This is a genomic window from uncultured Croceicoccus sp., assembly GCF_947496385.1.
GTDB lineage: Bacteria > Pseudomonadota > Alphaproteobacteria > Sphingomonadales > Sphingomonadaceae > Croceicoccus.
This window is the reverse complement of sequence record NZ_CANMCP010000014.1, coordinates 1-51,053: the sequence shown is the minus strand read 5'-3', so window position 1 is coordinate 51,053 and position 51,053 is coordinate 1. Positions and strand designations below refer to the sequence as shown.

Here is a 51,053-nt window from a genome sequence, read left to right as displayed (position 1 = left end):
GATCCTCTCCTTTGAGAGCTTTCTCAACCTCGCCGCAGTGCGCCTATGGCTGAAATCTTATGTCAACGCGGCCTAGGGATTCATATGGATCGTCATTTCCGTCTTGCTCAAAACACGGTTGCAGCAGCCCGAGCGCGAATTCGGTAAAAACGTCGTCCAAGTCTTCTTTCGTGTGGACGAGAATAAGATTGAAATGCTTGTTGTCCAAAGCTTCGCGCGCAATGCGGAGGGAAGCCGTCCCGTCATCATCCTTGGCTTTGTCAAGAATATAGTCGAGGATGAGCAAGTCAGTCTGCTGGAGCGTGCCAACCTTCTTCTCATCGGTTTCTTCGCTCGGTGAACGGCCGTCGTGGATGTCTAGCATGTAAGGAGCACCAGGCCCCCGAAATTGCTCGATAACACGCCTAACTCTCGCACGGCTGTGCGATGAGCGGTTCCAGTCTTTGTCGCCATACTGGCGCTTCCGTTCGCTGTCCGAGAGCAAAATTTCGTGCAGCGTTGGATAGTCGTCATCGACGATCAACACCGAGCGGATCGGGCTCAAAAAGGCCTCGGCCACCAAATCCTTATATGTCGCTTCAGCCATCGCCCCCAATATCCTCGGCCATCCGTATATTATTGAATCCCAAATAAAACGTAGCACCCTCTAGAGGCGGCTCATCGTCATCCCCGACATAACGCAACGAATGCCCTCCGGCCGCGAGATTCGACCGGGCGAGATAGAGCCCTACGCCTCGCCCAGACCGCTTCTTCCTAGTAAAGAACAGGTTGAAGATATGCTCGCGGTCTTCTTCCTCAACGCCTGGGCCACTATCGGAAACCAGAAGTTCATCTCCTGCTACGTCGAGCAAAATGCTCCTGGTCGAGCGTGGGGCGGTGCTCACCCAGTAAATCGCGTTGTTCACAAGATTCAGGAACACGGGGAACACTCGGGCGGGCCGTTCATAGAGCTGCACTACCTCAAATGCCGGCGTAGCGCTGAAATCGATTCCAGCCCGCGCTAACGTTGGCGCGAAGAACCGTCGCACGAAGTCCTCGATTTCACGTCCTTCGATCCATCGCTGGACCTTGTCGCCCGACAGTCTAAGAGGAGAAAGAAAGCGGAGCTGGTCGGTGAGCCCTTCAATGCCAAGGCGGATGTCTCGGACGGCTTCCGAGTTGCGTATGCTTTCTGGCAGTGCGGCGATCCCGGACGTTGCCATTTCGTCAAAGTCTGCAAGATCGTGCGCTGCGATTTCTACGTCAATGCCGAGCTGAGCGAGCGCCGTAAGGCGATCGAGCTCGCTCGCTGCTTCGCGAAGCTCCTCCGACTGCGCGCTCGCGAGCGTCTCGAGGTCAATTTCATCCTTCACCGCACCTAGGGCTGAAAGGTAAGTACCAAACAGTCTGCGGTTCTCTACAGTCCAACGATCACGCAGCAGGCGGACGGCTTCCACCGATTTCGCCAAATCGAAATTTCCAGTCTGCAGGTTTGCGGCGATAGCTGCCGTCTCACGTCGGAACTCATCAAGGCGCATCAACGCGAGCTCCCGGACGCCTCCGTATTGCTCGCGCTGCATCGCTTCAATGTCAGACTGGAATGCCTGAACTTGCTTGCGCACGGCGCTGACAGCAGCTTCGGTCTGTCGTTCGAGCACTGCCGCCGGGTCTGCTGCTTCGAATTCTTCGATCCGCTCTCGAAAGACGTTGTCAAATTCAGCAATCGACATGGCAATGGACTTGGCTGACGATCGCGCAGCTTGGTATCGCTTGTTGAGCCGCGCTGTGCCTGAAGGTTGGGGCCGCAACTCGGCTTCGGCCAACCTTTCCCGCCAGTCGGACAGACGCTCGGCCGCCTTTGCAATGTCTGCGTCGTCTTGGATGGCAAGTGTTTCTGAGGCTTGCGCAACCTCTTCCCTAAGTCCGGGGAGTAGTGCCTCAGCGGCGTCCAGCTCGGCTTGGAACAGCTTCCGCTCCCGTTCGCGAAGTTTCTTCGCTTCCTCCTTCGCGCGACCAGCACGATTGCTTTCACGAATTTCTTCGAGGCGCGGCGTCCGGATGTCCGAAGCCGACCCGAAATAGCGCCGCGCGGATTGTTCGAGAATATTCTCTACGACGGCGCGGAAGGTTTTCGCCGCCACGTTGTCGATGAATCCTTCGCGGCCAGCCTTGTCCCGTAGGTTGGGGTTGCTTCTTCGCGTTAGGGCGATGCGACCGAACATCTGCCGATGGTTCCAGAAATACCGTCCCGCGTTCTTGCTGCGCTTGAACTCAATTTCAAAGAAATCATTGTCTTATCTACCATACGGAAGCACTCGAAGTCCGTCGCGATAGATCATCAGACCTGCGTATTCTGATGCCAAGTCTACATAACGATCATGTTCCGAGGAAGAGTGCGTTGAGTTTTTCTTGTCGAATTCCATCGATGCGATGAAGAGTTCGAAGGCTCCGACTTTAGTGTCCGCTCGTTCGGGCATCGCGATGCCCTTGGGCAGCGCAAAATCCACCTTCTCTTCGATCCATGTTCCGAAGGCCTTCACCCGGCCTCGAAAGATGCCGTCTTCTCCGACTACCCCTTCAAGCTGATGCTCCAGCTCTTGGATCTGGGTCCTGTCGATCGCCTTCTCCGCTCCGACGATCGTCTTAGGGCGCCCAGCCACCTCGTTTGCCGAAACAATGTCGGCCCGATACTCGAAGGCGGGACGATCTTTTTCGCTGCCGTAAGGATCTACGAAATTGGAGAGTGTACGCTCAAAACGAGTTCGACTTTCTTCAGCGACTGGATCAGTGTCGCCGCTTTTTGGAAGTGCGCGAAGCGTATCGTCGAGCTCATAAACCAACATCGCTGTTCCAGGCGCCGCCCAGTGCGCAAGATGGCCAGCCTCAAACGGGAGTCGCTTTAGACTCTGCAGGATTCTCTGCGAAGGTGGAAGACCGGTGCGTTCCTCATCCTCGTCGAAACGCCGCCATCGCTCGCGGACCTTTGGCTTACCATTCCGCCAGCCGCGATCATCGTCTATCACGCTCGCGGCGATCGCATCGCAGAACGCCGGGAGTTCATCGAATATCTCGTCCAGCTTGTCGAATTCCCCTGTAGGAACGGTGATATCGGCCAGATTGATATAAGGATTCTCGAACAATCGCCAATCGATAAGCGCTGCCACGAAATTGGCACTTCGATGCTTCGTCACGAGAAGCATGACCGATCCCAGCTTGGCGCTGGACAAGCGTCCGATGCCTTTCTGTCCTTGTCGAGGGCGTATGGGCAGACCATTGCGATCCTGCGGCGGGACCGGCTTTACATCCGAGAGCTTGCTTTCGGTTCCGATGACAAGCCAGCGCTCGAAGAAGTCCTCTGGGCGCATGCCATGCCCATTGTCGGTGAGCGCTGCCAGATTCAAGTATCGAAAGTGGACCGAATTTCTGCTCTGTCGCCCGAAGACCGGGCGCTAAGCGCCCGGTTCCTTCTTCTGGTCGTCCAGCGGCGTTCGCAGGACGATCCGGCCATTGATCGGGACCACTTCGAGCTGAAGGGAAAGCCCCTTGCGGTCGCGGTGGAACCAGGCGGCTCCGATGCGGGTCCAGAAACCCTTGTCGCCTTTGTTGGCGACATGCCAGGCGAGGAAGTCCGGCGGATTGGTCTCCTGTGCGGGTGCGGTATTGCTGCGTGCCATGATGAATTCCTTTCGTGTCTGGCGGCTCGTTGCACCAAGAGGAAGGCCGCACGGCCAAGGTAAGGGGTCATGTCCAACACGGGTGAGCGGAGCGAACCGGCGCGGGCCGGACATTGAAGGCTGACCGCGTGCGGCCAATAAAGGTGCTCAAAACGAAGCCGGCAATGCGAGGCGAATCCTCGCACGTGCTGCACCTCGCGGACCCAGGCCGGCAGTCCGGTCGAATCCGGTTTGCGGTTCAAAAAAGCATCAAGAAATGGATGGGGAGCGCACCGCATTATGCGGCGCGCTTCTCTCGATTCAGTATTCCGATGCCAGCATGATCGTCAGCACCCGCCGGGTAACGGCAGGATTGGCAGGGTCTTCGCTGCCGAATCGCAAGTCGCGGTCGTAGGCATCGATCTTCCAAAACACGGTTTCGGCAGGCCGCGCCGGTCGCGTTGTCGTCCAGCGACCTTCGCTATCCTGATAGATCGCCCCGAAATCGCGCTCGCCGTAGGGATCGTTGTCCGGCGTGAAGGCGTCGAAGGTTTCGACCAGCTCGCGCACCCGCGACTGATCTTCCTCGGACAAGGCCCGGAAGTCCTCGGTTGCTACTGCAACGCAGGCCAAGCCCATCGCCTGCCGTGCCCGGTCATTGAGCCGGGCAATCCGCTCGCTGCGGGAAAGGGTGCCAATGGTCATTGCACCACCCTCCCGCCGCATTCGCAGATGTAAATCAGCTCGGCGAAATCCTCACGCTCGCCCAGTTCCTCCGCCAGACGTTGCACCGTCCCGAACGGCAGACCGTGCTCATTGGCCAGCATCCGCAACCAGTCTTCGCGGCACTCTGCCCCGCAAGCGCGGTAGTTCAAGATCAGATCACCCATTTTCTGCCCTCCTTCGGCTGAAAGCCGCATCCGACACGCGGCTCCGGCCTCGCGCGCCAGCGTACTTGCCGCGAAAACGGCCGCACGCTCGGAGAGCTTTGCAGCGGCCCAGGCGATCGCCTGCCGCGCCAGCAATTCGGGGCTGGCGGTAGTTTCGCTGCTCTTGGTCCGCTCTCTCGCTTCACCGATCAGCTTGTCTTGCGCTGCCTTGTCGAACCCGTTGGCGTCGGCGGTTGCCCGCCATTCGGCGCGCAAGGTGCGATGATCTACATTGGTCTTGGCCTCGCGCGTATCGAGCGCGGCGATCTGCTTTTCAGCAGCGCTCGCCTCCGCACGGCTCGTGCCCCGCTCGGCAAGCCGGGAATCGATGGCTGCGGTACGCTGGCTCAGCGCATCGATGGCCTTCTCAGGAACATCCGCGATCTCGAACAGCGAGTCTTTGCCCACTTCGATCTTGTACCCTAGCGCAGCAACGCCATGCGCCAGTTCCTGCCGGTAGATTGCGCCAATCTCCTTTTGCAGCTGGTAGAAGGCGCGGGGCTCAAGGCTCCGCCAGTTCACATCCTTGTCCTGCGTAGCGTTGATGATCACGCCATGTGTATGCAGCTGCGGATCCTGCGCCCGGCTTGTGGCATGGCGGAAGGTGGCGATAGCGAGATTGCCGGTCGCCTCGCGCCGGAACTCGCCACCCTGCCTGATCCGCGTTGCCGCCATATGCTTTTCGACATGGGCAAGTGCCACTTTCACCGCCGCGCCATGCGCCTTGATCAGCCGCTTGTCTCCGGCAACCTCGGCCATGATCGAGACGGACTTTGGGGCGGACAGGGTGATGTCCCAGCCAGGGCGATGCTCGATCTTGCCATCGCGCGTCGTGCCAAGCTGCTGTCCGGCAATCCGGCCTTCCAGCAACTCGGCAAACTTCTCGCGATCGACTTCGCCAGACAGGCCCAGCTTTTCCGCTGCCTCGCCAAACCACTCGCACGGAGCCGTGCCGCCTTCGGCATAGTAATCGTCAGCTTCATAGTAGCTCGCAGCCTGACCGGCACTCGATAGCGCCGAGACCGAAGCGACCATCAGACCGGTCCCGGTTTCGCGTCAGGCTCGGCACCTTTGGCGATCTCGCTGACCCGGCTCCATAGCGTGCCCGCCGGATCGCCTGGCACGTAGCCGGGCTGACGCGGCTCGCCACGCCGGGTGATGTGATCGGCGGTGAGACCGATACGCGCGACCGGCAGGCCATCGGGAAGTAGCAGATAGCCCTGATGCGGGCATAGCCGTAGCTCGCTTTCAAGCACGGCAGGACGGAATTGCCGCTGGGTCGCGATGGTAGTGCGCGGCACTTCGCTGCCAATCGAGAGCGTATCGGTGGCGACACGCAATTCCACTTCGCATTGGCCGATGGTCTCGCTCGCCCATTTGCGGGTTTCCTGATCGACCGTTTGCAGAAACAGCTTGGTGTTGCAGCAGGCCAGCATGGCCTCGGCGATGTTGGCACCGTAGCGATTGCGCATCTGCCCGAGTGCCTGAAAGGTAAGCACAATTGCTGCGCCAAACTTGCGACCCTCAGGCAGAAGGCGGGCAAGGTTCTCGACGCGGGGCAGGTCGGCGAGCTCGTCGAGCACGAACCAGATGCGGCGATCCGGCGATGGCGACAGACCCAGCACCGCGCTTGCCGCGCATTCGAGCCAGCAGGCCATCAGCGGCTTGGAGGCTTCGAAATAGTCTTCCTTGCGAGGGACAAAGATCCAGGGTTTTGCCCCCTCGCACTCATCCAGCTTCGCGATGAAATCGCGGAAGGCAAAGCGGTCCTCTCCCTCGTCCTCGACCTTCAGGAACTGGATCAGGTTTGCCGCCTTGGCGAGCATGAAGAGTACGCTGCCGGTGGCGCGGTCGGCGTCATTGGCAAAGGTGCGGGCGGATGACGTGTGCCCCAGCCAATCCTTCAATTGCTCCTTGTCCTTGACCTGCAAGGCTTCGAGCAGGGCTTCGAGGCTGCAGTTCTTTTCCGCCCAGAGTGAACGGATCATGTTGGCCACAAGAATGCGGCTCGTCTCCAGCCAGACATCATCATCTTGGCTGCTGGTTTCCGAAACAAGCTGACGCGCAATCCGGTCTGCATCGGCGGGGTGCGATATCTCGTCGAAGGGCGTCCAGAAGGCGCAGCGTGCGTCGAAGGGATTGAGGATGATGTCGCCCCGCGCGGGGTTGTAATAGTGCGCGATGAACTCGCCCGATGTGTCGTAGACCAGCGCCGCTTCCCCGCGCCTTTCGATGCCATCGAGCATTTGGCGCAAGGCAGTGGTCTTGCCGCTGCCGGTAGTGCCGAGAAAGGCGAAGTGGCGGGTCTCGATCCGGCGCGGAACGGGGACCGGGCCGATGCGCAATGCGTCGCTGCCACAGAACAAAGTGGTCTGCGCCGCAACGTCCTCTTCATTCGCAACACGTGTGCCGCCAATGACCCGGTCGGCAAGCGTATCCTTGCCTTGAGCCGACATGGTGCGCTGGAGCACCCAGACCGTGAACAGGCCTATCACAAGGCCGGTGATTGCACCGCCAGCGATCACTTTGACGACCTGCCAGAAGGTATCGGTGAAGAGCGGTTCAGAGGCGAACCAGGCGGCTGAAACGGTCCAGCGCTGGCCTTCCATCGCAATGTTCATCTTGATGTCGCTGCCCCCAAAGGAACCGAGCAGCGTCAGCACGTTGGCCCACGCATACTGCACCGCTGTCGTTATCGCAGGGCCATGCAGCAGGAACTGCGGGGCGATGAATGCTCCGACCCCTGCTGCACCAAGAGTGATCGTGGAAAAGAAGCGGAAACGCTGCTGCCATTGCGCCATACGCACACGCCACAAGGCATGGGCGCGCGTAACAAAGTCGATGTTCGAATTCATGGCTCGATCTCCAGGGCAAGCGAACGCTGGCGCTCGAACGCGGCGCGCGCCTCTGCTGCGATTGTTTCGTCGGATTTCTTCGTTCCCAGCGCCGCATGGCGGGCGTACGCATAGGCCGCACAGGCGGTGAACAGGGTCCGGTCGAGCACCCGTTCGGCTTCTGCCAGGCGCCCCGATATTGTCCCGATCTCGCGCGCCAGTTCGGCAAGATCGGTCTCCTTGTCGGTGCCGTGCAGGACCGAAAGGAAGCCCGCGTCGATCACCTTCAGGAGCATCGCATACTCCGACAATCCACGCCGGTCGGCGATGCCGGAAAGCGACCGAGCTTGCGAAGGATTGAGGCGGATGGTTCGCTTGATGTGGCTCGCCATCACCACCTCCCGCGCGCGCGAAGCGCGCTCCAGAAATGGCAGAATTGCGAGGGTCTGAACGCTTAGTTTCAGGGAGCGCGCTATCCGCGCGCTCCCTGAAACCGCAGAAATCCTCGATGCACACGTGCGTAGGGTGTATATGGAAATTACGGGTCCGATACGCAGTATCGTGGCCCTTCCTCTCTCCAGTCTTTCTCCGGTCAGTTGGCATGGGTGTCTTGCTCCATGCATACCGTTGGAGGCGTCGCGGACAGGATTAGATTGCGGGCGACATAATCGTCGAAATAGCGTTGCGGGATTGGCGCGAAGGCAACTGGCGGTCTGCCATCTCGGGACTCGTGAACCAGCGAAGCAATGCAAGGTCGATCGCTGATCGAACCTCATCTGCGAGCAGGTTGGTCTCTTCTGGCGTGAGATCCAGCCACCCGAATTCGGTACGAAGCTGGCTGCCAAGCGGATACCCTGTTCCGTCCCTGCTCCGGTAGATCGGTCCCTCGACGGTTAGACAACAATCTTGTCCCTCAAACCGCTCGCGGACCGGGCGTTCGTACCAGAGCCAGGGATGCAATGTGTGGCGACGGGCGCGCCCATCGGCATTGTCTTCAATGAGCAATTCGACGAGCTGGGTCGCGCGCTCTTCTTCGTCGCTCGGAAGGCGAGCGATCAGCCAGCCATGCTTCTGCAGGGCGGCGTTGATCAGGGAAAGGATAGACATGTGGGAGATGCTTTCTGCGGGCCATTGCCCGCCTTGGAGGGGTCAATAGCTGCGCAGGGGGAGGGCCTCGATCCACTGCTCGATGTCAGTGGAACGCCAGCGGATACGTCCGCCGCCAATGTCGATGGGAAGAGGAAAGGCACCCCGGCGGATGCGTCGCCAGATCGTTGTCCGGCTGCGAATGCCGGTGAGGCGCATGACCTCCTGGCAGGTGAGTAGTTCGATATTCGACATGACAGATTCCTTTGCTTCAAGGTTCTGTCACCGTTGCCGCACTCCCCTGCGACTGGGTTGGTTCTCAAATTGCCGTCGCGGATCGTGCGATCAGATATTCAACTCAGCGCCACCGTAGGCTTGGGTGACGCGAGCAAGGCTATGCGAATCGCAAGGGTGTAGGAAAGAACAAAAAGAGATCAAACATCGTTGCGCACTGGCTGGTGGACGATGATGGATTGCTATGGACAGTCCGGGACTGAAAGAATTTTTCCAGCCAATGTGCGCGCCGGGGCAATGAAGGTCCAAATTTACGGTTCGGGTGCTGTGGAAGACCGGTTTTCGCGCGAATCGCACATTGAGCCGACATGACAAGCAAACGCGCTTTCGCTTTGCACGTTGATGGGGACATGCAAAGAAAACGCGAAAATCTTTACACGTTGCCCCGGTTCGAGCACATTTATCCCGCGTTTATTGAAAGTTGGAAATTTGTGGGATAAATCGCAGCGATGGCTGTGATCCAACCTTTCTCTTCTGAACAGGAGCGCGCGCTCATCAATATGCGCCAGCGCTATGATGCGTGGATCGAAGCCGAGCGCGAACTCTATTCCATGCCATACGATCTGAGGCGCAAGAAGGTTGGCGAATACGAGTACCTTTACGAGATCTTTGACCGCAGCGGGAACGGTAAAAGTCTCGGTGCCTGGGACGATGAAAAGCAAACCCAGCTGAAGGCATATAAGGCCGAAAAGAGTGCGCTGAAGGAACGCCGTGACGGCGCACGGGATGCCCTTGGCGAGAGCAGTCGGATTGCACGCGCGTTACGCTTGCCGCTCCTCTCGGCAGAAGCGGGTCCTATCCTTCGAGAGGCAGACAGGCGCTCGCTTCTCGGCAGCCATCTGCTTGTGGTCGGGACAAATGCGATGGCCGCCTACGCGCTAGAAGCTGCGGGCACTTTCCGCGACGTGCCGGACGAAACAGAGGACTTCGATCTCGCCTGGACGGCTGACGAACCGGAAGACGGAACGCAGCTTTGGGATATGCTCAAAGCGGTCGATCCGACTTTCACGATCAACACCGAGCGGGAATTCCAGGCACGGAACTCGAAGGCCTACGAAGTAGAGTTGCTGGTCGCACCATCGCGCATCGAAACGCTCGCCGGAAAGGATCGTCCAAGACCCGTTCCGCTTCCCGAACAGGAATGGCTCCTGCCCGGTCGACGGGTAGACCAAGTCGTCCCGTGCCGTGATGGCAGCCCGGCGCGCATCGTCGCACCTGACCCCCGTTGGTTCGCACTCCACAAACTCTGGTTGGGTGCTCAGGCAAAGCGGGACCCGCTCAAACGCCGCAAGGATTCGGTCCAAGGTGCTGCGTTGCTCGATGCCATCGCTGAGGCAATGCCGCACTACCCATTGGATGGAGCGTTTGTGGATGGCCTGCCGAGCGAGCTGATAGCGTTCTGGGACGAATGGCTGAGACACCGGGAATAGTTCTAGGTACGGATTTAAAGCCCAACCAAAATCTATCCTGCTGTCCTGCTCTGGGCGGCCCAATGCAAACTCTTCGCGTAAACGACGTTGACAAGCGATGTGAACATCGTACACAGTTTCTGTGATCAGCGTTCACAGGAAATGGAAAATTGATTCGAAGGGATGAGCCGGAGCTTGTCGGACTTAATGAGATCGCCGCGATGGCTGGCGTCTCCCGACAGGCTGTTGCCAATTGGCGAACTCGTTACCGAGACTTTCCCCAGCCGCTGGTTGAACTCAAAGCTGGCCCTGTTTTCAAGGTCGGTCCTGTCAGAGCCTGGTTACGCAAAAGGAAGATTCCCATGGCCCGTATTGTCTCCTTGATTAATCTGAAGGGCGGGGTCGCAAAGACCACGACAACGGTCGCCCTGGCCGAGACGCTTTCCTCCCAGCACAGGAAGAAGGTACTGGTGATCGATCTCGACCCCCAGACGAACGCTACCACCATGCTGATCGGGGAAAACAGGTGGAAGTCTCTGAACAAGAAGGGCTACACGCTCGCTACGTTGTTCAAGGACGCACTGGACCCGACGAACCGTACGTTCGATCTCGACAAGACGCTCCAAAAGGGGGTATCCGACGTTAAGGGTGCGAACTCGATTGACCTCCTCCCTTCGAGTTTGGATTTGATTGACGTCCAAGACCGGCTCGCAGGCGCGCCTTCTGGCCAGTTCTATGCTCAGACCCCGATCGACCTGCTCCGCCTGGCGGTGAAACCGATCCTAGACGACTACGACATTGTCCTGATCGATTGCCCACCGAACCTCGGCATCATTACGCTGAACGGCCTTCGCATTTCAGAGGGCTATATCATCCCTACCGTGCCAGACGTTCTGTCGACTTACGGCATCCCACAGATCGTGAAGCGCGTCGGCAACTTCTCCAAGGACGTGGGCGAGGACATCGAACCCCTTGGTATCGTGATTACTAAGTACCAAGAGAACAGCACGATTCACTACAACGTCTCGCGCGACCTCCGCGGTCGTGGCGATCCACCCGTTTTCGACACAGTGATCCGGCAGGCAAACCAGATCGCGGCAGCCGCAGAAAACCAGCCAAGCGAAAGGACGCTCAAGCAGAAGTACGGCTATGGCGATCTGGCTGAGAGGTACATCGATCTCGCTGCGGAACTCATCGAGACGCTGGAGGACCTATGAAGCTTAAAACCCGATTGACACGACTAGCGATACTCATCGCCAGCGAGGCCGACCGCAATCCCGAATTCGCCGCCCAGATCGAAGAGCTTCTGGGCGACATGAAGAAGGTGCCGACGAAGAACGCTGTGCGCAAGGCAAAGGACAAGAAGACGTCCGCCGGCAGTGGAGTGACCAGCCATCGGGGCAGGCGAACCCCTGCAGTCTTGGATCCTGTGGCGCTCGCACGGGAAAGCGAGGCTTCGCTCAGGGCAGGCCTCGCCGAACTCGATCACGATCGCCTACTCGACGTAGTCGCCGAATACGGCATGGACCCCGGGAAGCTAGTTATGAAATGGAAAGACGACGAACGGATCGTGGAGCGCATCGTCGAACTGGCTATCGCGCGGGCAACAAAAGGTGACGCATTCCGCGCCGACTGATCGAATATTCAACGGTTGCAGAGGCGGGCCGTCGCCCGAAACCTCGTCCGCTCGGAGAATGAAGCGACGGCCGTACAAATGACAGAATTCAGGACGCAAAGCAGAGCTAGATGTGAAGGTACGAGACGGGCACTTTCGGCAGCTTGAGTCAATCTTTCCCCTGACGTGATACAAGACAAGTAGGACGAAAAACTAGCAGCCTCTGAACGCGGATATGCTATGCAACACGCTCGTCGAGAGATCGAGAACACCTAAATTCGGGAACCGAACCTTTTGAAGGGATGAAAAATTGGGGGCTTTAGTGGGGGCCCTTTTTGAGGCCCCCAAGGTCATTTTGCCCCAGAATTCTGCCATTTTTGTTCTCTTTCGAGTCCTCTTCTGATCCCCGCGATGGAAGCGGCGCTTGGCGCGAACCATTCGGTTGTCGTGCAGCTGGTGTCGACCGCCGAGGCCATGCTCGACCGGCGTCTTGCCGAGCTTACCGTGGAAGAACGCGAAGCGCTCGATATCGATCTGTCCCCGCGTGAATACGTCATCGACTACCTTACGAAGAGCTTCCCGGTACGATTGATGCAGGTCTTCGCCGATGAGGAGGGCAATCTTCGCTCCGAGGCGATGAGCGACGAGGAAGGCAATCCCGTATTCTGCCCCCGCGCCATGGCAGCACGCGACGCGCTGATCGAGCAGCTCTGTGCGCTGCCGCCCATCGCCACTGCGCTCGATGCGATTATCGAGCACTTTGGAACCGACGCCGTCGCCGAAGTCACGGGCCGGACCCGGAGGCTGGTCCAGGGCCGCGATGGTGAGCAGCGCCTCGAACGGCGTAGCCCCAGCGCCAATGTTGCCGAAGCCCAAAGCTTCATGGAAGGAACCAAGCGCATCCTGGTGTTCTCGGACGCGGGCGGCACGGGGCGTTCCTACCATGCCGACGTCGGCTGCCGGAACCAGCAGCGCCGGGTTCACTTCCTGCTTGAACCGGGATGGCGCGCCGACAACGCGATCCAGGGTCTCGGTCGTACGAACCGCACCAACCAGGCCTCGGCTCCGCTGTTCCGGCCGGTAACCACCGATGTGAAGGGCGAGCGCCGGTTCATCTCGACCATTGCGCGAAGGCTCGATGCATTGGGCGCGCTGACGCGCGGCCAGCGCCAGACGGGCGGTCAGAACCTGTTCGACCCGGCAGACAATCTCGAAAGCGACTATGCGCGCGACGCGCTCAGCCGCTGGTTCCAGCTGCTCTATGATGGCAAGCTCGAAACCACCACATTCGGCAACTTCGTCGAGCGCACAGGCCTCCGGCTTGAAAACCCCGATGGTGGGCTGACCGACAATCTCCCCACGATCCAGCGCTGGCTCAACCGCATCCTCGCGCTGCCGATCGCGCTGCAGAACGCGATCTTCGAGGAATATCTCGGCCTCGTCGAGGCGCGGATCGAAGCTGCGCGCGAGGCCGGAACGCTCGACCAGGGACTGGAGACCGTGAGGGTCGATCGTTTTACGGTCCTGGCAGATGAACTCCTGCGCACCGATCCCGTGACCGGAGCGGAGACCCGCCTCGTCTCGCTCGAAGTGACGAGGCACCTTCGGCCTCTGCGATTGCAGCGTCTGGTGCGGATGCACGAGATCGGCAGCCCGCACGCGATCCCGATGCGCAATGCGCGCTCGGGTAAGGTTGCGCTGTCGGTTCCTGCCCGGCGCCTCATCGCCGACGACGGCGCCGTCATCGAACGCCGACGCCTGCTGCGACCGCTCAAGTCCGCGAACTGGACACTTGAGGCACTCGGTGAGAGCCACTGGGAAGAAATTGGCGTCACCGCGTTCACGAGAGCTTGGCGGACCGAGGAAGAGGAGGCCGCTGCTTCACTGGTGACCGAGCGCGTCCATCTCGCCACCGGGCTGTTGCTTCCGGTCTGGAAGCGCCTGCCTGGCGATCATGTCCGCGTCACTCGGCTCGTTGCCGAGGACGGCCAGTCGATCATTGGGCGTGAAGTGCTCGATATCGATCTCGCCGCAATCGCCGAGACCTTTGGTCTTTCCGGAGTTACCGGACCGGCGCCTGAGCAGATCGGCAACCTCGTCATCGCCAGCGGCAAGCCGCTGGGCCTCGCAAGCCACGATGCCTTGACCGTCAAGCGATCGCTGGTCGGCGGCGAACAGCGCCTTGAACTGACCGGGTTCTCGCCCGATCGGCTCGACTGGTACAAGGGCAAAGGCTGCTTCACCGAGATCATCCGCTACCGCACGCGCCTGTTCGTCCCGGTGTCGAATGCCTCGTCGGTTCTCCCCGCGCTTGCCGCCTGATCCCTCGGGCAGACCCCAATCTCAGAATGAGAGTGGAGGGAGCCCTTTGGGCTTGTGGGCCTCGTGATCCTCACCTGCGCCTTCATTCCATCAGGAGAACACCCATGATCCAGTCGATTCCTTTGAAGAAGCTCGTCCCGAGCCCGCGCAACGTTCGCAAGTCGAGCGATGTGCTGGCCGACCTCCAGCTGCGGGCAGACATCGCCGCGCGCGGCCTGCTGCAAAACCTCGTCGTGCGCAAAGGAAAGCGCGGCAAGTTCGAGGTCGAGGCCGGCGGTCGCCGTCTCGCCGCGCTGCAGGCGCTGGCTGAAGAGGGCACCTTTCCCGAGAACCATGAAGTTACCTGCCTCGTCATCGAAGGCGAGGAAAGCGAGGTGCGCGAAGCCAGCCTTGCCGAGAACTTCCAGCGTCTCGCGATGAATCCGGCCGACGAGGCGCAGGCTTTCGCCGCAATCGTCGAGGCAGGCGCTACCACCGAAGACGTGGCGCGCCGCTTCGGCCTCACCGTCCGGTTCGTCGAAGGACGTCTGCGCCTGGCCTCTCTCGCGCCTTGCGTCTTCGAAGCGCTCGCCGAAGGCACGATCACGCTTGACATGGCCAAGGCCTACGGCGCGATCTCCGACGTCGAGCGCCAGGCGCATGTCTATGCCGAGCTGCAGGAAGCCTGGTACCAGATCACGCCCGACACGATCCGCCGCATGGTGCTCGATGCCACGGTGCGTGGTTCCGATCCGCGTGCCGTGCTCGTTGGACGCGATGCCTATCTCGCCGCAGGCGGCCGGATCGAGCGCGAACTGTTCGACGATGATGCCAGCGAAAGCTGGATCGATGTCGCGCTGCTCGAAGACCTGGCACACAAGGCCATGGAAGAAGCCGCAAAAAAGACCGCACTCGAATATGGCCTTGCCTGGGTTCGCCCGACGCTTGGCAACTACGTCAGCCATGACCTCGTCGAAGGTCTGAGCCGTCTGCCATGCGAGCCTGCGCCGATGACCGAACAGGAAGCGAAGGAACTTGGCGAGCTCGAGGCCGACTACGACCGCGTCGCCGCTCTTCTCGAAGACGAAGACAGTGACGACGACGAGGTCGCCAAGGCCGAACAGGAACTCGTGGTGATCGACCGCGCCATGCGCGCGCTCAATGACCGGCCGCCGGTACCCGCCGACGAGTTGAAAGCCGAGGCCGGCGCCTTCCTCGTCCTCTCGCGCAATGGCGAGCCGACCTTGGTCCCGCAGTTCTACACCGAGACCGAGCTCGCTGACGAAGGCGTTGTCGAGGCCATTGAAGAGAGCGGTGCGGCTAAGCCCAAGGGGAGCTCGCTTTCCCAGCGCCTGCTCGACGAACTCGCAATGCAGCGCCGCGACATCCTGGCAATCCATCTTGCCAACGACCCGGCACTAGCGCTCGACTTCATGGTTTTCACGCTCGCCGATGCCGATGGGCACGACTGGCGCGCCAAGAAAGCGTCGACCCTCGTTGGATCGGTCGCGTCCGGCCCGGTTGCCGGGTTCGAGGCCAAGGATGCACCGGCGAGCGCTGCTTTGGCCGAGTTCGCCGGCTCGCTCGATGAAAGCTGGCGTTCTGGCGAAGGCGATGTCGAGCGGTTTGCCAGGTTCCGAGCGCTTTCCGATGAGGCGCGCTCGGCATGGCTTGGCCATGTCGTCTCGCGCACTCTGATTGCCAGCCTTGCCTGCGAAGGCGAGCGCTCGGTGCCGCTGCACGAGGCGCTCGGCTCGCTGCTCGAAATCGAAACCGCGCATTGGTGGCGGCCCACAGCGGCCAACTACTTCGACCGCGTGGCCAAGGCTCGCACGCTCGAAGCGCTCGATGCCGCTGGCGGTCCCGAATTGGTCAGTCGCTACGCTGCCTCTAAGAAGGCCGAACTGGCGAGCGCTGCCGAGCGCATCTTCTCGGGCAACTTCATCGGCGAAGCTGAGGTCAAGGAGCGGGCGCAGGCCTGGGTGCCCTCCATCATGCGCTTCGCTGATACCGAGGATCTCGCGCTGGCAGATGCCGAAGTCCGCGAACCTGTCCGCGAGGATATAACTGACGATCTTGCCGAGCAGGCTGCCTGACCCCTCCTGACAGGTCTAAGTCACTCGGCGGGCGGTCCGTCCCAATTGGGACGGACCGCCTTTTCGTATTCTCCCGGTGCTGCGTTTGACACGATACTTCTGTCAGCTGACATTCTTAGTCTGAGGGAATGTGTCAGGAGCTGCCAACAAACTGGACGTTCCGCTTACTAAATAGGATTCCCGCAAACATTCGTACATTCGTCGGTAGAGGGGTCCCTGGACTGGCTGATTCTGGCTTAGTTATCCCATCTTGACGTTTCCTCCCGAACATCCAGTCGTCCGTCCAGGCCGACTTTCCCAGAGAGTAATTTCGACCGCTAAATTTGCGGGGACAGCTCGATCTACTTTTGGGGCAGCGCCTGGGATGCAGAAAGATATCGCGCCGTCGTATGTCAGTGTGCGATAGTCGGCCATGGACATCGAAGAGCAATTGCTCGCGGCCTCGATCCGCGACACCATACACAATGCCGACCTAGCGCTCGCAAAGTATCAGCACGTATGCGAAGGCAACCGGCACGACAATGTCGACAAGGGAGACCACGCCGAGGCGCTAGAGGAGGCCGAGCGCCACCTCGTCTTTCTTATCGAGAAGGTCTTCCGCGACACTGCCGTCCTCGCCGAGCGCATGTCGTTACCGGGCTATCGGAAGGATGTGCTCCGCGCGCGCCAGTCCATCAAGGACCTGACCGCAACCGAAATTCCACCGTGGGACGTTGCTTTTCATAGTCCGCCGCTAGCTGCAGCGCGAACAATGTTCGACTCGATCGCAACGATGGTCGAAGGTCGAGAGGTCACGGGATTGCGCGTCTTTGAGACGATGCTCCACAATACGCCGAAGATCATCGAGCGCGGCGGACTGAAGCCGTCGAACGAAGCCGAAGTTCGAAGCGCTGTGCGCGCAGTCCTGCAACTCGCGTTTCGCGACGTTGTCCGCGAAGTCCCGATCCCCAAGAGCATCAAGACCTACCGACCCGACATCGGCGTGCCGTCGTTGATGGCTGCAGCCGAATACAAGTTCATCGATTCACAACAAGAAGCAAAGGCTGCACTTGAAGGGATCTACGCCGACATGCGCGGCTATGCTGGACATCACTCATGGCGCAGCTTTTATGCTGTCCTCTATATGACGAATAATTTCTATAATCAGGCCGACGTCGATCACGAGTTTCGATTGGTAAAGGCCGACCTCAACTGGACGCCTCTTGTCGTGATCGGCCCAGGCGGGAGGAAAACCAAGGGTGTCGCCTGATCGCGACCACATCGAAAGCAGCTCGTCCCGAGTCCTCGGCACCAAACGCCAACATTCCTGGCATTCAAACCACCGCTTCAGATTCCTGATTGTTGCCAGTCGTTAACCCGACCCGTGAGCGCGGAACTCACCGATCCATCCGCTTCTACGCGTACGTCTGAGCCAAGGTGCCGCTACAAGCTGGCTGCCTACCAATATTGATGCTGTCATACTGGCACATCAACATCGAGCCAGCGGGCGTAAGCTCTTACATCGATCATAGGCACGGTAGCCTTTTCCTGTAGGCGCGCGATTAGCTCGAACAGAAACGCAGTGGCCGGCTTGCCAATGGGCATGAGCGTGCCACACCCATCGTCGTCACAGGAAAAGATGCCATGCGCGGCGACGCAGCCCAGGTCGAGCCGGTCGTCGCTTCCAGCCGTCGCCAACGAATTGGTCAATGGCTCGCCCAGCCCTGGACTCCAATCACTTTCCAAGGTCAGCAGACCACCGATAATATGCTGTAGCGGTTTGGCCGGATAGGTGCCGCCTGCATGGGGAATCGGCAGGCTGGTGCGGTGCAGGCGACGGACGCTGGCCACCTTCTTTCTTGCATAGGCGACCTGCTCGGCGTTGATAGATTGCTTCGCCTCGAAGACACCATACACGCTCTCAGCGGGAATTACCTTTTGCCCCTGAAAATTAAAGATGAAGGGAGAATACTGTCGATCGAAGACGACTACGTCGATCTGTTCGCTGAACGTGCCATCACTATCGACAACATGCGCAGAAGTCGCCTGATAGCGTTGGGGCAGATAGGTCTCGAACAGCTCCAGCCACACCGATTCGCTGGCATCTCCCTTGGTGCCGGGATGACTGAAAGCCCTTCGCGCCCGTGCGAGCCGATCCTGAATGTCGTCATGGAGTTCCGACAGCAGTGTTTGGATGGACCAGGTCATTTCAAGGCTCCCAATGTCTGCATTTCGTCACGAAACGGAGGTGTCGCGGTCATGCCCTTCGCGATCTGTAGTGCGCGATCGGCCTCAATGGGCCGGTCCGGATAGGCATCCAGCGCTATGGCAGGAAGCAGGCGTTGGGTGATGTCGGAGAAGGTGAACCCCGGCTTTCCGTGCGCAGCGCCGGTCGAAACGACCAACGCGTTGATCTGCGGCTGCGTGAATCCTAATCCGCCCAGTCGTGTAGAAAGGATGTGGAAGCGCTGCTCCTCGTTCGGGCGCGCGAAGGCCATGACATCCGCCGCTCGCCTCCGGACTGCCGGGTCGAGTGCGTTCAGCCTGTTGGTGCACATGATCACAGCCGCAGGCAGGCGAAGGTTGGCGAGCCGGTCGATGCCGCGGATGAAAGCGTTCACCCCAGCGCGATCCTCGTGGTGCATCTGCGCCGCCTCGCGCGACTGCGCCAGGGCGTCAGCCTCGTCGACCAGCAGGATGATGCCCCCCTTGGCCTTGCCCGATGCCTTCAGGCGCGTGGCAGCCTGAACCGTGTGCTCGAACGCAGCAGAGAGAAGCTGCGTCATCTCGCCCACGCGGCCCTGCCCGCGGGTCGCCAGGCTGAGGGGGTAGAGGGTGATTTCAATCCCTTCCTGCCTCGCGACCTTGTCACCGATAGTTTCCGCGAGCTCAGTCTTGCCGGAACCGACGTCGCCAGCAAGAACGACGAGCGGCGGACGACGTAGGACAGCGTCGAGCATGGGCTTGGCATCGCCCTTTACGAACTTCTCCGCCCAGCGCTCCAATCCCTGCGGATTGACTAGCAGGCCAAGGATCTTAGCCAGCCGGGACTTCTGATCATCCAGACCGACCAAGCGCGCGAGCCGTTCCTGGGGATCAAAATCGGGATATGTCTGGCGACGCTCGAACAGTTCGTCGAGACCCGGCATGTTTTGCATCAGTAGCTCCTCACACTGGAACGATCGAGAGCTCGGCCACCAGCAGAGTAGGTGCGATCGGAGGCAAGATATCCATTAATTGTCGGCTCAGAACCGGTCGTGCGCTGGACAGGGAGATTGCCTTCAAACTTCGACTTTTCGCTGTCGGAAAGCAGGAAATAGGCCATGGAGTAGTTCATGAAGCTACCAAACGTCGCGCCTGATATGTCCTTGCCAGGCAATACCCGCCCAGGATCATCATCGCCCGCAGATGCTCCCGCCAAGTCCCGCGCTGCATACTTGAGGGTCGGCTCGATCCACTGCCCATTGCGCTTGAAACCATAGGTGACGTCAGCCAAATAACCGGCCTTCAACATCGCGACCCCCTCCTCCTCAAATTGAGTGATCTGCCAGTCGTAAGGTTGCCCATAGAGCCGCTGCATCCGCTTCAGGTCGGTTGCAATCTTAGCGGCCATGTGGCGCGCATGCGTCACGGTGAAGGTCTTGCTTTCCGTGTAGCTGTAGCTGGACATCGTGACCTCTCAGACCTGGAAGGTGGAGCCAAAGACCTTCTGCCAGTAGCCGACGGTCAACTGCTTAGAGGGAGCCGCCAATGCGGCATCGATGGCGTCGCCGGCATCAAGGGCGGCATCCACGATCTCGCCCATGTTCGCCGCAGTGTAGAGCCGAGACACGTTGTTTTCGGCATTTACCGGGTCGATGATCCGCATGGGATCATAGAACGTGCCGATGCTGGAGAGAGGGTAGTAGTCGGAGAAGGCGATGCGATCCTTCAACCCGCTGGTCGCGATGTAGGTGAAGAAGTGCTGCAGAGCCTCGGGATAGTCCGAGAGGTCCAGCCCGTCATCGCACAGCTTGGCCATGATCATCTCGATCATAAACGACTTGAAGCGGAAGCCGTCACGCTCCTGCTTTTGACGCCTTGCCCAGAACTTCACCAACCGGACGACTTGGGCGAAATGCTTTTCCTGCGCCTTTTTGCGCTTTCCTGCGAACTCGAGGTGGAGAGGGATGCTGGTCCTCAGGAAGGAGCCGTCCTCTTGGCTGACTAAGTTGCCATACCACTGTGCATCCCCGTCATAAAGGATCGGCACAACATCAACATCCAGTCCGGATCCCCGGAAGGACACGGTGACCGAATAGGTCTGAGGCTGGACCTGATCCGGAGAGAAATTCGGGAATGCCTTCCGGAGGCGCTCCGCCAAGTAGGTTAGGAGCGCGCTGACTGAATGCGGCGCGTCCGCACCACTGATGTAGCAGGCCACGTCGATGTCGTTAAGCGAGCGCAAGGCGGTGCCCTTGGCCAGACTGCCCGACAGCATCATCTTCCGCAGCGTGAAATCGGGATGCTCATCAACATATGTTTCGAGCCTCTCGCGAAGCCGCCTTGCCTGCGCGCGATATTCCTGCGCCTTGTCCTGCGGTAGGTTCACTCGCTCTTCGGCAAAGCGCACAATATCGCGATGCCCAACATGGTCTCGGCTCATCGAATCGTCTCCGGTAGCCCTCCGTCCTTGACGCGGGCGGTCAGATACGCGACTCGGGTTGCCGACCCGCTAGAAACAATATGGGTATCGTAACTATACCCGTCAAGGAACTATACACATGGTCGAGGACGAAAAGCGCCCCTGGACGCAGACCCGCCGTTTCGAGTTCATCGAATGGAAGCTGTTTTGGGAAGGAGCGCTGAACCGGAGCGACCTGGAGGAAACGTTCGAAATCTCAACGCCGCAGGCATCAGTCGATCTCCGGCGATATCGTGAACTGGCCGGTGACAACATTGAGTATGATGCCACAAGCCGGTCGTTTAGGCCCACGCCCGATATCAAGCCATCCTTCCTGAAGGCGTCAGCCGACCGCTTGCTCATTCAACTGCGTGCGCTACTAACCGGTGCCTTGCCGCGGCGCGAAGTTTGGTTCCGCGACCTGCCGTCAATAGATATGGCGCCGGACATCGCCAGGCATGTTGATGCCGAGTGCCTGCGCCTGATCCTCAACGCCATCCGAACCAAACATTGCGTGGAAGTCCGATACCAGTCGCTCACCAACTCACGCACGAGGCAGATAGCGCCCCATGCCCTCGCGTTCGACGGGTATCGTTGGCATGTGCGCGCATGGGCTTGCGATCGCGACGACTTTCGGGACTTCGTCCTGACGCGTATCGACCAGATCGATGCGGGCGCCAAGGCAGATTTCGATCCCGCTGACGACCTGGAGTGGAACACGAAGATCACCTTGGACCTTCGCCCTCACGCCGGACTCACGCAGGAGCAGAGCCAGGCCATCGAGCGCGACTACGCGATGGAGGATGGAAGGCGTGAGATCGAAGTACGGTTGTCCATGGCCTACTACTTCATCAGGCGGATGAACCTCGATCTCACCGATCTTCCTCCCGCCCGCGCCCAGATATGTCTTCAGAATTTAAGTGAGGTACTACAAGCTATTGAACAAGCAAGAGCACAAGCTAGGCAACGGATTGTCGATCGAAAGATGAGGAATATTGACTGCGAATGATACCTCAATCCTAGTGCGATGTGGGTGCTTGGCTCGAGCGGCGGCCGCGTTGAACGGCACTGGGAACGCTCACGCTCTCGAGCAAATGTTCGGAACGTCCGCTTTCACCTGATCGCCACCCTTAGTGGACAGTCCAAATTGTCCGACATCGCGGACAGATCGAGGCGACTTTTCCGATGTTCGCTTTCGTGCGATCGTCGGCACTCTTCGATGACTGGAGTGAGGCGCATAGCTGTGCGCATTAATCGAGAGGGGAGAGGGCTTTGATTTTCCTGAACCGGGACATGTCTGTCCCGGTCATCAGGAGAACTCCCATGACCAAGTCCCGTCGCACTGCTTCGACATCGCCAGCGGAGCGCATCACCGCCGCTATCATCGAAAAGCTCGAGCAAGGCACCAAGCCCTGGGTCAAGCCGTGGCGCGGTGTGCCGGTATCACGGCCCTTGCGCTCCTGTGGAACGCCCTATCGAGGCATGAACACCTTCTGGTTGTGGATGGTCGCCGATGGCTGCGGCTACGCCTCGCCTTACTGGATGACCTATCGCCAGTGCCAGAAGCTCGGCGGACAAGTCCGCAAGGGCGAGAAATCGACCATCGCGATCTTCTACAAGAGCTACACCAAGGAGGTCGAGAACGCCGAAGGCGAAGCTGACACCGAGAACCGGCGCGTCCTCAAGGCTTATGCCGTGTTCAATGCCGACCAATGCGACGGCCTCCCCGAGTTCTATCATCCAAAGCCACTCGTTGCCGCGCTGGAGCCCGAAGGTCGCGAAGAGCGGCTTGATGCCTTTTTCGCAGAGATCGGCGCTGACCTGCGGCATCATGGAGCCCAGGCCTATTACGAGCCGCAGCGTGACCGGGTCACCATGCCGCCAGCCGAACTCTTCGAAGCCTATGACCACTACTACGCAACGCTCGCGCACGAGCTGTCGCACTGGACGGGGCATTCTTCGCGGCTCGACCGCGATCTCAAGAACCGCTTCGGCAGCGATGCCTATGCTGCCGAGGAATTGATCGCCGAGCTGTCCTCGGCCATCCTCGGGGCCGAACTGAGTCTTCCGGTCACCCACCTCGACCATCACGCCAGCTACATCGCGTCCTGGCTCAAAATCCTCAAATCGGACGAGCGCGCGATCCTCACCGCTGCGGCCAAGGCCGAGGAAGCGGCCAGCCTGTTGCTTGACCTTGGGGGTCACCAATCCAGCGAAAGCGAGCCCGACATTGATCTCGCTGATGCAGCCTGAGGAGCAGTGAGATGGGACGTTCCGTCAGCTATCCGACCGGCGCCGTGGTGGCCTTTCGTCTGCTTGATGGCAGCGAAGACGACGATGTCGACTGGGTCTACGAGTGCCTCGTCGACGAGGTAGTCGATACCACGAAGGCGACCTTTCCTTCCTTCGAACGCTTCGATGGATGGCGCGGCCGCGAGGATCGTATCCTCCTGCGCAACGCCTTTGCCGATTGCGGCATATCGACCTATTGCGGCCTTGCCGCGATCTGGCTCGCCGAACGCGACGATGCCAGGTACTGGGAGGCCGACTTCTACAACTCACGAACGGCGAGGGCGCGGCACTGGCTCGGCCAGGTGTCGGGACGGTTCATCGACCTGTTTGGTGAGTTGCGCCTGGTCGGTCGGTTCTCGAATGGCGAAGCGATCTTCGAGCGCTCCCGATCCAACTGCGACACCGGGTCCTGATCCTGCCTCATCCCTCTCCGCCGGGAGAGGCCCTTGGGCCGGTCGGGGCGCGCCGCAACCTGCGGCCCGTCGGCCCGTGTTACCCGCGCCAGCCTAGGGCCGCAGGTTTCCCGCTACGCGGTGCGTCACGCCCCTTTCCCCGGCCCTGATCGGGCTCCGGCGGACAGGGCCGAGGCGATGGTGCCTCCTCTCCTTGTCCCCGCGATCAGGAGACACCCCATGTACGACAGCTTCATCGACCAGTTGAACGGCCTTGACCTTTCAGGCCTCAGCATCAGGCCGGCCCCCTTCAACGCGACCGACTTTCCCAGCGAGGATGCGATCGACCAGACGCTTGGCGCTGTATGGTCCGACCTTTTCGCGATGTTTTCCGACACGGCCCTCGAGGCCGATGCCGAGGACATTGCCTGGGGCATGGTCAACCTCTTCCACCGTGCAGCCAGCCGCAAGTCGGCTCAGCTCGACCGGGCCAGCGACGAGATCCGGGTCCTGCTCGCATCAGCCGATGGCTCCGAAGTGCATTCGAGCAATCTGGAAGAACAGGTCGAGCGCGCGCAGGCCGCCGAAGCCAGCATGCTGGCTTTCGAGCAGATGCGTGAGGCTGCGGCGGCACTTTATCGCGACGAGACCGGTTCCTCGTGGAAGCCCGTTTCCGGCTCGCGCCCGAGCCATTCGCGCAACCTCACTTCGGCCGTAATCGATGCCCGCGATTTCCTCCGCGCTCGCGCTGAGAACCGGCGCCACGCCTTGATCCCGGAAGGAACTCCGGTCGTTTTCGCCGGTGGTCGTCAGTGCTTCGAGAGCCCCGGGGATGCAAAGCGTTATGCCGACAATATCTGGGCGACACTGGACAAGGTGCGCGATGTGGTTCCCGATCTCTTCCTGGTCCATGGCGGCGACGGCAAGGGTGCCGATCGCCTGGCCGCCAGCTGGGCTGAGCGCCGCGAAGTCCAGCAGCTGACTTATTCACTCGATCGTCGGCTTGGTGCCCGCGCCGGCTTCAAGCGCAACGAGCAAATGCTTGCGCTCAATCCGCGTTACGTCGTCGCCTTTCCGGGAAATGGCGTGACCGAACGGCTGGTCATCGATGCCAAGGCACGCCGGATCACAGTGGTCGATCGCCGCGGCCTCTTGGGCACCTCTCCCGGGTCCTGAGGGGGCATTCATCATCAGCATCGTAAACGTCTGCATGTGCATCCGGCATCGACCCGGCTATGAACCAGTCATGCAACTTGATGATCTGCTGCAGCGCTACTTTGCCACCACCGACCTTACCGGGGTTGCTCCCGACACCTTTGCAGCCGGCATCGAGCACTGCCGGGTCGATCTCGGCCTTGAGGAGGACCGGGGCAAGCGCTTTGCACTGTGGTCGTTCCTGCACATGTTCGGGTCCGCCCCCGATCTCGATGTGGCGTTCGAGAACGAAGAAGATCGGGAAGCCGCCCGCAACTTCATGGATCTCCTGGCGGCATCGGAGGGCGATGGGGTAAGCTGATTGCAGTAGGGTCTTGGCACCTTCAGACCCGCACCCGATACCCATCCGGCTTTCTTCGCGAACAGTCCTGAACCAGGTCAGCTGAGGACGGCAACCCGTTCCTTTCCGGCCGTGTTGGCAGCTGCGCTGCCTGCCCGCACCACCCGTCATGAACAGGTTCCCCTTGGAGCTTCGCTCCTGCGGTGCAGTCCTCCCATGCCCTGCTTCTTCTGGATGTTCGCAAGCCGGAGATGGTCTCCGGTTTGAGGAACTGAAGGACTTACACCATGACCAATATCGCAATCCTCACCGGCCGCATCGCTCGCGATCCGGAAACCCGCGAGACCAAGGGCGGCACCAATGTCACCGGGATCACCGTCGTCACCGATCGCCCCGCACGCGACAAGGACGGCAAGACCTACAAGGACGAGAACGGCTACACCGCCAAGGAAAGCGAGTTCCACCGGGTGACCTGCTTCAACGGCCTCGCCAAGACCGTCGGCCAGTACTGCTCCAAGGGCCAGTTGGTCAGCGTCCAGGGCCGCATCCATTACACCCAGTGGGAGGACAAGGACGGGGTCACGCGCTACGGCACCGAGATCCTCGCCGACAAGGTCGACTTTCTCTCCCGCGGCAACGGGTCGAGCGACGACAACGAGAACACCGACGCTCCCGAGATCGACTGACATCGATCCCGATCGTCCCCTTACGAAGAGGCTCTGACGCAAGCGGCAGGGCCTCTTCTTCTGTGGTTACTGGGTTCCCGGCGCTGCATTCGAGGCACGGGTTGAACCGCGCGCCGTCAGTTTCTCGATCGCGGCATCCTCGCCGAGTTTCCCGAGTTCTTCGGCAACCTTCCTCAGGCCCTTCTTCGAGAAGCTTTCAAGGCCGCTTCCCAAAATGATTTCGCCGAGTTCTCTGGCCGCTTGTACTTCGAGTTCGCGCTGTTTTGCGTCGAGCGCCTCACGGTCCGCTTCGAGTTTTTGCAGGGCTACAATCGCGCTCCTGTTTCGGGGCATGTTACTTGTCCTTTTGTCCCCCTTCGATCCGCTCCCCGGTTGTTTCCATGCCCGTTTCACCGGGGTGTAGGAAAGGCAATTCGCACGCAGGAGATGTTTGATATTGGGCGGAGGTGGTGGGTTCTTGCTCACGGTTCTCCCAGCATGATGGCCTTGCGCCTCCCGCCCCAAGGACGGCGGGGCCCCACCATTTTGCCCGCCACCGGATTGGATCCGGCAGCGAACAAAATCGTTACCCCCGCCGCCGCTATCGCGGTCGCCCATTCGGGCGATCCCTGACCCGGGATGCACAAGACCATCGCGCGCACCTCCTGTCGTCTCACGACAGAAATCAGGAGGATTATCATGGCCTATTCAATGCATTGCGCCGTTGCGTCCCGGAGCTACTTCGAGGCTCTGGAAACAGCCGAGAAGAGAGCGCTTCACAGCTTCTTCGATCAGCACGTTATCGAGGATGACGAACTCGGGTACTTTGCCCTCGACGAGGGTGACTACAACATCTTGCCAGCACATCTCGCAGCGCGGGTGGTCCACACGGTCCACGGCGGCATGCTCGACGAGTTTTGAGACTACCGACAGGGCGGGAACCGGGAACGGTTCCTGCCCTTTCTTCTTGTTCGCCGGGTAGTCCAATCAAGCACAAAAACCCGGTTCGGTCGGTTGCTCTGACGGCCGCCCACCGCACTGCGGCGGCACCCGATAAGTGGAGCGGGGCTGTGGACGCACTCTGTCCCGCGCATCTTGCGATGCGCTCCTGAGGGTGCGGCGTAATTTGTTCTTGGGCCCCGCGCGCACTTGCGAACCGGCAACGGGTCGGGCGGCGGGAAGCTTGGGCACGCGACAGGTCCCGCTTGCCTTGCTTCCCACGCGCCCTTGGCCGCTGCCTCTTTCGCAGGTGCTGTCTTCGGCTGGAGGCGTCCAACTGCTTTCTATCTGCATACTGTGAGCTGCCAGGCTTGGTTGCTCGCGCTCCAACATGGAGATCGGGAAAAGTCGTCCTTGATCAATCCCCCTCACTGCCTGGACCACCTCGCGCACTTGGGAACAAAGGAGCACACCCTACCCCGCGATTTCGGGATTTATCTTTCTGTTATTACGAAAGAATGTGGTTTTGGGCGGAATCAACCCGTCTGCGAGTAGAGCGGCTTTGCGCTGATCCGCAGACAACTCACATCTTTCTACCACACTGAAATATTGTCTGAATCTTTCGATTGACTGCGAGTTGTTCACGATTTATTCTCATCAGCACCTTCCGCAAGGTGAGCCAGGTTCCGTCGGCCCGACAAGGAACCTGTTTCATGACCCGACAAGATCGGCTTCAGACATTCGTATCTCCCTCCGTTGGTAACTGGGTTCGCCAGTGTGCCGCGGACCATGGCGTCAGTGTCAGCGTCTTTGTCCGTGACCTCATTGTCGCAGCGTGGCAGCGCGATAACGACGTGAAGGACCGCCCCGCAGGGCTCGATCCAGCGCGCCAGTCTATCTTCATTTCGGTAGCGCTCGATGCGCTTCTGGCCAGCCATTCTGATGCGAGTTTGCGCGACCGTACCCACGAGGCGTACCGGAGACGCCTCGAACGTCTTGGCCTCCTCGTCAACGCAAACATGGGAGGCCATTCCCATGAAGCATAATCTCCTGAACTTCACCCGCGGGAGCCAACTGCTCGGCCACTTCGGTTTCATGTTTGCAGCGGGGCTGAAGGGTCCTCTGATTGTCACCGGCCTGGTTGCCGTCGGCACCTGCTATTGGGAAGTGCGGTCGGCTCTGAGTGATCACCAGATCTACCTGGTCTGGATGCATATCTACGCCAGTCTCTATGCCTTCATGGAGTTCGATCCGGCCAAGCTGGTCAACCTTGAATTGCTTGACGGCGAAAGGGTCGGCCTCCCGTTTGGCATCGTTCGCGAGTTCCCGCCAATGCGCGAGGCGGTCGATGCGTTTCGATCGGCAGTGAAGCAGGGATTGCTGGTCTCGGCGGTACTGCTGATCCCGGCCTTCGTGTTCTTCTGGTGGTTCGCCGAGCGCTTTGGCGGGCGGTCGAAGGAGCGCAAGCACGAGCGCGGCGCAATGCTTGTTTCGCTCGACGAACTCGAAGAGGAAATCGAGCGTCACAACAAGGCATTCCGGGCCGAGGAACTGGGGCGCAAGTTCGGCTGGAAGTGGCGGCTTGCGAGCTCGTCGGCGCTCGCCGAAGCGGGCCACTACCAACCCGCACATCTCGCCGGTGTAAGCTGGCCGTGGCGGCTCGAGCAGAGCCACGCCATGCTCATCGGTACGACCGGAACCGGCAAGACCGTGGCGCTCACCGAACTAGTTGCCGAAGCGCGTGAACGCGGCCAGCGCGCGGTCATTTTCGACCTGACAGGGGCATTCATTGAGGCCTTCTACGATCCCGCGCGCGACATCATTCTCAATCCTGTCGATGTGCGGTGCCCACTGTGGAGCGTGTTCAACGACTGCACGACGGAAGCTGAGTTTCATGCTGCCGCTGAAGCGCTCGTGCCCCATGACGGGGGTGGTTCAGAACAGTTCTGGGTGCTCGCGGCGCGCATGCTGTTCGTCGAGATGTGTCTTCATCTTGCCCGTACCGGCACGGCAACCAACGAGGCTTTGGCACGGCGGCTGATGACCGCTGACCTGTCCGAAGTGCATAAGCTGATGCGCGGTACCATGGCCGATCCGCTGACCGCTCCGGAAGCGGCCCGCATGGCGGAATCGATCCGCGCTGTGTTCAATGCGAATGCGAAAGTGCTAAAGCTCTTGCCCTCATCCGGACCGCGCTTTTCGGTCCGCGACTGGGTCAAAGGCGACTGCCAGGCGGGCTCGATCCTGTTCCTGTCTGCCCGCTATGTCGACATGAGCATCTCCTCGCAGTTGCTGACGTTATGGCTCGACACGGCGATGAATACGCTGATGACGCTCGAGCGCACACAAGATCTGCGGATGTGGTTCCTGATCGACGAGCTCGGTGCCCTTCACCGATTACCGGCGCTTGAAAAGGGGCTGCAAACTGCGCGCAATTTTGGCGGTGCGATCGTCACCGGGGTGCATGCGTTTGCCAAGCTCAAGGAAGTCTACGGCGAGAACATGGCCATGACATTGTCCTCGCTTGCGCGAACCAAGCTCATCCTGGCGACGGCCGATCGCGAAACGGCGACCTGGTGCTCCGATTTCATCGGCCACCGGCAGGTGCGGGACATGGAAGAAGGCTACAGCTACGGGTACAACAACGCGCGTGACGCAGTCAGCCTGACCCCCCGGCGGCAGATCGAGCCGTTGCTTCTGCCCGACCAGTTCATGAACCTTCCGCGGTTGTCGGCCTACATCAAGTTCCCCGACGGATTCCCCGCTGCGCCGGTATCGCTCATTCCGCGCACGCGTGGCCGTATTGCCGAGGGATTCATCGCCCGCGAGAAACCGCTCATAAGGCCTGGCCAGGGTCCTGCGGCAACTACGCTCCAAGCAAAACCGGGTTCGAAACCGAATGACGAGCATCCCGCTTCGAACGATGACGGTGCTGGTAAGCCTGTCGATTCAAAGCAGCTCAAACTTGACTTGGAGGGGCAGCGCCGTGTCGCCGATGAACCGCAGGATCGGCAGGAGCCTGTGCTGCTTGAAAAGCTGAATGCAGGGCGCGCTGCTGGTGATCTCGGTGCCGAAACCCGGTCCGATACTCATCTGGATGCAGGTCCAACGCTACCTCTCGCCGCCGTGCAAACCGGTGAGGATGCACCAGCAATGGGCGCGGAACAGCATCTGTCCGAACCAGGAACCGCCGGCGATGACGCAGGTGGCAAGGATGGTTCGACGCCACGAGGCCGTTCGGCTGCCAACGGCCGCCAGCCTCTCACGCCGGTCGAGAAAGACCTGCGTGAAGGTGCGGTCGCAGATCCTCCGGAAAAGGATTTCGGCGAGTTCGAGCCCGACATGTGAAAGGCAAATGGGGAGGGATTACTCGGCCGCGAGGGGAGCCGTGACGAGGACCAGCCAGAATGCTTTCCGTCGCCAATGTGCGCTCCCCTTCCGCCGCCGCGAGCTATTTCGCGGCAGACAATTACTACACCGGTGCCGATGCCGATCGTTCCGGAACCTGGGTCGGGAAGGGAGCGGAACGACTTGGCCTTGAGGGTCGCGTCAGCGCTGAGCAGTTCGATGCCTTGCTGCGGGGAGAACTTCCCGGTGGTATCCAGGTCGGCAACGCGGGCCAGGCCCGCAGGCCGGGAACCGACCTCACATTCTCACTCCCGAAAAGCTGGTCGCTGCTCGCGCTGGTGGGCGGGGACCAGCGGATTATCGATGCGTACCGCGAGGCCGTCATCGAGACCTTGCGCTGGGCAGAAAAGAACGCGGCGCAGACCCGGATGGGCAGTCAGGCTGGCTACGGGAAGGTCGCGACAGATAATCTGACGATTGGTCTTTTCCAGCACGACACCAACCGCAACCAGGAACCAAACCTGCATTTTCACGCGGTCGTGGCGAATGTCACGCAAGGCAGCGACGGGAAGTGGCGCGCGCTTCGCAACGACAAGCTTTGGTCTTTCAACACCCTCCTCAACTCGATGACCATGGCGCGCTTTCGTCTGGCGGTCGAGAAGATGGGTTACGAAGCAGGGCCGGTTGGAAAGCATGGCAACTTCGAAGCAGCGGGCATTGTCCGTGAGCAGGTCATGGCCTTTTCGACGCGGCGCGAAGAAGTCCTCGACGCGGTACGCCAGCTGGGTGAGAACACTCCGAAAACCCGCGACATTGCTGTGCTCGATACAAGGAAAAGTAAGGCGCCCGTCAGGGACCGGGAAGGCCTTCTCGATGCATGGCGGCAGAAAGCCCAGGAAGTCGGCATTGACCTTGCCGGCTTGATCGATGCGTCGCAGATGCGGGCTGCAACGAAGGACATTCCCAGCTCGAAAGAAGGCAGCCTTCTTCAGCGTGGAATTGCGAAGCTGAGAGAGTTCGCGCAGCGGATCAAGGGCGATCCGGCTGATCCACTGATCCCTGCCCATGTCCTCAAGCAGGATGCACCGACCATTGCGGCCGCGCAGGCCGTGGCTTCCGCGGTACGCCATCTCTCGCAGCGCGAGGCAGCGTTCCCGCGTGAGGGATTGCTGAAGGCGGCGCTCGATTTTGGGCTGCCGACGACGGTGGATCACATCGAAACCCGTGTGAACGCATTGGTCAAAAGCGGCGCACTCGAGTCCGGCAAAGGCGAGCACAAAGGCTGGCTGGCGAGCCGGGAGGCGCTAGACCTTGAAAGCACCATTCTCGCGAATGTCGACCAAGGACAAGGTGCGGTGTTGCCCATTCTGCATCGACCGGACGCCGCAGAACGGGTTCAGGCTGTTGCGGCGCTCAACCACGGAATTTCGCTCAACGAAGGGCAGGAGGATGCGGCGAGCCTTGTCCTTTCGTCGCGTGACAGGATCGTAGCGATCCAGGGCATAGCCGGGGCGGGCAAAAGCAGCATGATGAAGCCGGTTGCCCAGCTGCTCCGCGAGGAAGGCAAGCAGGTACTGGGGCTCGCGGTGCAGAACACGCTCGTCCAGATGCTCGAGCGCGACACCGGCATCCGTTCGATGACCATCGCTCGCTTTCTCGCCCAATGGGGCAGGCTTCTGCACGAGCCTGGAAATGCCACGTTGCTGAGTGAAGCTCGGAGCGCGCTCGGAGACCATGTCCTGGTGCTCGACGAGGCGTCGATGGTGTCGAACGAGGACAAGGCCAAGCTGGTACGGCTGGCGAACCTTGCCGAAGTCCAGCGCCTGGTTCTCGTCGGCGACAAGCGACAGTTAGGCGCCGTCGATGCCGGTAAGCCGTTCGACCTCGTACAGCAGGCCGGGATCGAGCGCGCCAACATGGATGTGAATTTGCGCGGCCGCGATCCCATCCTGCGGCGAGCCCAGGCCGCCGCGCAGGAAGGACGCATCGACGATGCGCTCCGGGCGCTTGCTCCTTCAACCATCGAGGCTCGCGGAGACAGCGCGATTGTTGCTGCCGAAAAGTGGCTTTCGCTTAGCCCAGCGGATCGGGATCGGACGTCGATCTACGCGTCGGGACGGGCCTTACGTTCTGCGGTCAACGATGCTGTGCAGTGCGGACTCAAGGCCAACGGCGAGCTCGGCCCACGATCGGGCCGGCTAACCGTTCATTCGCGGGTGAATGTGACACACGAGGAGCTGCGCTATCTTCGCACTTACCAACCAGGCATGGTCCTTAACTTCCGCTCGCGCGACAGCACCCAGAAACTCTCCAAGGGCGACTACACCGTCAAAACCATCGATCATGCGCGCAAGCAGCTCGTGCTTGAGGACCGGAAGGGGCGGGTTCGGAAGTTCAATCCCGCGCGATTGCGGCCGGGCGCAGACGATAGTCGGCTGTCGCTCTTCGAACGCAAATCGCTGTCCATCGTTGAGGGTGACAAGATCCGTTGGACCGACAACGACCACAAGCGCGGGCTATTCAACGCCGACCAGGCCAGGATCGTGGCCATCGACGCAAAGGGCGTCTTGGTGGAGACATCTGAGGGCAAGGAGCTCCGCCTGAGCCGCGGCGACCCCATGCTCAAACGCATGGACCTCGCCTATGCCCTCAATGCGCATATGGCGCAGGGACTGACCTCTGATCGCGGGATCGCGGTGATGGACAGTCGCGAGCGCAATCTCGCCAATCGGCAGACCTTCCTGGTCACGGTCACCCGGCTTCGCGACGGCCTTACGCTGATTGCAGACAATGCCGAGAAACTTGGTCGGGCCATCAAGTCCAACAGCGGCGAGAAAGCTTCGGCCCTTGAAGTAACGCAAAGGCTTAAGGCGGCAGCGGCCAAGGGCCTTTCACACGACAAGGATGTTGGCAGCGCTTCGCCTGCAAGTGACAAGCCCGAACTGACAAAGGAAAGGGTAAAGCCTTTTGAAATAGGCATTTGATCACCGACAGCCTGGACGATTTCCGCGTTACCAGGCACGATGCCTGTTCGAGAGAAGTGCGGAGCGTTGCCAGTGAAGGGTGTTTTCGAGATCAGTGGCAATTCGCGCTACGACGACCTCATCACAGAGCGATATCATTTCCCCTCGCAATATATTCCTCAGGCCCGCCAGCTCGAGAACGATTGGATCCTCTACCGCGAAACCCGCGTATCCGGCGGTCGGATGGCCTACATCGCGACCGCTTTCGTTGAGCGGATCGATCCCGATGAGGCTGATCCAACCCATTACTATGCGCGCGTCAGGGACTATCTACCCTTCGATGACGCGGTGTCCTACCGCGATAAGGACGGACGCTTCGCCGAGCGCTTCCTTCGCGACATGGCCCGTCCTGGCGATGCCGGAAGGACGCTCCGCGGCAAATCGGTGCGCACGCTCGATGGCGATGATTTCGTTGCCATCGTCAATCAGGGGCTGAGCGAGACGCTCGACCCGGACAACCGGATCAGGCTCGAGCTCGACGAGCGGTACATCGACGATGCAACCGCCGCGCTGCTGGCCGATGAATTTGGCGAACGCCGGATCGAGCAGATCCTGGTGAACAAGAAAATCCGTGCAGCCAGTTTCCGCAATCAGGTTCTCGATGCCTATGACAGCACCTGCGCCGTCACGGGATTGCGGATCATCAATGGTGGCGGGAAAGCGGAGGCACAGGCGGCCCATATCTGGTCCGTCGCCGATGGCGGACCCGACGTCGTACCCAACGGTGTGGCACTCTCGGCTACGGCCCATTGGCTGTTCGACCGGCATCTCATCACATTCGACGACAACCTTTGCCTGCTCGTATCGCACAACAAGGTGCCGTCCGACCTGTTGAAGCTCTTCCCGCCTTCTGGACAGAAAATCAGGCTTCCGGTCGATCCGAGGGATCACCCCCGTCCGGACTTCGTTGCCAAGCATCGCGCGCGTTTTGCGGGGTTCTGATCCGGTAGGATCAGACAGCGCGTCCGAACCAGATGACACGGCCGACCACCTGAATCTCGGACCGGTCGACATCATCCCAACTGGGATAGGCCGAATTGTCGCTGCTGATGGTGATCTTGCGGCCACCGGGCTTGAGCGTCACGCGCTTGACCACCAGCGCATCGTCGGCGCGCAGGACGTAGATGCCGTCACGTAGCCGCGAGCCCTGGTCCGACGCATCGACGAGCACTTCGTCGCCATCGCTGAGTGTCGGCTCCATGGAGTCGCCCAGGACATGGATGATCGAAAGGCTGGCACTCTTTGCTCTGGTGAGCCTGGCAAGCCAGCGTTCGTCGAAACCGAAGCGGGTATGGGCGGTCTCGCTTTCAGCAATCGCTCCGAAGCCTGCCGACGCATCGACATTGAGCACGGGTATCTCGATCAACCCGTCACGCATGGGCACAGGCGGTCCGCCAAGCACTTGCTCGTCGACCCCGAAGAAACTGGCAAGCGTGCGACGGTCATCGTCATCCAGTTTGCGCGGCGAGCCGCGCTTGATGAACTGCTGAATGTAAGACGAGTTTCGTCCGATCATCCGCGAGATCGAGGAATATCCGAGCCGTCGCTGCTGGATCAGGCGATCAAGCTCCTCTCTGACATGTTCCATCGTGTCGTTCCTTCTGGCGGTCTGAGGAGAGAAGGAAATCTCCTAGACTCGATGGAACCTTCCTACTAAGAACAAAACAGGAACACAAGTGCTGAGTGAGTCGAGGAAGGCCATGAAATTGCTGGATCGCATTGAGCGTCATTTGAAGGAATCGCACATGTCGGCGACACGGTTCGGTCGTCGGGCGGTTGGCGATCCGCGCTTCGTGCTTGACCTACGAGCTGGTCGCAGACCGCGTAGAAGGACTATCGAGAAGGTGGAGCGCTATCTTTCACATGGTCCAAGATTGAAGAAGCAGCCTGATTAGCCCTTTGTCGCGATCATTGGGCCAATCCTCTTTTGGTTCAACAGGATGTGGCGATGATGCTTTGATTTTTGTGTTTGGCTCTGGAAGAAGTGAGAGCCATGAGCACTGGATCAGAACCTGCCCGTTACAATCCATGGCTCTCTCAGGCATGGGCCCCGGCATTGAGAACGCGAACTCTGGCGGCCTTGGACCGGAGCACCAGCGAGTGTGATCGGCTTGCATTGCTTCGGACGTTGGCATGGCTGAGTGGTGGAAGATTTGAATCTGACGATCACGAGTTTTCTGGATTCAGCGATGAGGGTCTTGCACGATTTGGTCTCGCTAGGATCGGTCCAAGCGCGATCCGGATACGTGACGAGAACGGACCGTCCTGGTGGCCTCAGATCCACGTCGATTCCCAGAGTCGACGCTATCTTGAGGAAGGTGTCGGCGATGGCATTCTGCGTCGTCTGACCAGTCTTCCCGGCTATCGATCGCTTTCCCAAAAGGCCGCGGTCCGGGCTCTCTTTACTGCCCCTGCTGGATCGGGATTGCTTGTGTCGCTCCCGACAGGCGCTGGCAAAAGCTTGATGTTTCAGTTGGCAGCCCTTCACGGAAGGGAATCGCACGTGGGTTCGTGCGTAGTCGTTGTGACACCGACAATAGCGCTAGCGCTCGACCATGAGCGAACTTTGCGGGGAATCCCGGGTTTGGAGGGTAGCCGCGCGTTGATCGGAGATCTCGGCAGTGAAGGTATCCGAGATGTGGTCGATGCATTCAGGCGCGGAGAAATCCCTATCTTGCTGCTGGGGCCAGAGCTTGCACTCCGCTCAGATATTGTCAGTCGATTAGTAGAGGTCGCTTCGCCTGAAGCCGCCGCATTTGGACTTAACGGCCGCCTTACCCACTTATTTGTCGATGAAGCGCATATAATTGAGAGTTGGGGCAGAAGCTTTCGTCCCGACTTCCAACGCCTTCCCGGATTGCTCGCGGAGCTTCGTCGATCCAACCCCGAGTTACGTGCGGTGCTGCTGTCCGCGACCATGCCACCTTCAGCACGGGCAATCCTGCGGCGCGATTGGTCGCTAACCGGCGACTGGCTGGAGATCGACGCCAGGGTCCCGCGCTACGAACATGATATTGTTGTTAGCCAGTGCAGTTCAGACGAGGAAAGGCAGGAAGCGCTGTCGTTCGTGGTCGATCGTGCCCCTCGCCCTGCAATTATTTACACGACCGAAGTGGTCGACGCAGAACGCATTTTCAAATGGTTGTCCGATGATCGAGGCTATCAAAAGATGGCTCTCTTCACGGGTGACACGGGTTCGGCAGATAGACGGCGGATCATCGAGGATTGGTCAAACAATCACTACGATCTGATCGTTGCAACGTCTGCTTTTGGTATCGGCATCGACAAGGCCGATGTCCGTTCCGTCATTCATGCGTGCCTGCCGGAGAGCGCGGCACGCTGGTATCAGGAAATTGGTCGCGCCGCGCGCGATGGTGGGCAAGCATTCGCCGCCTTGCTGTTTACTGGCTCTAGAGAAGGCGGAGATGATGTTTCAACGGCTCGACGGATGGCCGTTGGCGGCTGGTTGACGCGCGAGTTGGCCGAGAAGCGATGGGCGGCGATGCGATCCTCAGCAACGGACCAAGGCTGGGTGGGCGGCAAATGGCACATGAGCGTCGACCTCAACGCGATCAGAGAGGGCCTTCGGCCAGAATCGACAGACTATAATCGAAATTGGAACATGGCGTTGCTCACGCTTCTTCAGCGCGCTCAGGTCATTTCAATCAAAGCCGTGAAGCCAAAGGGCGGTGACGAAGCGCGCGTATGGGAGATCGAAATCAGTGACGGCGGCCTTCTGTCGGATGACCCTACATCGGCCTGGGACAAGATTTATGAGCATCGCGATCGAGAAGTGGCCAACGCACGAGACGAATTAACACCCTGGCTCAATCTCGTCCGCAAGCCGCTTGATGCATGCATGGTGAGGACAGCCTTCGAGCTCATCGAGCCCAATACCTGCCTGCCGAGTTGCGGTCGTTGTCCTCACTGCAGAGATCAGATGATCAGGCCCCCGCGGCATGTTGAGGCCATGGGCCTGGAGGCGGCCTGGCAGGACACGCCCGCCTTCGAAAACTCGAAGATCTCTCATGGCGTGCATTTGGTCGAACCCGTGGATCGTACTCTTGAGACCAATTTGCCAGCGCTGGTCCACACAATCACGAGCATCGGGATCCAGCAATTTGTGGTCGATGCAGAACTCGCCGAGGGGATTGCGGATGCCCTTGGTCAAGATCCTAAAGTGCTCGGACTTATTCTTACACTGGATGAATGGACCGAAGGCCGCAAACTTGCCAATCTGCCGACCGCATTGCTCGTCTCTCCTGATGAAAGAAACGGGTGGCACGTAGAACGCTTTGTTCAATGGGCTAAGGATGCGGCATTTACCTCTATTGTCGTTGCAAGGCGGGACAGGCAGTATCGTGGGCGTAGATTTGACCAGTGGGTTTCCCATCACGCACCAATCTCACAAGAATTTCTCATGTCTTTGGCAGGGGGCTGAGTTCTAGGAATGAGTATTCTCTCTAACCCTCAAGGTACGCCAGAGCGTGTCTGGTCTTTGATTGCGGGACTAGGCGCTCTGGGTGGGAGACTTCCGCGCGGTGAATTTTCTTCCATCTTAAACCCTGGCTATTCCGCTGGAGGGCAGCAGGTCGCGGCTCAGGCGACGAATGCCGCAAACGGAACAGGGGCCGCGACAGCGCTGGAACTGGTCGAACGCAATGGAGACGAGATCCAATTGCACGATGTGGGCGAGCTAAAGACACCGGCGCAGTTGGCGGACTACGTCCACGATTTTCTTTGCAGTCGAGATGAAGGCAATATCGAAGCGGTCATCGCCGAAGCCTATGCGTGGCTGGTGGTCGAAAGCCATTCCCGGCGTGATTTGGGCTGGCTCTATGAGTTGGGGGCTGCTGAATTCGCCGATCTCGTGGATGCTGGATTGGTCGGCGAGGACGAGGACGGGCGGCTAATGAATCCGACCAAAGTCCCTGCGTGGAGACGTTGGCTGCTCTTCATGGGACTGAGCGTCAAGATGCCTGACGCTAGGCTGGTGGATTATCCTTTGCCGGCGAGGCGGATCGAGATTGAGATGCGGAGAGCCGGCGTCGAAGAGCAAACTTCCATGCCGGCCGGAGCCTTTGTTGACCTCTTGGCGAACCGGTGTCCTTACTTGGATAGGGGGCGACTGTTTAGGCAGGCATGCGCAAGGAAAGGCTACACCGCAGACACCAGGACGCTTTCAGCGGTTTTGAGCAACGCTCTGCGGGACCTGAGTTCGGAAGGGAAGATCTCGCTCAAGCTGTCGCGGGATACCGCCGATGCAATCTCGCTTTGCCCGGATCCGACCACGCGCAGCGTAAGCTTCGATGAGGTCGAAATCTGGCCCGAGGTGAAGCACTGATGAGTGAACATCCTTTCCGCGTTTGCTGGACCGCACAACAAACGCGCTCGATGCTGGTTACAGAAGCCCTTGAGGGCGATGATGCAGTCTTTCTCGCGACACATACGCCAATCCATGGTTTCGAGGTCAGTGGCACCAGCGCGGCGGACTTGGAGGGGGCAGATGAGCAGGCGGTACTCACTTCCCTATCCGATCCCGATAGAGAGCATGCTTTTTGTGTGGTTCAGGGTGAGCCGGGATCAGGTAAGTCACACCTGATACGATGGCTCTCGGTCAATTGGCCGAAAGGTAAAGACGTAAAGCTCCTTCTGAGACGCGCAGACGGGAGTCTCGAAGGAGCTCTGCGACAGTTAAAGGACCGTCTCCCTGAAGAATTTCACGAGCATTTCGAAGGGCTCGGCACGCCCCAGCGAGCGACCCTGCAGGGGCGAGCCAATATCTTTCTGAACACGCTTTCTGCGATGATGGCCCCAGGGCATTTCGAGGAAGAGATGCCTGACGAACGGTGGTGCGAGCGCTATCGCCCAGATGAATTGCTCGGGAACAGCCAGATACGGAGCCAATGGTCTGCTCCCTCTCGGATACTGACATTGCTGGACGGAGCCGATGGCAACCGTGATCAGCAAAGCGCCTCCTTCAATGTATTCGACGTCGCTGAACTTGGAGACATCGCCTACAAATATGCGTCACAACTCCTAGGTGGAGCCAAGAAACTCGGTAGTGCTCTCGCGACCGAATCCGACAAGATCAAGAGCCTAAAGCGCGACAACTGGCTTCCCGACGAAATCGCCAGTGAAATTGCGGACGAAATTCCTACCACACTGGAGTTGATCGCGTCGCTGAATCGCCGAAGAAACGATGCAATCCAGAATGTCCTTGGCGTTTCTGCACAGGGTCTCAAGACCCTTTTCCGAAAGGTCCGACAGGCGTTGGCAACCCGGGATATGCGCCTCGTCCTTCTGCTAGAGGATATTACAAGTTGGGAAGGCCTCGATGACAGCCTGATCGACGTGCTGGTTTTCAACGCTACGGCACGAGGAGACGAGGCGGAGCAGGACGTTTGTCCATTGATCTCGGTCGTTGGCCTTACGCCCGCGTACTATAGACAACTTCAGGCCAACTATCGCCAACGGATCACGCATGAGATCCGGTTGGGCGAAATGGCCGGAGGCGATGTCGACGATCTGGAAGGTAAAGAACGTGTCGCCTTCGTATCGCGCTATCTTAACGCGGTGCGTGCAGGATCCGATGCCTTGAGAGCCTGGCGAACAGCAAACCAAGATTCAAGCGGGCTCGAGCCACCGCCAAATCCCTGCAATGCCTGCGCTAAACAGGAGAGTTGTTTCAAGACTTTCGGCGATAGCGAAGGTGTTGGACTATTCCCCTTTACGGAAACAGCTCTCGCGAGGTTCTACGAAGCGCTCAAGGTGGATGATGATGGCCAGACATGGCGTACGCCGCGCGGTATATTGCAGGCCGTTGTTGTACCGAACCTCTCGCAGCCGGAACTCTTGGAACAACAGAGATTCCCTGGACCTCTGATCGAGCATTCGGCGTTTGAGCCGTCACGGAAGCCCGATATCGCTGTGGCACCCCGTCTCGGGCAGATAATTGCCGCTCAAATCGAAGACGATGATCAGGCGCGGAGATTCCGCCGGCTGGTTACCTACTGGGGAAATCCAGAATCCGCTGACACGGTCGAACTCGAAGGCGAGCTCGCTTTCGCTGGCGTTACCCGAACGATCTTCGAGGCGTTTGGGCTGCCTTGGATTGGCCAAGATGAGGCGACGATGGCTGGGCCAGCCGTCGCCCCGTCACCTGCGCCTCCCTCTCAAGAACCATCGCCAGCCACGGAGGAAACGAAGGAAACCGAAGTCGCAGAGCCAGGTGAGCAAAGGCGGCGTCTCATATCTGAGGTCACTTCGAGGAATACGAACCGGACGAGCGTCCCTCCTCGCAACCGCGGGCCCACTCGCAACAAGCGCGAGCAGATGCGGCTCGATCTCGCCAAATGGGTGCAAGGCAAAGGACTTGAGAACGCGAGCCAATGGAATGGCTTGCTGCACTTACTCGTCGATAGTCTCGATAAGCGTTCGACCGGCGTTGCTCCCTTCCTGTTCGACAAGATCATCACACAGGAGATGGTCAAGCTCCACGGCAGCACGTCCGGATCGCGCGACTATCTGGTAATTCCGCCAGAAGAGTGGGTTCGTGTCGGGCTTGAAAGTTATCTTACTCTCGATATCGACCGGGCTACACTTGGTACCGAGGATCGGGCTTTCCATCTTCGGAACCTGTCAATTCTGATGCGCCGCCTGGAAACCCTCGCGGTCGATTATCTCGAACGCCGCCTGCCATTGACGGAAGACAGTAAGATCTGGTCTCCGGCCGGCGCCATGACGCAGGTTCTCCAGGCTCGGGCATGGCTGCGAGGCGTGCTCGATCCGAAGGCAGAGCCGATCGACCAACTGCGCAACATACTCAGTGATGAAGATGAAGCTGTCAGTGATCCTGGCGCGCGCTCCAAGCCGTGGAACGACTGGTTGAACGCTACCAAGAACTGGCACGAGCGCATTCGAGTCGACTTGAGGCAACTCATCTCGACGGAATCGCCTGGCTTGATCGATTCAAGCGAAACCCTGGCGGCGATCATCCAATTGAGGGACAGCGGCTTCATGGTTGAAGCGCCTGAGGCCGACCTCGGGCTGCCCGAGAACATGCGCAAAGCCAAGGAGTTGGCCGGTTACTGGAACAAGAACCGGTCTACGATCGCATCTGTTGAGTTCAAACAGGTCAAGGATCGCGCCGAAGCGCTCGACTTCTTGCTGCGAAAGGCTTCAATCGAAAGCCATCTGGATCGACTGGACAAGGCAATCACGCAGTCGTCGAATTTGCTTCCAAACGTGGCATTCGAATTGGTTGCAAGCTGGAAGGCAGAGTTGCCGCGAGCAATCGAGCGCAACTCCGAGCGGTTCCCTGCAGTCGAAGAATTGATCGACGCCTTTCTCGATGACGATGAAATTCCGGCTAAGCTTCCGCTGCGAATTGCCTGGCTGTCCGAACAGCCAGCACGCGAACTTCAGGATATTCTTGAACTCGCTCGATCAGGCGAAAAGGCTGTCCAGGAGTTGCGCGATCATGCGCGCGACTGCGTCAGTGCTTCAGGAAAGGGAGTTTCCCTCTCCGCAATTCACGAGATCGGGCGGCAAATCAAATTGGCTACCGGCCTGGACTAAGGATGCGAGCATAGTCGATGTCTGATGCACTTGCAGAACTCGAACATCTCCTGACCGATCTGCCAACAGCAGTCGAGCAGCGAAAATTCGGCGAGAACTTGGGAAAGGCGACGACAAGTCTGGCGTCGGCAGCAGAGCGGGTAAAGCGTATCGAGGCGCTGAGAGAGATCGCGACACGCCTTGACTATGCCTCTGAATCGAGACGAGCAGAGAAGCTGAGCGACGTGCTTGAGCTTGCTTGGGATGTCGGCAACCAGCTGGAGGAGTCCGCCGATGTCACGGCCCTCGATAAGGCGGTTTTCGCGTATGAACAGGATCTCAATCGCGAACTGAACGGACTGGATAGAGACCTCCGCGCCCGTTGGGATGACATTGTCCAGAGGCAATTTCGATCGCTGATACCGATTGGAGACCTACTCGATCGCTTGCTGGGGCAATCGGATCTCGGCAGCAAAATGGCGAAATGTGGCCGAGAGGCTATTGCTGTCCAAGACGGAGCAAGGGCCTCAGAATTCCTTGCGACAATTCAGCAATTGTTTGCTGATTATGAAGCCCTACAGGCTGAGCGTGAAAACGAGTTGGGCGATGGGGACGTCGCACTCTTTATCAACGCTCTGGCAAACGAACAGGCAACTTTGCAACACGTGACCGATGAAGTTTGGGCTTGGCTTGAGGAACATGGTTCTTTGGATGTCCTCAAAGTTCGCCCCATTTAGGCTAGGAAGCGTTCCAGCAGTGTCCGACTGGTGCTCGCATAGACCAGGGAGTCACCCATGAGGTCGCTCGACTGGTGTACACAAGCCCTGCAACCATCGTGACAAAGCGATGCTCCCAAACGGAAAACCTGTTCCGCGAGCCTGGCCGTGGGACTAAAGGATTCCTCGTCCGGTTCGTCGAGGAGGCCATAAGCTTCCAACAACCGCGCTAACTCGCCGCTTGCCCCACTTTCAGCATCAGTCACAGCGGCACTGGCAAGCTCCCAATCGGTCGGGATTCGTCCCATTCTCTCGATGGTCCGATCTCGCGCCTGTTCAACGTCTTCCGCGATATCATATAGGGAAAATGTCTCCGCGCCGACGCTCTCGGTTCCAAACAAGACACGGGAAATCGAAGCCGGAAGCGGCCTATCGGCGCCTGGTCTCAGCTCTTGCGATATCGCCGTTAGCGCGGATGGGTCGCGAGGGTTGAAGCTGCGCCATTGGTCGTGCTTTGAACGCAGGCTCCAGAAAACTCGAAGCATCGCGTCTTCGACTGCATTGCCACATTCGCAGAGTTGGTGGTTCGACCAGATCTGCATAAGTTTGTCCGTTTGAGAAACCGCGGATCTGATCGTGCCGTCTCCATGAGAGCCCGCTTCCGCAACCGTAATCAGATCTTCCGCATCCTGGCCGAATTGGAGGGGCAGACGAACATGCGCGAACATGCGGCCTTCATCGCCTCCGCCAAGCATCGCTACTGCTGACTTCAAACGAAGTGCAACGCCATGCAGCAGCGAACTCCTTAGATAGCCGCGCATACTTTGCTCATCGCCAACTTCAGTCAAAATTTGATCGAGCATGTCTCGAAACCTGGCATTGGCGAGCAAGCCCGCAGTTCGCTCTACTCGGCGCTGCGTCATCATCGGATGGCAGGAAAGCACTCGCTGCCTTGCGTCCTCCAGCAGGGATGAAAAGCGCCGATCATCCCAGCGCCTACGGACTAGCTTGGCGAGTTCGGTGCGCAGCTCGGGGTCGCCGGCAGCGGCCACAAGTAAATCTGCGCCGCGACGAGCTTCGTAGGCATTAATCCCGATAGAACGGGCACGACTGTCTACCAGGTAGCGTGTGAACTGTGCGCTTCGCCAGCGGCGCTCCTGCTGGTCGCGTTCCATTTTCGCGAAAGTCTCTTCGACAGCCAGATCGATGGCGTCCTTTCCGAGTTCGAACCGAATTCCTTCAGTGGTAACCTTGTAGCCGTGCAGCAACGCACGCTGCGTCTTGGGATGCACGAAGGTCTGATTAAATGCGACTGGCTCAGTTTCTCGTGAATCGAAGCGGACTTCCGCGTCGGCCCCCCAATAAACTCTCGCAATGTCGAGACCCGAAGATTTGTTCTCGGTGACGCCTGCCAGATAGACGCCGAGCTTGCTGAGTTTGCCATTGGTATCCTCAACTGAGAGAAGTTCGGCGGGTTCGCAGTTGGCGGAAACTAGGACGAAGCCTGCTAGTTCTCCCCGGCTATCATGGCGGACAGAGGTTTCATCCCTCGTCACCTCTGTCCATTGGCGAGGGTCATTTTGCTTCAGGCAGATCTCGCCGACCCATTCAGCGCCTTGCATCCGTCCGAGGCGACTGACCGTGATAGCCTTCGGCCTGAACAGAGTTTCGTGGACATCTGCCAATGCCTCTCGGGCATCGATGGGTAATTCGGTTAGAAGCTCTTCCGTCGATGCGCGCAGGCTTTGACCACCGCGCCCGAGGTAATCGCTTTCGCCGAACCACGGTGCCCTGCCTTCGTTCGGCGCAATCCAGTGGACGGCATGTCCGCTAAAGCGCCTCGTAGCGTTGCCTGGCGCGACCGTCGATAATGCCAGCGAAATGTCTTGACGCTCTCCCCCGACAACATCCTCGCCCAGGATGTCGAGTGTCGGCAAGTTGATGGTCTCGAACAGTGCTCCCGGCACCCATGTTAGAGCCATCCGAACTTGGGGGATGGTGTCACAGGTGGTGAGGTCAAGCTCCTCAGTTGCCTTTGCCCAGAGCGCCTCTGCGTCTTTTACCCCAAGTTCGTCCCAGATCGCTCCACCGAACATGACATCGAGCAAGTCCTTTGCCGATGCCAAGGCATCGGAGTTCGGCTGTCCGAATTGATTGAGCGCATTTCCACCCCTTCGTTCGAACCGAGCAAGCCCGTCAAGCAATGTCGCCACCGCCTGGCCTCGCCGGACGTACGCATTTGATGGATTGAGCGGAGCCTCGAAGCCGACAGGCGAGACCATGTCTTGAGGTCTATTGAACCACCAGTTGTCGCGAGGTGAATAGATGGAGAGCGTCACCGCAGTTGTGGGCCGGTCGTCTGCGCCCCGTCCGCCGCGGCCTTTTCGCTGCACAAAGCTGGCGAGGTTGAGCGGCGCATAGTGCTGGTAAACGAGGGTGATGTCCGGATCATCGTACCCAACCTCGAGTGAGGAGGTTGCGAACACTACATCCGAGCCTTTCACAAGGCGTTCCGCGTTACCGCCAGTACCAGAGAAGATTGGCGACGAAGCTACCGCGAGCGGTTGGCCCGGCGTTCTTCTTCCCTTCGCGCCGACTTGCCGATTGTCAGTTGCGGCAAACCACCAGCATTCCCCATCCGCGAACCTTCCGCAGCCAAGCGGCTGTCCGCAACATTCTGTCTGAGGCTCCCCGGCAGCATCATCTCCATATGCGCGGGTGCGATAAGCAGCTAGCTCTCTTCCTTCCTCAGCGTCGATAAATGCGCTGTGCAGACGCCGCATCTTGTCGATTGAATCGAAGAATACGAGGGAGCGAAAGCCGCCATCAGATCCAGTTCGTCGTCGCATGCCGTGGCCAATGCACATAAGCGATTGGATGGTCGTAGATGCACCGGCAATGTCTGCTCCGCGAGATTCAACCTCAGGTTGTACGAAGTAGAAGTATTCACGCCCTCTCGGGTTTGGTTCGGCATCTTCTTCGCTCGGTTGGATGACCTTTATCTGATCGCGGCCGATGAGCTTCGACCATGCTGACGCAGGGTCGCCAACCGTGGCGCTCATCCCGATCGCCAGCATTGGCTTTCCATCGGTTCTCGAAGTCTGCGCACGCGCTGCCAAGCGCTGGAGAGCAAGGCCCACCTGAGCCCCATGGATATGGGTGTAGAGATGGATCTCGTCTGCCAGAAGCGCACGCGGAGCCGCACAGTCCATGTCGTCGCCAAAAATGCGACCATATCTTGGATCATGAAGCCATTGGTGCAAGCTATCGGTGGTCGGCAGGAAGAGGCTAGGGGGCGTTTCGGCCAACCGAGTCTTCGAGCCGATCCACCCATCAAATGACCATTTGCAGTCGTTGCAGGCCAGGAGGTCGGCGCCCTTGGCTCCTGCGCTTGGCCGAAGGATCAGCTCATGTTGACAGCTAGGACAAGCAAAGAATGGGAAGACAAACGCGTTCGGCCCTGCAACCTTCCAAAGGGATTGAAGCCTTTCTGGAATTCGTTCGAAGTCCCAAGGAACCTCACCCACTTGAAGGCCGAGGGTAAGTTTTGGGAGTTCTTGGTCGGCTCCGAACATCGACAAGTAGTGGGCCAATCTCTGTGCCTGATTGGCGGCCAGTCGAATGCGTGGGTAGGCTAGGATCGCACGAGTGCCCATCACCCCGTCGATGCCGTCAGCCAAAGCTCCCGCGATCAGCGGCAATACTGCAGCTTCGGTCTTCCCTGACCCTGTGTCAGCGGCGATCGAAAAAGCGTCTTCTCCTTCACCGCGCCAGGCCGCAACGATACTCGTCAGGCTGTCGGCCTGGAATTTCGCTAAGGCTGCTTCCTCGCTCCAAAACTCGTGCAGAACGCGCGCCATCCCCGAAAGAGCATGTCCCATCGAGGAATCGGTGCCCTTCGAAGCCTGATCGAAAGCGCTTGCCAAACGAATGGATCGGGTGGGTTTGTTTCGCTCTCGAAGGACGGCCTTTAGGCTCCGAACCAAATAGGGGCGTGTGTCTGCATCGTCGCTGCGAAAGCGCTGCTTAACGTGCTTAAGTTCTCGCCCAATCTCCGCGAAGCGACTGCGCACTCTGCCTTCATCCGCCAGAAGCAAGTGGCCATGCGCCTCAAGCTTGGACAAGGATGCGGTCAACTGGTCGAGAGGGACCTTGAGATCTCGAGCGAGTTCGACCGTCGACACCCAGCTGTCATAGACCCCGAAATTGATGCGACTTGCTTCGAGCTCTTCCAAGCGATTGAGCGCTGCAAAATCCTCGTCGCCGAGCCCATCCAACTCATCCGGCTCCGGCAGAGAATCGAGTTCTGCAAGTGCCTTCACAACGATCGCAAACGAGTTGCCTACAGGTTCGAGGCGTAAGAAATCTTCTTCCTCCAGGCGACTGATTACAGGAGCCAAAAGATCGTTGCGCTCCTTGTCCATCCAAGCAAAGCGATCGCGCACGTCCGTGTAAAATGCATAGCGCCTGGTCTTGGCCTCGCGCACGCACATCTCGATGCGGCTCTTGACGGTGTCGTAGTCTACACTGAAGACCTTGCGAGCTTCCTTGAATGGCTTTGCGACCCAGAAGGGTTCACCGCCATCGCGCCGGGGTTGTTGGCGTAACGAAATCCATCCGAGGTGATGAAGCAGGCACGCTTCAGCGAATGGCTCAGCCGGTAAGGCCATGGCACTCTTGACCTTTGACAAGGCTGCATTTCCATATGCGCTGTCGAGTGCGAGCCGATTGATGACTTCGAGGACACCTCGTGCCAGGTCGGTCATCTCGTGTTTCACTTCCACCGGCGGCGGATCAGGCGTCAGATCAACGTCGGCTTCGTTGTCATCGAAGCCCCTCGCCCTGATATCAATCGCTACGGAGCGTCCCGCGGGACCTTGTATCTGAGAGGTCACGATCGAGGGGCAGGAAAACACAAACTCGCGCAAGAGTTCTGCCTTATCGAGCAGTTCCTGGTCAGATGGTACGGCTTCCAGGAGGCGCTTGCTGACAATAACAATCAGCTTCTTTCCCGCTCGCGTCGCCGCAACATTCAATCGTTCAGGCGAAAATATGAATTCAGCTTCCGTGAGTGCGAATTCTGGGTCCGCCACGCAATATGATAGGATGACTGCATCCCGCTCTTTGCCCTGAATGCGATCGACTGTCTCAACAAACGCGTCGGCTCGAATGGAGTCAGGTAACCCCGCTCTAATCGCCGCATTTTGCGCCCTGTGCGGGCTGACGATCGCGAGCCGTTTGCTCCAGAGATCGGACGGCGGAGTTCCATCAGCTGTCAGGCGGTGGGCAAATGCGGCTGCAATCTCACTCGCGATCTGTGTTTCGAACGGGTTCGCGGTAGCGGCAGTGGGGCCATCATGGAGAAGGACGACGAGCGGATAATCAGGTGCTAGCGCCAAGCGTATGGTTTGTGACAAGTCAGCTTGCCAGTCCTCGCGCAATTCAAGCTTACTGGCTTCAGAACGCGACACGTATTTGCCGGGATAGAAGGTCTTCTCGGGGAAATATGTGAGAGGTTTGTTGAGACGAAAGGTCTCTTCCAGCGCAAATTCGTCGGCACCAACCGATTTCATGAACGCATAAAGCGATCCGCCCAATTCGCGACCTTCGATGGTTACCGGTCTACCGGCTCTGATGGGCGGCAATTGCTGGTCGTCTCCTGCAACCACCACGCGCCCCGCATCGGCCAGTCCAGCCATAGCAAGTAGACCGTGTCCGAGGACCATTTGCGAGGCTTCGTCAATGCAGACCAGGTCAAAAAGCGGAGCGCTCATGCCATCGCCACCCGGCGGAGTACCTGTCGTCAGAAGTCTGTAGAGAGACCAGACTGTCATCCCCGTCACAGCTTCGCCGCCATTGAGGTGGTCGATGACCTGACCTTGCTCCTTTGCGCCGTAGGTGAGCACGCCGTCCGCGAGCCCTCCTGCTGGCGGCGATCCGAGGAAAAGCGGTGGCGGTGCGCTCGGATCATGCAGCACTTGCCGATCCCGCACAGCATCAAGAACGTTTCCGATCGCGTTGCGAGTGAACGCCGTGACGAGCACTCGGGCTGGTAACCCCGCTTTACGCCGGGCCGCACAGTAGCCAGCAATCAGCCAGGAGAGCAAAAACGTCTTCCCGGTCCCGGGCGGTCCAAGGATCAATCCTGTCTTTCTGTGGGCGAGGCCTTCCCAGGCACTGACTTGAGCCTCCCGGAGATGCCTGTCTCCCTTCTCCTCGATCGAGGGGATGGCAAATTCATTGAGGCCTGCGAGCCAAACATCGCCATCGCTGACATCATCGAAGAACGCTTTCGGCTCCTGCAAGAACCGCAGCACGTCAGTGCGAACACTCATGCTGCTTCTCCAGCAAGATAGTCGATGAAGCGTGCCACCTTGGGCGAATTAAAGTCGACGAATGTTCGGTCAATCCACCACCCATCCCTGTCGAGGCGGCGCACAAGGTCTTTCATCGTTGGACTATCGAAGACAGAATTCCAGACACCGACCCTGAGTATTCCTGTGTCATCGTTCGGTCCAGGATCCATCAGCTGGCAGCTCAGGTCAGGCCATCGGCGCGGATCGAGGAGTACATCAGGGCTCCCATCGCTCAAGACGAGGCCCAGCCCACCCTCAAGATCAACGTCCATAGCTTCGGCGGGTCGTCGAAACACGAAGACTCGGCCCATTTTGGTCTTGTTGATTCCGATAAGAAAAAGCGGTCCGATTGCGTTGCCACTATCGCGCCGGGACGAGGCCGGCTTTGCGAGACGGATCAACGTATCCAGCATTCCGGCTCGATTCTCCAACAATTCCAAAGCGCGAAGGATATCGAGGTCACCGGCTTCAAGCGGGTCGAAGGTTGCCTGCAAACGGAAGGGTAGCTTGTTCAATCGCAAAGTGGGTCGCTCGCTGCGATCAGTGCGGTCGCGATTGTCTTTCTGCAGCCACTCGACGATTTCGCGAAGGGCATTCAATCGGCCTCGAACGTCATCTTCGACGTCGGCTATGGCCACATGGTCCTTGCGTCCTTCTCGGATTCCACGTGTTACTTCAATTGAAAGAAGTGAGGAAAACGGGCGATGGAATGGTTCGCTAGGGGCATAGGGCTTTGGGATGAGCCCATCGTTTGCCATCGCCTGTGATACTTGCCGCAGGTCATAGGATACCGCCGTTGGGACCGCGAATAGCTGCTCGATAACTGTCCTCACCGCAGTCGCAGGCAAATGGTTCATGCCCCTGAACTCGGGCTCTGGCACCAGTTCTTCAGGTGGAAATATGCGGACGAGATGTAAGAGACCCGTCCTGATCCTCGCGTCGGACAGATGTCTCTTCACCGCGTTCTGAAGCGCGTTCGCCTCGCTCGGCTCATAGAGATAGATATGTGCGAATAAGGCACCTGAATCATCGTCGGAGAGCGCCTGATTGTGCGCGTCAACGATTTGGAGATCGGCGATAACTTTCGAGAACACCTCGATCAGCGCATCGGCCTCCGCCTTCCTGTCAGCCGTCGGAAGAACTTTGATGGTCTCTTCAACAGTTCCATCTCGGACCAATAGATAGCCAAGCGTCGCCAGACCATCATCGACTGGATCATGATCGGCCAGCAAGTAGATTGAGACGTCAGAACGCGGAGGCATCAGAAAAGTCTGCTCTTCGGCCCCAGCTTGAAGATGGCCGGCATTGATTGCGCGAGCACGGGCAATCAGTTGTTCGGCTCGCCGTGAAAGCGACCAACCGACTCCATCCATTTTGCCGATGCCTTGCGCCCGCTCTGCCAAGGATTTGACCGATCGTATGCCGTGATCGAGGAGGGCTCTCTTCCCTTCGTGTGAGAGACCCGCAACAGCAGAGACGTCCCGCTTGTTGGGCGGTCTTTCCGGATCGATTGCTGTCAAGCAGTGCGTCAAATAGGCGCATTGCTCACATTTGAAATATAGATGGAAAAAGGTCTCGTCAGTGCCAGGTGACACTTCTCGCGCGGCAATCTTGGGCAGCGTCTGCCCGACAAAGCTCTCGACGAGCCGGATGTATGGAGCAAGCGGGAAGCTGTCGACCTGGTAGCCGTCTCCAGAGGCATCCCCATTATCAGGAATTCGCCAGATTTCTCCAAACTGGGAGACGGTTCCCTCGATTTTCCTCTCGGAAAGGACCTGGCTCAACAAAATCGCGTAGTAAGCAACCTGGGTCTTGTGGAAAGACCGAGCAGCGCGGGTCGCCTTGATATCGATAACCGTGAAGCTCGGTTTGCCATCGATGAAATCTCGGCGAACGAGATCAGCGAATGTGTCTCGCAGGTTGAAATCGGCAATCTCGCCAAACACAGAGGGAATCTGTTTCGGGCGCACATTCACCTGAGCTGCAAACGTTTTGCTCCCTTCGCCTCTTAGGAAGGCATTGGTGATTGCCGTTGGGAGGCAAATCTCCGACCCATTGAGGTGAACCTGCCGCTGCCTCGCTAGTTTGGACACCACTCGATCTTCGTAGTCTACACCGAGGATTGCCCAACTCTGCTCGCGGGTATCTGATCCAATCGGGATTGAAGCCCGCTCAGTGGCATTCATGAGCTCATAGCGCGTCTTGCGCTCGCAGCGGTATTGGAACCACGATTTAATAGTCGAACCGCTGAGCCCTTTTGACAAATCTACGCCCCACGGATTGAGAGAATTTGGAGTGCCCCTTCATCGACTGAAGGTCTTTGGCAATCAAGTATATAATGCCAAACCTCTAGCCCGTCCTATTCATGAGGCTACCGCTTCGTGTTGTTCGGACGGCGATGTGGCGGTGCCTGATTGATCAAGGCGCACG

39 protein-coding genes are annotated in these 51,053 nt (G+C 59.1%); 21 read left to right on the top strand and 18 right to left on the bottom strand.

Annotated features, from left to right (window positions below; translation table 11 throughout):
* Nucleotides 1-43: 43 nt before the first annotated feature.
* From Q0897_RS14690 to Q0897_RS14645, 10 genes are all read right to left on the bottom strand, one after another.
* The gene (locus tag Q0897_RS14690) at nucleotides 44-586 is read right to left on the bottom strand and encodes a response regulator receiver domain (RefSeq protein ID WP_299310145.1); all 543 of its coding nucleotides are present in this window, start codon (nucleotides 584-586) and stop codon (nucleotides 44-46) included.
* The gene (locus Q0897_RS14685; protein WP_299310144.1) at nucleotides 579-2,201 is read right to left on the bottom strand and encodes an ATP-binding protein; all 1,623 of its coding nucleotides are present in this window, start codon (nucleotides 2,199-2,201) and stop codon (nucleotides 579-581) included. The genes Q0897_RS14690 and Q0897_RS14685 overlap by 8 nt, the downstream gene beginning before the upstream one ends.
* 72 nt (nucleotides 2,202-2,273) lie before the next feature.
* Nucleotides 2,274-3,380 carry an ATP-binding protein gene (locus Q0897_RS14680; RefSeq protein ID WP_299310143.1) on the bottom strand — a complete coding sequence of 369 codons (1,107 nt, stop codon included), beginning with the start codon at nucleotides 3,378-3,380 and terminating at the stop codon, nucleotides 2,274-2,276.
* 48 nt (nucleotides 3,381-3,428) lie between these two features.
* Complete coding sequence (locus tag Q0897_RS14675) at nucleotides 3,429-3,653, bottom strand: hypothetical protein (protein ID WP_299310142.1); 225 nt, start codon at nucleotides 3,651-3,653, stop codon at nucleotides 3,429-3,431.
* A 300-nt stretch (nucleotides 3,654-3,953) separates the two neighbouring features.
* Nucleotides 3,954-4,337: a DUF3768 domain-containing protein gene (locus tag Q0897_RS14670; RefSeq protein ID WP_299310141.1), complete on the bottom strand. Its 384-nt coding sequence runs from the start codon at nucleotides 4,335-4,337 to the stop codon at nucleotides 3,954-3,956.
* On the bottom strand, nucleotides 4,334-5,596 hold the full coding sequence (gene mobF, locus Q0897_RS14665) for a MobF family relaxase (protein WP_299310140.1): 1,263 nt from the start codon (nucleotides 5,594-5,596) through the stop codon (nucleotides 4,334-4,336). Before mobF (Q0897_RS14665) ends, Q0897_RS14670 begins: the two co-directional genes overlap by 4 nt.
* Complete coding sequence (locus Q0897_RS14660) at nucleotides 5,596-7,416, bottom strand: type IV secretion system DNA-binding domain-containing protein (protein WP_299310139.1); 1,821 nt, start codon at nucleotides 7,414-7,416, stop codon at nucleotides 5,596-5,598. Before Q0897_RS14660 ends, mobF (Q0897_RS14665) begins: the two co-directional genes overlap by 1 nt.
* Entirely contained in the window at nucleotides 7,413-7,787 is a 375-nt protein-coding gene (locus Q0897_RS14655; RefSeq protein ID WP_299310138.1) for a hypothetical protein, read from the bottom strand. Before Q0897_RS14655 ends, Q0897_RS14660 begins: the two co-directional genes overlap by 4 nt.
* 256 nt (nucleotides 7,788-8,043) lie before the next feature.
* On the bottom strand, nucleotides 8,044-8,502 hold the full coding sequence (locus Q0897_RS14650) for a hypothetical protein (RefSeq protein WP_299310137.1): 459 nt from the start codon (nucleotides 8,500-8,502) through the stop codon (nucleotides 8,044-8,046).
* Between the two features lie 42 nt (nucleotides 8,503-8,544).
* Nucleotides 8,545-8,736 carry an AlpA family phage regulatory protein gene (locus tag Q0897_RS14645; protein ID WP_299310136.1) on the bottom strand — a complete coding sequence of 64 codons (192 nt, stop codon included), beginning with the start codon at nucleotides 8,734-8,736 and terminating at the stop codon, nucleotides 8,545-8,547.
* A gap of 488 nt (nucleotides 8,737-9,224) precedes the next feature.
* On the opposite strand from Q0897_RS14645, the gene Q0897_RS14640 reads away from it, so the two are divergent.
* The 6 genes from Q0897_RS14640 to Q0897_RS14615 all read left to right on the top strand — a co-directional run bounded on the left by Q0897_RS14640 (nucleotide 9,225) and on the right by Q0897_RS14615 (nucleotide 17,445).
* Nucleotides 9,225-10,205 carry a GSU2403 family nucleotidyltransferase fold protein gene (locus Q0897_RS14640; protein ID WP_299310135.1) on the top strand — a complete coding sequence of 327 codons (981 nt, stop codon included), beginning with the start codon at nucleotides 9,225-9,227 and terminating at the stop codon, nucleotides 10,203-10,205.
* A 341-nt stretch (nucleotides 10,206-10,546) separates the two neighbouring features.
* Nucleotides 10,547-11,401: a ParA family protein gene (locus Q0897_RS14635; protein WP_299310134.1), complete on the top strand. Its 855-nt coding sequence runs from the start codon at nucleotides 10,547-10,549 to the stop codon at nucleotides 11,399-11,401.
* Nucleotides 11,398-11,820, top strand: coding sequence for a hypothetical protein (locus tag Q0897_RS14630; RefSeq protein WP_299310133.1), 423 nt, complete (start codon nucleotides 11,398-11,400; stop codon nucleotides 11,818-11,820). Before Q0897_RS14635 ends, Q0897_RS14630 begins: the two co-directional genes overlap by 4 nt.
* A gap of 453 nt (nucleotides 11,821-12,273) precedes the next feature.
* Nucleotides 12,274-14,121 (top strand): strawberry notch C-terminal domain-containing protein, encoded by a 1,848-nt coding sequence (locus Q0897_RS14625; RefSeq protein WP_299310146.1) that lies wholly within the window; start codon nucleotides 12,274-12,276, stop codon nucleotides 14,119-14,121.
* 104 nt (nucleotides 14,122-14,225) lie between these two features.
* Complete coding sequence (locus Q0897_RS14620) at nucleotides 14,226-16,196, top strand: ParB/RepB/Spo0J family partition protein (protein WP_299310132.1); 1,971 nt, start codon at nucleotides 14,226-14,228, stop codon at nucleotides 16,194-16,196.
* 412 nt (nucleotides 16,197-16,608) lie between these two features.
* Complete coding sequence (locus Q0897_RS14615; protein WP_299310131.1) at nucleotides 16,609-17,445, top strand: hypothetical protein; 837 nt, start codon at nucleotides 16,609-16,611, stop codon at nucleotides 17,443-17,445.
* Nucleotides 17,446-17,651: 206 nt separating this feature from the next.
* On the opposite strand, the gene Q0897_RS14610 is transcribed toward Q0897_RS14615, so the two are convergent.
* Genes Q0897_RS14610 through Q0897_RS14595 form a run of 4 tightly spaced genes read right to left on the bottom strand, consistent with a single transcriptional unit; the run spans nucleotide 17,652 to nucleotide 20,820 of the window.
* Nucleotides 17,652-18,383, bottom strand: coding sequence for a DUF6602 domain-containing protein (locus tag Q0897_RS14610; RefSeq protein ID WP_299310130.1), 732 nt, complete (start codon nucleotides 18,381-18,383; stop codon nucleotides 17,652-17,654).
* Nucleotides 18,380-19,333, bottom strand: coding sequence for an AAA family ATPase (locus Q0897_RS14605; RefSeq protein ID WP_299310129.1), 954 nt, complete (start codon nucleotides 19,331-19,333; stop codon nucleotides 18,380-18,382). Before Q0897_RS14605 ends, Q0897_RS14610 begins: the two co-directional genes overlap by 4 nt.
* On the bottom strand, nucleotides 19,333-19,845 hold the full coding sequence (locus tag Q0897_RS14600; protein WP_299310128.1) for a hypothetical protein: 513 nt from the start codon (nucleotides 19,843-19,845) through the stop codon (nucleotides 19,333-19,335). The genes Q0897_RS14605 and Q0897_RS14600 overlap by 1 nt, the downstream gene beginning before the upstream one ends.
* Before the next feature lie 9 nt (nucleotides 19,846-19,854).
* Nucleotides 19,855-20,820, bottom strand: coding sequence for a CBASS oligonucleotide cyclase (locus tag Q0897_RS14595; protein WP_299310127.1), 966 nt, complete (start codon nucleotides 20,818-20,820; stop codon nucleotides 19,855-19,857).
* 118 nt (nucleotides 20,821-20,938) lie between these two features.
* On the opposite strand from Q0897_RS14595, the gene Q0897_RS14590 reads away from it, so the two are divergent.
* From Q0897_RS14590 to Q0897_RS14565, 6 genes are all read left to right on the top strand, one after another.
* On the top strand, nucleotides 20,939-21,847 hold the full coding sequence (locus tag Q0897_RS14590; protein WP_299310126.1) for a WYL domain-containing protein: 909 nt from the start codon (nucleotides 20,939-20,941) through the stop codon (nucleotides 21,845-21,847).
* Nucleotides 21,848-22,161: 314 nt separating this feature from the next.
* Nucleotides 22,162-23,091 carry a zincin-like metallopeptidase domain-containing protein gene (locus tag Q0897_RS14585; RefSeq protein ID WP_299310125.1) on the top strand — a complete coding sequence of 310 codons (930 nt, stop codon included), beginning with the start codon at nucleotides 22,162-22,164 and terminating at the stop codon, nucleotides 23,089-23,091.
* 11 nt (nucleotides 23,092-23,102) lie between these two features.
* A complete protein-coding gene (locus tag Q0897_RS14580) occupies nucleotides 23,103-23,543 on the top strand; it encodes a hypothetical protein (protein ID WP_299310124.1) in 441 nt (146 codons plus the stop codon).
* Between the two features lie 219 nt (nucleotides 23,544-23,762).
* Nucleotides 23,763-24,698 carry a DUF2493 domain-containing protein gene (locus Q0897_RS14575; RefSeq protein WP_299310123.1) on the top strand — a complete coding sequence of 312 codons (936 nt, stop codon included), beginning with the start codon at nucleotides 23,763-23,765 and terminating at the stop codon, nucleotides 24,696-24,698.
* A gap of 70 nt (nucleotides 24,699-24,768) precedes the next feature.
* Nucleotides 24,769-25,038, top strand: coding sequence for a hypothetical protein (locus tag Q0897_RS14570; protein WP_299310122.1), 270 nt, complete (start codon nucleotides 24,769-24,771; stop codon nucleotides 25,036-25,038).
* A 266-nt stretch (nucleotides 25,039-25,304) separates the two neighbouring features.
* Entirely contained in the window at nucleotides 25,305-25,703 is a 399-nt protein-coding gene (locus tag Q0897_RS14565) for a single-stranded DNA-binding protein (RefSeq protein WP_299310121.1), read from the top strand.
* A gap of 66 nt (nucleotides 25,704-25,769) precedes the next feature.
* Here Q0897_RS14565 and Q0897_RS14560 read toward each other — a convergent pair whose 3' ends face one another.
* A complete protein-coding gene (locus tag Q0897_RS14560; RefSeq protein ID WP_299310120.1) occupies nucleotides 25,770-26,036 on the bottom strand; it encodes a DUF6437 family protein in 267 nt (88 codons plus the stop codon).
* A 345-nt stretch (nucleotides 26,037-26,381) separates the two neighbouring features.
* On the opposite strand from Q0897_RS14560, the gene Q0897_RS14555 reads away from it, so the two are divergent.
* The 5 genes from Q0897_RS14555 (at nucleotide 26,382) to Q0897_RS14535 (ending at nucleotide 33,934) form a co-directional block, all read left to right on the top strand.
* Nucleotides 26,382-26,603 (top strand): hypothetical protein, encoded by a 222-nt coding sequence (locus tag Q0897_RS14555; protein WP_034921513.1) that lies wholly within the window; start codon nucleotides 26,382-26,384, stop codon nucleotides 26,601-26,603.
* A gap of 731 nt (nucleotides 26,604-27,334) precedes the next feature.
* Nucleotides 27,335-27,667, top strand: coding sequence for a hypothetical protein (locus Q0897_RS14550; protein ID WP_299310119.1), 333 nt, complete (start codon nucleotides 27,335-27,337; stop codon nucleotides 27,665-27,667).
* Nucleotides 27,657-29,969, top strand: coding sequence for a type IV secretion system DNA-binding domain-containing protein (locus Q0897_RS14545; protein ID WP_299310118.1), 2,313 nt, complete (start codon nucleotides 27,657-27,659; stop codon nucleotides 29,967-29,969). The genes Q0897_RS14550 and Q0897_RS14545 overlap by 11 nt, the downstream gene beginning before the upstream one ends.
* Nucleotides 29,970-30,028: 59 nt before the next feature.
* Complete coding sequence (mobF, locus tag Q0897_RS14540; protein ID WP_299310117.1) at nucleotides 30,029-32,953, top strand: MobF family relaxase; 2,925 nt, start codon at nucleotides 30,029-30,031, stop codon at nucleotides 32,951-32,953.
* Nucleotides 32,954-33,025: 72 nt separating this feature from the next.
* Nucleotides 33,026-33,934 (top strand): HNH endonuclease, encoded by a 909-nt coding sequence (locus Q0897_RS14535; protein WP_299310116.1) that lies wholly within the window; start codon nucleotides 33,026-33,028, stop codon nucleotides 33,932-33,934.
* 10 nt (nucleotides 33,935-33,944) lie between these two features.
* Here the strand turns inward: Q0897_RS14535 and Q0897_RS14530 are convergent, their stop codons facing one another.
* Entirely contained in the window at nucleotides 33,945-34,580 is a 636-nt protein-coding gene (locus Q0897_RS14530; RefSeq protein ID WP_160484440.1) for a S24 family peptidase, read from the bottom strand.
* A 405-nt stretch (nucleotides 34,581-34,985) separates the two neighbouring features.
* On the opposite strand from Q0897_RS14530, the gene Q0897_RS14520 reads away from it, so the two are divergent.
* From Q0897_RS14520 to Q0897_RS14505, 4 genes are read left to right on the top strand one after another with little or no spacing between them, the layout of a single operon-like run.
* On the top strand, nucleotides 34,986-37,433 hold the full coding sequence (locus tag Q0897_RS14520) for a helicase-related protein (RefSeq protein WP_299310114.1): 2,448 nt from the start codon (nucleotides 34,986-34,988) through the stop codon (nucleotides 37,431-37,433).
* A 9-nt stretch (nucleotides 37,434-37,442) separates the two neighbouring features.
* Nucleotides 37,443-38,336, top strand: a complete 894-nt coding sequence (locus tag Q0897_RS14515) for a hypothetical protein (protein WP_226792113.1) — start codon at nucleotides 37,443-37,445, stop codon at nucleotides 38,334-38,336.
* Entirely contained in the window at nucleotides 38,336-41,572 is a 3,237-nt protein-coding gene (locus Q0897_RS14510; protein ID WP_299310113.1) for a hypothetical protein, read from the top strand. Before Q0897_RS14515 ends, Q0897_RS14510 begins: the two co-directional genes overlap by 1 nt.
* A gap of 17 nt (nucleotides 41,573-41,589) precedes the next feature.
* Complete coding sequence (locus tag Q0897_RS14505; protein WP_226792107.1) at nucleotides 41,590-42,288, top strand: hypothetical protein; 699 nt, start codon at nucleotides 41,590-41,592, stop codon at nucleotides 42,286-42,288.
* Here Q0897_RS14505 and Q0897_RS14500 read toward each other — a convergent pair.
* Both Q0897_RS14500 and Q0897_RS14495 read right to left on the bottom strand, forming a co-directional pair.
* Entirely contained in the window at nucleotides 42,285-48,602 is a 6,318-nt protein-coding gene (locus tag Q0897_RS14500; RefSeq protein ID WP_299310112.1) for an AAA domain-containing protein, read from the bottom strand. The genes Q0897_RS14505 and Q0897_RS14500 overlap by 4 nt on opposite strands.
* Nucleotides 48,599-50,809, bottom strand: a complete 2,211-nt coding sequence (locus Q0897_RS14495) for a hypothetical protein (RefSeq protein WP_299310111.1) — start codon at nucleotides 50,807-50,809, stop codon at nucleotides 48,599-48,601. Before Q0897_RS14495 ends, Q0897_RS14500 begins: the two co-directional genes overlap by 4 nt.
* Between the last annotated feature and the right edge of the window lie 244 nt (nucleotides 50,810-51,053).

Coding starts and splice junctions, on each gene's coding strand:
- Q0897_RS14690 (WP_299310145.1), bottom strand. CDS start 586: ATGGCTGAAGCGACATATAAGGATTTGGTGGCCGAGGCCTTTTTGAGC.
- Q0897_RS14685 (WP_299310144.1), bottom strand. CDS start 2,201: ATGTTCGGTCGCATCGCCCTAACGCGAAGAAGCAACCCCAACCTACGG.
- Q0897_RS14675 (WP_299310142.1), bottom strand. CDS start 3,653: ATGGCACGCAGCAATACCGCACCCGCACAGGAGACCAATCCGCCGGAC.
- Q0897_RS14670 (WP_299310141.1), bottom strand. CDS start 4,337: ATGACCATTGGCACCCTTTCCCGCAGCGAGCGGATTGCCCGGCTCAAT.
- mobF (WP_299310140.1), bottom strand. CDS start 5,596: ATGGTCGCTTCGGTCTCGGCGCTATCGAGTGCCGGTCAGGCTGCGAGC.
- Q0897_RS14660 (WP_299310139.1), bottom strand. CDS start 7,416: ATGAATTCGAACATCGACTTTGTTACGCGCGCCCATGCCTTGTGGCGT.
- Q0897_RS14655 (WP_299310138.1), bottom strand. CDS start 7,787: ATGGCGAGCCACATCAAGCGAACCATCCGCCTCAATCCTTCGCAAGCT.
- Q0897_RS14650 (WP_299310137.1), bottom strand. CDS start 8,502: ATGTCTATCCTTTCCCTGATCAACGCCGCCCTGCAGAAGCATGGCTGG.
- Q0897_RS14645 (WP_299310136.1), bottom strand. CDS start 8,736: ATGTCGAATATCGAACTACTCACCTGCCAGGAGGTCATGCGCCTCACC.
- Q0897_RS14640 (WP_299310135.1), top strand. CDS start 9,225: ATGGCTGTGATCCAACCTTTCTCTTCTGAACAGGAGCGCGCGCTCATC.
- Q0897_RS14635 (WP_299310134.1), top strand. CDS start 10,547: ATGGCCCGTATTGTCTCCTTGATTAATCTGAAGGGCGGGGTCGCAAAG.
- Q0897_RS14630 (WP_299310133.1), top strand. CDS start 11,398: ATGAAGCTTAAAACCCGATTGACACGACTAGCGATACTCATCGCCAGC.
- Q0897_RS14625 (WP_299310146.1), top strand. CDS start 12,274: ATGCTCGACCGGCGTCTTGCCGAGCTTACCGTGGAAGAACGCGAAGCG.
- Q0897_RS14620 (WP_299310132.1), top strand. CDS start 14,226: ATGATCCAGTCGATTCCTTTGAAGAAGCTCGTCCCGAGCCCGCGCAAC.
- Q0897_RS14615 (WP_299310131.1), top strand. CDS start 16,609: ATGGACATCGAAGAGCAATTGCTCGCGGCCTCGATCCGCGACACCATA.
- Q0897_RS14610 (WP_299310130.1), bottom strand. CDS start 18,383: ATGACCTGGTCCATCCAAACACTGCTGTCGGAACTCCATGACGACATT.
- Q0897_RS14605 (WP_299310129.1), bottom strand. CDS start 19,333: ATGCAAAACATGCCGGGTCTCGACGAACTGTTCGAGCGTCGCCAGACA.
- Q0897_RS14600 (WP_299310128.1), bottom strand. CDS start 19,845: ATGTCCAGCTACAGCTACACGGAAAGCAAGACCTTCACCGTGACGCAT.
- Q0897_RS14595 (WP_299310127.1), bottom strand. CDS start 20,820: ATGAGCCGAGACCATGTTGGGCATCGCGATATTGTGCGCTTTGCCGAA.
- Q0897_RS14590 (WP_299310126.1), top strand. CDS start 20,939: ATGGTCGAGGACGAAAAGCGCCCCTGGACGCAGACCCGCCGTTTCGAG.
- Q0897_RS14585 (WP_299310125.1), top strand. CDS start 22,162: ATGACCAAGTCCCGTCGCACTGCTTCGACATCGCCAGCGGAGCGCATC.
- Q0897_RS14580 (WP_299310124.1), top strand. CDS start 23,103: ATGGGACGTTCCGTCAGCTATCCGACCGGCGCCGTGGTGGCCTTTCGT.
- Q0897_RS14575 (WP_299310123.1), top strand. CDS start 23,763: ATGTACGACAGCTTCATCGACCAGTTGAACGGCCTTGACCTTTCAGGC.
- Q0897_RS14570 (WP_299310122.1), top strand. CDS start 24,769: ATGCAACTTGATGATCTGCTGCAGCGCTACTTTGCCACCACCGACCTT.
- Q0897_RS14565 (WP_299310121.1), top strand. CDS start 25,305: ATGACCAATATCGCAATCCTCACCGGCCGCATCGCTCGCGATCCGGAA.
- Q0897_RS14560 (WP_299310120.1), bottom strand. CDS start 26,036: ATGCCCCGAAACAGGAGCGCGATTGTAGCCCTGCAAAAACTCGAAGCG.
- Q0897_RS14555 (WP_034921513.1), top strand. CDS start 26,382: ATGGCCTATTCAATGCATTGCGCCGTTGCGTCCCGGAGCTACTTCGAG.
- Q0897_RS14550 (WP_299310119.1), top strand. CDS start 27,335: ATGACCCGACAAGATCGGCTTCAGACATTCGTATCTCCCTCCGTTGGT.
- Q0897_RS14545 (WP_299310118.1), top strand. CDS start 27,657: ATGAAGCATAATCTCCTGAACTTCACCCGCGGGAGCCAACTGCTCGGC.
- mobF (WP_299310117.1), top strand. CDS start 30,029: ATGCTTTCCGTCGCCAATGTGCGCTCCCCTTCCGCCGCCGCGAGCTAT.
- Q0897_RS14530 (WP_160484440.1), bottom strand. CDS start 34,580: ATGGAACATGTCAGAGAGGAGCTTGATCGCCTGATCCAGCAGCGACGG.
- Q0897_RS14520 (WP_299310114.1), top strand. CDS start 34,986: ATGAGCACTGGATCAGAACCTGCCCGTTACAATCCATGGCTCTCTCAG.
- Q0897_RS14515 (WP_226792113.1), top strand. CDS start 37,443: ATGAGTATTCTCTCTAACCCTCAAGGTACGCCAGAGCGTGTCTGGTCT.
- Q0897_RS14510 (WP_299310113.1), top strand. CDS start 38,336: ATGAGTGAACATCCTTTCCGCGTTTGCTGGACCGCACAACAAACGCGC.
- Q0897_RS14505 (WP_226792107.1), top strand. CDS start 41,590: ATGTCTGATGCACTTGCAGAACTCGAACATCTCCTGACCGATCTGCCA.
- Q0897_RS14500 (WP_299310112.1), bottom strand. CDS start 48,602: ATGAGTGTTCGCACTGACGTGCTGCGGTTCTTGCAGGAGCCGAAAGCG.
- Q0897_RS14495 (WP_299310111.1), bottom strand. CDS start 50,809: ATGAATGCCACTGAGCGGGCTTCAATCCCGATTGGATCAGATACCCGC.